Source organism: Pseudofrankia asymbiotica, assembly GCF_001983105.1.
Taxonomy (GTDB): Bacteria; Actinomycetota; Actinomycetes; order Frankiales; family Frankiaceae; genus Pseudofrankia; species Pseudofrankia asymbiotica.
Window position 1 is genome coordinate 1 of the sequence record NZ_MOMC01000075.1, and the last position, 57,150, is coordinate 57,150.

At 72.1% G+C, this 57,150-nt stretch carries 49 protein-coding genes and 1 pseudogene; 19 read left to right on the forward strand and 31 right to left on the reverse strand.

Annotated elements, in window-relative coordinates; genetic code table 11:
- From BL253_RS31605 to BL253_RS31615, 3 genes are all read right to left on the reverse strand, one after another.
- Window positions 1–409 (reverse strand): DUF6444 domain-containing protein (locus BL253_RS31605; protein ID WP_338013761.1); only part of this gene is annotated, 409 nt, incomplete at its 3' end.
- Window positions 410–687: 278 nt separating this feature from the next.
- On the reverse strand, window positions 688–1,521 hold the full coding sequence (locus BL253_RS31610) for a class I SAM-dependent methyltransferase (RefSeq protein ID WP_076821019.1): 834 nt from the start codon (window positions 1,519–1,521) through the stop codon (window positions 688–690).
- Between the two features lie 50 nt (window positions 1,522–1,571).
- On the reverse strand, window positions 1,572–2,243 hold the full coding sequence (locus BL253_RS31615) for a helix-turn-helix domain-containing protein (RefSeq protein ID WP_076820967.1): 672 nt from the start codon (window positions 2,241–2,243) through the stop codon (window positions 1,572–1,574).
- 156 nt (window positions 2,244–2,399) lie between these two features.
- On the opposite strand from BL253_RS31615, the gene BL253_RS31620 reads away from it, so the two are divergent.
- Entirely contained in the window at window positions 2,400–5,069 is a 2,670-nt protein-coding gene (locus tag BL253_RS31620) for a VIT domain-containing protein (RefSeq protein WP_076820968.1), read from the forward strand.
- A gap of 86 nt (window positions 5,070–5,155) precedes the next feature.
- Here the strand turns inward: BL253_RS31620 and BL253_RS31625 are convergent, their stop codons facing one another.
- The 8 genes from BL253_RS31625 to BL253_RS31660 all read right to left on the reverse strand — a co-directional run bounded on the left by BL253_RS31625 (window position 5,156) and on the right by BL253_RS31660 (window position 14,536).
- Window positions 5,156–5,617 carry a nuclear transport factor 2 family protein gene (locus tag BL253_RS31625; RefSeq protein ID WP_081438893.1) on the reverse strand — a complete coding sequence of 154 codons (462 nt, stop codon included), beginning with the start codon at window positions 5,615–5,617 and terminating at the stop codon, window positions 5,156–5,158.
- Window positions 5,614–6,795, reverse strand: a complete 1,182-nt coding sequence (locus BL253_RS31630; protein WP_076820969.1) for an aromatic ring-hydroxylating oxygenase subunit alpha — start codon at window positions 6,793–6,795, stop codon at window positions 5,614–5,616. The genes BL253_RS31625 and BL253_RS31630 overlap by 4 nt, the downstream gene beginning before the upstream one ends.
- A gap of 170 nt (window positions 6,796–6,965) precedes the next feature.
- Window positions 6,966–8,150 carry an ABC transporter substrate-binding protein gene (locus BL253_RS31635; RefSeq protein WP_241835314.1) on the reverse strand — a complete coding sequence of 395 codons (1,185 nt, stop codon included), beginning with the start codon at window positions 8,148–8,150 and terminating at the stop codon, window positions 6,966–6,968.
- Window positions 8,151–8,306: 156 nt separating this feature from the next.
- Window positions 8,307–9,512, reverse strand: a complete 1,206-nt coding sequence (locus BL253_RS31640; RefSeq protein WP_076820971.1) for an amidohydrolase family protein — start codon at window positions 9,510–9,512, stop codon at window positions 8,307–8,309.
- Between the two features lie 282 nt (window positions 9,513–9,794).
- A complete protein-coding gene (locus tag BL253_RS31645; RefSeq protein ID WP_081438894.1) occupies window positions 9,795–11,057 on the reverse strand; it encodes an acyl-CoA dehydrogenase family protein in 1,263 nt (420 codons plus the stop codon).
- 4 nt (window positions 11,058–11,061) lie between these two features.
- Entirely contained in the window at window positions 11,062–12,267 is a 1,206-nt protein-coding gene (locus BL253_RS31650) for an acyl-CoA dehydrogenase family protein (protein ID WP_076820972.1), read from the reverse strand.
- Entirely contained in the window at window positions 12,264–13,292 is a 1,029-nt protein-coding gene (locus BL253_RS31655; protein WP_198946480.1) for an acyl-CoA dehydrogenase family protein, read from the reverse strand. Before BL253_RS31655 ends, BL253_RS31650 begins: the two co-directional genes overlap by 4 nt.
- On the reverse strand, window positions 13,289–14,536 hold the full coding sequence (locus BL253_RS31660) for an acyl-CoA dehydrogenase family protein (RefSeq protein ID WP_076820973.1): 1,248 nt from the start codon (window positions 14,534–14,536) through the stop codon (window positions 13,289–13,291). The genes BL253_RS31655 and BL253_RS31660 overlap by 4 nt, the downstream gene beginning before the upstream one ends.
- Window positions 14,537–14,602: 66 nt before the next feature.
- Between BL253_RS31660 and BL253_RS31665 the strand changes: the two genes are divergently transcribed.
- Window positions 14,603–15,454, forward strand: coding sequence for a FadR/GntR family transcriptional regulator (locus BL253_RS31665; RefSeq protein ID WP_076820975.1), 852 nt, complete (start codon window positions 14,603–14,605; stop codon window positions 15,452–15,454).
- 38 nt (window positions 15,455–15,492) lie between these two features.
- Here BL253_RS31665 and BL253_RS31670 read toward each other — a convergent pair whose 3' ends face one another.
- The gene (locus BL253_RS31670) at window positions 15,493–16,923 is read right to left on the reverse strand and encodes an aldehyde dehydrogenase family protein (RefSeq protein ID WP_076820977.1); all 1,431 of its coding nucleotides are present in this window, start codon (window positions 16,921–16,923) and stop codon (window positions 15,493–15,495) included.
- A gap of 197 nt (window positions 16,924–17,120) precedes the next feature.
- On the reverse strand, window positions 17,121–18,065 hold the full coding sequence (locus tag BL253_RS31675; RefSeq protein ID WP_241835315.1) for an SDR family NAD(P)-dependent oxidoreductase: 945 nt from the start codon (window positions 18,063–18,065) through the stop codon (window positions 17,121–17,123).
- Between the two features lie 224 nt (window positions 18,066–18,289).
- Here BL253_RS31675 and BL253_RS31680 point away from each other — a divergent pair, with 224 nt between their 5' ends.
- Window positions 18,290–19,000 (forward strand): TetR/AcrR family transcriptional regulator, encoded by a 711-nt coding sequence (locus BL253_RS31680; protein WP_198946481.1) that lies wholly within the window; start codon window positions 18,290–18,292, stop codon window positions 18,998–19,000.
- Window positions 19,001–19,068: 68 nt separating this feature from the next.
- Here the strand turns inward: BL253_RS31680 and BL253_RS31685 are convergent, their stop codons facing one another.
- Window positions 19,069–22,116: a branched-chain amino acid ABC transporter permease/ATP-binding protein gene (locus tag BL253_RS31685; RefSeq protein ID WP_076820978.1), complete on the reverse strand. Its 3,048-nt coding sequence runs from the start codon at window positions 22,114–22,116 to the stop codon at window positions 19,069–19,071.
- 333 nt (window positions 22,117–22,449) lie between these two features.
- Between BL253_RS31685 and BL253_RS31690 the strand changes: the two genes are divergently transcribed.
- The 5 genes from BL253_RS31690 (at window position 22,450) to BL253_RS31710 (ending at window position 27,162) form a co-directional block, all read left to right on the forward strand.
- Entirely contained in the window at window positions 22,450–23,928 is a 1,479-nt protein-coding gene (locus BL253_RS31690; protein WP_076820980.1) for an aldehyde dehydrogenase, read from the forward strand.
- A gap of 137 nt (window positions 23,929–24,065) precedes the next feature.
- Window positions 24,066–24,413, forward strand: coding sequence for a DUF4286 family protein (locus BL253_RS31695; protein ID WP_076820981.1), 348 nt, complete (start codon window positions 24,066–24,068; stop codon window positions 24,411–24,413).
- Complete coding sequence (locus tag BL253_RS31700) at window positions 24,410–24,685, forward strand: hypothetical protein (protein ID WP_241835316.1); 276 nt, start codon at window positions 24,410–24,412, stop codon at window positions 24,683–24,685. Before BL253_RS31695 ends, BL253_RS31700 begins: the two co-directional genes overlap by 4 nt.
- A 91-nt stretch (window positions 24,686–24,776) precedes the next feature.
- The gene (locus BL253_RS31705; protein ID WP_081438895.1) at window positions 24,777–26,060 is read left to right on the forward strand and encodes a cytochrome P450; all 1,284 of its coding nucleotides are present in this window, start codon (window positions 24,777–24,779) and stop codon (window positions 26,058–26,060) included.
- Between the two features lie 472 nt (window positions 26,061–26,532).
- A complete protein-coding gene (locus BL253_RS31710; protein WP_076820983.1) occupies window positions 26,533–27,162 on the forward strand; it encodes a GNAT family N-acetyltransferase in 630 nt (209 codons plus the stop codon).
- Between the two features lie 186 nt (window positions 27,163–27,348).
- Here the strand turns inward: BL253_RS31710 and BL253_RS31715 are convergent, their stop codons facing one another.
- Window positions 27,349–27,942, reverse strand: a complete 594-nt coding sequence (locus BL253_RS31715; RefSeq protein ID WP_076820985.1) for a helix-turn-helix domain-containing protein — start codon at window positions 27,940–27,942, stop codon at window positions 27,349–27,351.
- A 308-nt stretch (window positions 27,943–28,250) separates the two neighbouring features.
- Between BL253_RS31715 and BL253_RS31720 the strand changes: the two genes are divergently transcribed.
- Window positions 28,251–30,092: a bifunctional NAD(P)/FAD-dependent oxidoreductase/class I SAM-dependent methyltransferase gene (locus tag BL253_RS31720; RefSeq protein ID WP_076820987.1), complete on the forward strand. Its 1,842-nt coding sequence runs from the start codon at window positions 28,251–28,253 to the stop codon at window positions 30,090–30,092.
- Window positions 30,093–30,271: 179 nt separating this feature from the next.
- On the opposite strand, the gene BL253_RS31725 is transcribed toward BL253_RS31720, so the two are convergent.
- Complete coding sequence (locus BL253_RS31725) at window positions 30,272–31,621, reverse strand: 4Fe-4S binding protein (protein WP_076820989.1); 1,350 nt, start codon at window positions 31,619–31,621, stop codon at window positions 30,272–30,274.
- 54 nt (window positions 31,622–31,675) lie between these two features.
- On the opposite strand from BL253_RS31725, the gene BL253_RS31730 reads away from it, so the two are divergent.
- Window positions 31,676–32,338: a winged helix-turn-helix transcriptional regulator gene (locus BL253_RS31730; RefSeq protein WP_076820991.1), complete on the forward strand. Its 663-nt coding sequence runs from the start codon at window positions 31,676–31,678 to the stop codon at window positions 32,336–32,338.
- Window positions 32,339–32,452: 114 nt separating this feature from the next.
- Window positions 32,453–34,186 carry a serine hydrolase gene (locus tag BL253_RS31735; protein WP_241835317.1) on the forward strand — a complete coding sequence of 578 codons (1,734 nt, stop codon included), beginning with the start codon at window positions 32,453–32,455 and terminating at the stop codon, window positions 34,184–34,186.
- A 147-nt stretch (window positions 34,187–34,333) separates the two neighbouring features.
- Here BL253_RS31735 and BL253_RS31745 read toward each other — a convergent pair whose 3' ends face one another.
- From BL253_RS31745 to BL253_RS31760, 4 genes are all read right to left on the reverse strand, one after another.
- Window positions 34,334–34,753 carry a VOC family protein gene (locus BL253_RS31745; RefSeq protein ID WP_076820992.1) on the reverse strand — a complete coding sequence of 140 codons (420 nt, stop codon included), beginning with the start codon at window positions 34,751–34,753 and terminating at the stop codon, window positions 34,334–34,336.
- A 251-nt stretch (window positions 34,754–35,004) separates the two neighbouring features.
- Entirely contained in the window at window positions 35,005–35,628 is a 624-nt protein-coding gene (locus BL253_RS31750; protein WP_076820994.1) for a hypothetical protein, read from the reverse strand.
- Between the two features lie 708 nt (window positions 35,629–36,336).
- Window positions 36,337–37,557, reverse strand: coding sequence for a glycerophosphodiester phosphodiesterase (locus tag BL253_RS31755; RefSeq protein WP_081438896.1), 1,221 nt, complete (start codon window positions 37,555–37,557; stop codon window positions 36,337–36,339).
- Window positions 37,558–37,906: 349 nt separating this feature from the next.
- A complete protein-coding gene (locus tag BL253_RS31760; protein ID WP_076820996.1) occupies window positions 37,907–38,344 on the reverse strand; it encodes a hypothetical protein in 438 nt (145 codons plus the stop codon).
- Between the two features lie 91 nt (window positions 38,345–38,435).
- On the opposite strand from BL253_RS31760, the gene BL253_RS31765 reads away from it, so the two are divergent.
- Complete coding sequence (locus BL253_RS31765; RefSeq protein ID WP_096336132.1) at window positions 38,436–39,014, forward strand: TetR/AcrR family transcriptional regulator; 579 nt, start codon at window positions 38,436–38,438, stop codon at window positions 39,012–39,014.
- A gap of 44 nt (window positions 39,015–39,058) precedes the next feature.
- Here the strand turns inward: BL253_RS31765 and BL253_RS31770 are convergent, their stop codons facing one another.
- Together BL253_RS31770 and BL253_RS31775 are read right to left on the reverse strand one after the other, a co-directional pair.
- Window positions 39,059–40,093 (reverse strand): ABC transporter substrate-binding protein, encoded by a 1,035-nt coding sequence (locus BL253_RS31770; protein WP_241835318.1) that lies wholly within the window; start codon window positions 40,091–40,093, stop codon window positions 39,059–39,061.
- A 158-nt stretch (window positions 40,094–40,251) separates the two neighbouring features.
- On the reverse strand, window positions 40,252–41,121 hold the full coding sequence (locus BL253_RS31775) for an alpha/beta fold hydrolase (RefSeq protein WP_076820997.1): 870 nt from the start codon (window positions 41,119–41,121) through the stop codon (window positions 40,252–40,254).
- Between the two features lie 24 nt (window positions 41,122–41,145).
- Here BL253_RS31775 and BL253_RS31780 point away from each other — a divergent pair, with 24 nt between their 5' ends.
- Complete coding sequence (locus BL253_RS31780; RefSeq protein WP_076820999.1) at window positions 41,146–42,309, forward strand: amidohydrolase family protein; 1,164 nt, start codon at window positions 41,146–41,148, stop codon at window positions 42,307–42,309.
- A 96-nt stretch (window positions 42,310–42,405) separates the two neighbouring features.
- Here the strand turns inward: BL253_RS31780 and BL253_RS31785 are convergent, their stop codons facing one another.
- Together BL253_RS31785 and BL253_RS31790 are read right to left on the reverse strand one after the other, a co-directional pair.
- Entirely contained in the window at window positions 42,406–43,353 is a 948-nt protein-coding gene (locus tag BL253_RS31785) for a hotdog family protein (protein ID WP_076821001.1), read from the reverse strand.
- A complete protein-coding gene (locus BL253_RS31790; protein WP_076821002.1) occupies window positions 43,350–44,177 on the reverse strand; it encodes an SDR family oxidoreductase in 828 nt (275 codons plus the stop codon). Before BL253_RS31790 ends, BL253_RS31785 begins: the two co-directional genes overlap by 4 nt.
- Before the next feature lie 299 nt (window positions 44,178–44,476).
- Here BL253_RS31790 and BL253_RS31795 point away from each other — a divergent pair, with 299 nt between their 5' ends.
- On the forward strand, window positions 44,477–45,142 hold the full coding sequence (locus tag BL253_RS31795; protein ID WP_081438897.1) for a TetR/AcrR family transcriptional regulator: 666 nt from the start codon (window positions 44,477–44,479) through the stop codon (window positions 45,140–45,142).
- 66 nt (window positions 45,143–45,208) lie between these two features.
- On the opposite strand, the gene BL253_RS31800 is transcribed toward BL253_RS31795, so the two are convergent.
- From BL253_RS31800 to BL253_RS31815, 4 genes are all read right to left on the reverse strand, one after another.
- Complete coding sequence (locus BL253_RS31800) at window positions 45,209–45,457, reverse strand: desulfoferrodoxin (RefSeq protein ID WP_076821004.1); 249 nt, start codon at window positions 45,455–45,457, stop codon at window positions 45,209–45,211.
- 135 nt (window positions 45,458–45,592) lie between these two features.
- Window positions 45,593–46,228, reverse strand: coding sequence for an isochorismatase family protein (locus BL253_RS31805; RefSeq protein ID WP_076821006.1), 636 nt, complete (start codon window positions 46,226–46,228; stop codon window positions 45,593–45,595).
- Between the two features lie 69 nt (window positions 46,229–46,297).
- Complete coding sequence (locus BL253_RS31810) at window positions 46,298–47,221, reverse strand: SDR family NAD(P)-dependent oxidoreductase (protein WP_076821008.1); 924 nt, start codon at window positions 47,219–47,221, stop codon at window positions 46,298–46,300.
- Between the two features lie 132 nt (window positions 47,222–47,353).
- Window positions 47,354–48,700: a CaiB/BaiF CoA transferase family protein gene (locus BL253_RS31815; RefSeq protein WP_241835319.1), complete on the reverse strand. Its 1,347-nt coding sequence runs from the start codon at window positions 48,698–48,700 to the stop codon at window positions 47,354–47,356.
- 247 nt (window positions 48,701–48,947) lie between these two features.
- Here BL253_RS31815 and BL253_RS31820 point away from each other — a divergent pair, with 247 nt between their 5' ends.
- Window positions 48,948–50,666 (forward strand): FadD3 family acyl-CoA ligase, encoded by a 1,719-nt coding sequence (locus BL253_RS31820; RefSeq protein WP_081438898.1) that lies wholly within the window; start codon window positions 48,948–48,950, stop codon window positions 50,664–50,666.
- A gap of 210 nt (window positions 50,667–50,876) precedes the next feature.
- Window positions 50,877–51,950, forward strand: a complete 1,074-nt coding sequence (locus tag BL253_RS31825) for an Hsp70 family protein (RefSeq protein WP_076821010.1) — start codon at window positions 50,877–50,879, stop codon at window positions 51,948–51,950.
- Between the two features lie 162 nt (window positions 51,951–52,112).
- Here the strand turns inward: BL253_RS31825 and BL253_RS31830 are convergent, their stop codons facing one another.
- Together BL253_RS31830 and BL253_RS31835 are read right to left on the reverse strand one after the other, a co-directional pair.
- The gene (locus BL253_RS31830) at window positions 52,113–52,883 is read right to left on the reverse strand and encodes an SDR family NAD(P)-dependent oxidoreductase (RefSeq protein ID WP_076821011.1); all 771 of its coding nucleotides are present in this window, start codon (window positions 52,881–52,883) and stop codon (window positions 52,113–52,115) included.
- Between the two features lie 130 nt (window positions 52,884–53,013).
- Complete coding sequence (locus tag BL253_RS31835; RefSeq protein ID WP_076821013.1) at window positions 53,014–53,874, reverse strand: SDR family NAD(P)-dependent oxidoreductase; 861 nt, start codon at window positions 53,872–53,874, stop codon at window positions 53,014–53,016.
- Window positions 53,875–54,092: 218 nt separating this feature from the next.
- On the opposite strand from BL253_RS31835, the gene BL253_RS31840 reads away from it, so the two are divergent.
- Both BL253_RS31840 and miaA read left to right on the forward strand, forming a co-directional pair.
- Window positions 54,093–54,746 (forward strand): TetR family transcriptional regulator, encoded by a 654-nt coding sequence (locus BL253_RS31840; RefSeq protein ID WP_420801737.1) that lies wholly within the window; start codon window positions 54,093–54,095, stop codon window positions 54,744–54,746.
- A 170-nt stretch (window positions 54,747–54,916) separates the two neighbouring features.
- A complete protein-coding gene (gene miaA, locus BL253_RS31845) occupies window positions 54,917–55,852 on the forward strand; it encodes a tRNA (adenosine(37)-N6)-dimethylallyltransferase MiaA (protein WP_076821040.1) in 936 nt (311 codons plus the stop codon).
- A 34-nt stretch (window positions 55,853–55,886) separates the two neighbouring features.
- On the opposite strand, the gene BL253_RS31850 is transcribed toward miaA, so the two are convergent.
- Window positions 55,887–56,552, reverse strand: a complete 666-nt coding sequence (locus tag BL253_RS31850; protein WP_076821017.1) for a TetR/AcrR family transcriptional regulator — start codon at window positions 56,550–56,552, stop codon at window positions 55,887–55,889.
- 179 nt (window positions 56,553–56,731) lie between these two features.
- Between BL253_RS31850 and BL253_RS31855 the strand changes: the two are divergent.
- Window positions 56,732–57,150, forward strand: a pseudogene (locus BL253_RS31855) (hypothetical protein); the annotation flags it as partial.

Genomic DNA, 57,150 nt, shown 5'->3' on the forward strand with positions numbered 1-57,150 from the left:
ACTGGTGCGAGCGGGCGACCCCGGCCGGCGTCGCCGCGTCCAACCCGGCCCCGCAGACACACGCCCCAGTCGGGAAGTGCCCCTCCACCCGGTCTGGGTCCTCCCGCCAGGCCAGCGTCAACCCGTCCGCGCCCGGCTGCTTGCCGCGTTTCTTCTTCCCCGCCCCGCCACCGCCCGCCGGCGGCTCGGGCGGCTTCCGACCCGGGATCGCGCCGTCGCTGGACGGCGATAACGACGAGTTCCGCGAGTTCCGCGACGCCTTCCGCTCCAGGTCAGCGACCTTCGCCGTCAGCTCCGCGATCTGCCGGGCCTGCTCGGCGACCGTCGCCCGCAACTCCGCGATCAGCTCCGCCTGGGCGCGCACCACCGCGAGGAGGCCCTCAGGGGGCATCTCCTCGACCGGCGCCATGCCCCTACCTCACCACACGCACCAGACCTGGCACGCCACGCGACCACCAACATCAGCGCCTGGCTCCGAAGCCAGCGACCCAAAGCAACATCAACAAAGCACCTGAATGTTTACCCGGGTTCGATCCACGCGCCGTGCCGGACCCTGCTATCCGCTGTTCCACGACCCGGCCAGCACTCTCGCGATTCCGAAGGTTCGCGCAGCGGCGGAGGAGTTCTGCCAAAAAAAGTACGGGGATCGACCCGAGTGTATTTTCGCCTTCCTTGGACGATGCCCGCCTATGCGTGGGCGCCGACCAGCCAGCACGCGGCGGTGTACCGGATCTCCGTACCCCGCTGGTAGGGGTCGAAGGCGGGGCGGACCGTCTCGACGACCTGCGCGCGGGTCCGCTCGTCGACTCCCTGAAGGGCCCGGCCGACGGGGCCGAGCTGCGTGAGATAGCGAACCAGCTCCGTCTCCGGCAGGACGCATTCCACGTCGACCGGCTGAATGTCGACGCCGGTCCAGCCACTCTCCGCGAGGATGCCGCGGACCCGGTCCTCCCGAGCGAGAGCGAACTGGCCGGGCGCGTCCGGGTCGCGAGGCGCCAGGTGCGGCAGGAGCGACGCCGCCGCGCGCTCGGCCGTCGTCTGGAACGGATTCTCGTCGAGGCTTCGCCAGGTGATGAACCGGAGTTCCGCGGCGTCCGTCCCCGCCCGCCGCAGGTTCGCGAATGCCGCGGGGAAGTCGTCGAAGAACATGACGCCGAAGCGGGAGACGAGCAGGTCGAAGCCGCCCGGTTCGAAAGCATGGGTCGCGGCGTCGGCGCGTAGGAAGGTGGCCGACACGCTCTCCCGGTCGATCCTTGCCCGGGCGGCCGCGAGCATCGGCTCCGAGATGTCGATGCCCACGCAGCGTCCCGCCGGGCCCGCGCGCCTCGCGGCGGCGAGGGTCGTCGCGCCCGTACCGCAGCCGACATCGAGCACGCTCGAACCGGGAACCACCGCCTCCTCGAGCAGCGCCTCGAACGGCCGGTACATCTCGTCGACCAGGTCCTGCACCGCGGTCCAGCCGCGCGCGGCGGCGCTCCAGAGCGCCTCCTGCACGTCATTGCCCCCAGGCGCGACTTCCATGGCCGTCTCCATCCTCTGGCCGCATGTCACCGAGACCGTATCGTTCCGGCTCAAGTCGGCTTGAGGTCAACGTGGCCGTGAGATGTCAGGCCGAGGCGGGCGAGCAGGTCGAGCAGGGGGACCGCGGCCGCCGCGATGGCGGCGAGATCGTCGGCGTCCGGCGTCCGGAAGGCGGCGTCAAGGACGAGCGTGACAGAGTCACCCAACCGGATCGCTGGCACGGCGGTCACCGCGCCCGGGTCCTCGCGGTCAGCCCCGGCGCCGGGCGACGCGGGCGGCCGCGCCACCGGGCGCCGACCCGCGTCGCGCTTCCAGAACTCGGCGGGCGCCGCCGCGGGCGGGACGGCTACCGGCATGGGGACGGGACGCGGCGCGCCGACCAGCTCGGCGAGCTGACGGTCCGACGCGCCGAGCAGTCGCTGCTGGATCTCGGCGAGCGATCGCCCCTCGGACTGAAGCTTCTTGATCGCGGCGAGCTGGAGCACGTGGCGGGGGCCGTAGAGGGCGACGCGGCCACGGGTGGCGACCGGCCGGTCGACCAGGCCGATCGTGGCGTACCAGCGGACGGTCCGCTCGCTCGGCAGCTCACCGACGCGGCCGCTGCTCTGCCCCTCGTAGTTGCCCGCGAGCAGTGCCGCCACCCGGCCGGGGAGCTCCGCGAGCGTCCACGGGCCGGCGTCCGCGTACTCCGCCGCGACCTCGGCGTCAGGGTCCGCGGTCATGATCCCGGACCGCGGCGTCCCTGATCGACATCCCAGCGCGACCTCATGGCATCATCTTGACAGTGTCATCGTGACACTGTCAAGATGGTGAGGCGCGCCGGGAACGCCGCTCGTCGGATCGAGCGGGCGGGGACAGGCGGCGGAGGAAGGGGAACGGTGAGCACCGACCTCGAACGGATCAGCACCGTCGGCATGGTCGACCTGGTCGAGCCGGAGCCGCCGGCCCAGGCGGACGCGCCTCGCCGGGACAACGAGGAGGACGGCCTCGGCTGCCTGCGGACCGGACGCGGCAACCTGCCGCTCGACGCGGTCGACGTCCAGGCCGCCGTCACCGGCCTCGCGTCGTCCATCACCCTCAGCCAGGGCTTTCACAACCCGTACGACGAGCCGCTCGAGGCCACCTACATCTTCCCGCTGCCGCCACGCGCCGCCGTCACCGCGCTGCGGATGGAGGCGGACGGCCGGGTGGTCGAGGCCGAGCTCAAGGAACGCGGTGAGGCGCGCGCGGACTACGACACCGCGATCTCTCAGGGCAAGCGCGCGTCGATCGCCGAGGAGGAGCGCCCCGGCGTCTTCACCATGCGGGTCGGCAACATCCTGCCCGGCGAGCGCGTCACCGTCCGCCTGACGCTGGCCGGCGAGCTGCCCTACGAGGACGGCGCGGCGACCTTCCGCTTCCCCCTGGTCGTCGCGCCCCGCTACATCCCCGGCGCCCCGCTCACCGGCGGGCAGGTCGGCGACGGGGTCGCGGCCGACACCGACGCCGTGCCGGACGCGTCCCGCATCAGCCCGCCGGTGCTGCTGCCGGGCTTCCCGAACCCGGTGCGCCTGTCGGTGGCCGTCGACGTCGACCCGGCCGGCCTGCGGCTGGCCGCCGTCGACGCCAGCCTGCACTCGGTCATCACCGAGCGGCGCACGGACGGTCTGCGCGTCCGGCTGGAACCGGGCGACCGGGCCGACCGGGACTTCCTGCTACGCCTCACGTTCGACGCGGACGAGGCGGTCAGCACCGCACTGTCGGTGCGGCCCGACGAGCCGACCGCGGACGGTGTGGCGGCCGACGGCGGCGAGACGGCCGCGGCCGGTCAGACCGCCGGCGGGACGTTCGCGCTCACGATTCTGCCGCCGGCTGGCACCACGCGAGCCCGGGACCGGGATGTGGTGGTCGTCCTCGACCGGTCCGGCTCGATGGGCGGCTGGAAGATGATCGCGGCGCGGCGCGCCGCCGGCCGGATCGTCGACACCCTCCGCGGCGGCGACCGCTTCGCGGTCCTCGCCTTCGACCACCAGGTCGAGACCCCGCCCGCCCTCCCCCGAGGGCTCGCGCCGGCCAGCGACCGCGCCCGGTTCCGGGCCGTCGAGTTCCTCGCCACCCTGGAGGCCCGGGGCGGGACGGACATGCTGGAGCCCCTGCGGCAGGCGGCCGACCTGCTCGGCCCGCGCGCCGAGACGCCCGAGCGGGACCGGGTCATCGTGCTGGTCACCGACGGCCAGGTCGGCAACGAGGACCAGCTGCTGCGCGAGCTCGCCACCGGCCTCGCCGGGGCGCGGGTCCACACCGTCGGCATCGACCGGGCGGTGAACGAGTCGTTCCTGCGCCGGCTGTCCGGCCCGGCCGGCCGCTGCGAGCTGGTCGAGTCCGAGGACCGGCTGGACGACGCGATGCGCAACATCCACCACCGCATCGACGCACCCGTCGTCACCGGCCTGCGGCTGCTCCCGGCGGGGCCGGCGGACCTGGCCGTCGACGCCGACTCGCTGACCCCGACGCCGCTGCCCGACCTGTTCGCCGGCGCCCCCGTCGTCATCACCGGCCGGTTCACCGGCCCGCCCGCGGGAACCGTCACCGTCGTCGGGCAGACCTCCGGCGACGCGGGCTCCCCATGGCGAACGGCGGTCGGCGCGACGGCGAGTGGCAACCCGGCTCTCCCGGCCCTGTGGGCGCGGGCGCGCATCCGCGACCTGGAGGACCAGTACGTGGTCGGCCGGGGCGGGCGGCGCGGAAACGAGGAGCTGGAGAGGCGCGTCGTCGAGACGTCGCTGCGCTTCGGCGTCCTGTCCCGCTTCACCGCCTTCGTCGCCGTCGACCACCGCGTCGTCAACGAGGGCGGAGCACCACGCCGCGTGACGCAGCCGGTCGATCTACCGAGTGGCTGGGACCACGAGGAGGAGAGGGCGAGAGGGGGACCCGCCCTGCCGCTCGCCGGCGGCGCTCGTCTCGCCAGCTTCGCCGCGCCCGCGTCACCGCCGGTCACGATGCCCCCGCCGATGGCACCGCCGCCCGTCGCCCCCGCGCCCTACCAGCCCGCGCCCGTCTGGGCGGGACCCGGCGGCTCGCGGGGCTGGGATGACCTGGATGTGCCCGACTTCCTGAAGACCGGCCCCTGGGCCGGGCCGGCCCCGGCCCAGCAGCCGGCCGCGCCGCCGGCTCCCGGCAGGACCCGCGGCCGGGCGAAAGCCAAAGGCCCGCGCGTCGCCACGCTCGCCGAGCTCGCGGCCACCGAGCTGGCGGCGCTGCGCGCCGGGTCCGGGCACTCCACCGAGACGCGCGCCGCCGCGCTCGCCGCACTCGCCGGTCGCATCCGCGCGGCGCTACCGGCGTGGCGGCGGGACGGCGAGCCCGAGGCGGCGTGCGTGGCGCTGGAGAAGCTCCGCGACCAGCTCGCCACCGCGCCCTCGGGTGAAGCGGAGGTCACCCGGCTCTGGGAGCGCGCACTCGCCGTCCTGGAGGCCATCCGCGACGGGCGCGCCGAACGGCTCCCCGAGGCCGGCCCCGAGGCCGACGCCCCCGCGCGCAGGTCACGCCAACCCTTCTGGAAGCGATGAACGACTCGTCGATCACCGCGGACGTGTTGCCGTCGTCGTGAATTCGGTCGAATCACGACCACGGCGACGCGGTCGCGGTGATCATGCTATTGAGCCTGGTCCTCCGCGAGYAGGGACAGCAGCAGATGGGTGTCCTGCTGGAAGACGCGGATCTCGCGGATGGTGCCGCCGACGACGGTGAAGATCTCGACGACGTCCACCGTCGCGGAGCGGCCGGTCGCCTTTGCGGTCCAGGTCTGGGTGGTGAGCTGGACCGCGCGGGTGGCGTCACCGAAGACCATCGGGTTGACGATCGCCCGGTCCCAGTGACGGCTCGCCTCGGCGTTCATCGCCGCCATCCCGGCCGAGCCCTCGTGCCAACCGCCGTGCGGCAGCGATTCCGGCTGCTGGACCCGGATCTCCGGGTACATCAGCGCGGACGCGCCCTGGACATCGCCGGACTGGAAGCGGCGTGCCATCTCGGTCACCACGGTGGCCGCGTCCGCCTCGGACACATCGAGGCGTTCCGGCTGGACCGACGGAAGCGGCGTCGCCGCGGGGTCGGTCATGCCGACCCCGCGGCGGCGGCGCGGCGGGCGCGGTAGGCCTCGAGTGCCGCCTCGAACCCGCGGTGCAGGTGCTGCGGGGCTGGCTCGTTGCGGCCGAAGACGACCGTGTCGATCAGTCCGAGGCGCACGCCCGGCTCGGTGCGGCCGGCCACCCAGAAGTCCTCGCCGTCGACGACGGTCTCGCAGATCCACGGCGCCATGTCGACGGCCTTCGACCGCTCCTCGTCCGTCAGGCCGGGACGCAGGTAGGAGGTGTGCACGACCTCGGAGCTGCGCTCGTCGACCGGGAGGATCTGCCACAGCTCGACGTGCCGGGCGTCGAAGGTGAGGCTGACGTTGGGGAACAGCGCGTACTGGTAGCTGAAGTGGCCGCCGACGTCGCCCCAGTCGGCCTCGGGGCGCTCGCGCAGCTCGACGAGCGACTTCAGCGCCGAGCTGTTGCGCAGGTGCGGGCCGAACGGGTCGAACGTCAGCACCCCGCCGACGGCGTAGGTGGCGAGCGTCGTCTTGTGCAGGTAGTTGAAGTGGTAGTTCTCCCGGAAGGTGTCCAGGGTGACCTTCCAGTTGCCGGCCACCTTGTGCACGTGCGGCTCGCTGTGGGGCCGCCAGTCGGCGAAGTCGAGCAGGGCCAGCTCACCGGCCAGTTCCGGGCCGAGGTACTCGTCGATGTCGATCGGCGGTCCGGGCCGCAGTCGGCCGACGATGAGTCCGTAACCCTCGGTCACTTCGAGCGGGACGAGGCCCTTGCGGCTCTTGTCCAGCCCGGTGAAGCCGTCGGGCACCGGCATGCGGCCGAGCTTCCCGTCGAGGCCGTACGTCCAGGCGTGGAACGGGCAGGTCAGCCGGATGGCCTCGCCGGCGCCGTCGACGAGCCGCACCCCGCGGTGGCGGCAGGCGTTGAGGAACGCGTGCACCTGGCCGTCGCCGTCCCTGGTCAGCAGCACCGGGGTACCGAGCAGGTCGACCGTCCGGTAGGTCTCCGGTTCCGGTAGCGCGCCCGAAAGACAGAGCACGAGAGGCTGGTCGAGGAACAGTGCCTCGATCTCCTCAGCCTGCCGCTCGGCCGAGTAGATGTCGGTCGGCAGTTCCATGACCGCGTCGGCCATGTCCGTCGTGCGGTTGTCGATGTGGTCGAGCAACCGACGCGCGAGGCTGCGTTCGARCGCTTCCCTGTCCACCGCCAGTCCTTCCTGTTCGGTTCGCCCCGACCGTCCGCCGCCCTGTCCGGGCCCGGGCTGGGCCCGGACGGGCCCGTCATACCGCGGTGCCGGGCCGCGCCGCCGGACGCGATGTCCCGGCGGCCCGGCCCGGCGCGTCGCGTCGCGTCGCGTCGCGTCGGAGCGTGCGGCTACTGCTGCGGCTTACCCACGATGAACGGCTTCTCGACGGTGACGACGAGCTTGCCGTCCTTGATCTCACCCTGTGACGCCGACTGGTTCTTCACCCGCGGGATGCCCGTGACGCCCGGGGAGGTGAAGTCGATCGGCGCGGTCGCGCCCTGCGTGTCGAGCGCGGTCTGCTTGTCCAGGTACTCCCTGATCTTCACCGCGTCGACGACGCCGACCTTGGGGATGATGTCCGCGAGCAGCTTGACGCTGAGCCAGGCGTTGATCGCCGAGTCACCGATGGTGTTGGTGATCCCGCCGACCTGCTTCGCGTACTTGGCGACGTCGTCGTTGAACGCGCCGATGGCACCCTCACCGAAGGCGAGCACCACCAGGTTCGGCTGCTTGAGGTTCGTGACGGTCTCGACGACCTGCGGCGTGAGCACGATGCTCGGCAGCGCCCACATCAGCTTGGTCAGGCCGATCTGGTTGCAGGTCTGGATCAGCGGCGCGAGTTGGCGCGGGTTGATCGCGGCGACCGCGGTGTCCGCGCCGCTCTGCTTGATCTGCAGGCAGGTCGGCTGGAAGTCGGTCGCCGTGAGGCCCAGCTTGACCTGGTCGACCGTGACCGACGGCGGATAGTAGCTGGCGGAGACCTTCGCGGACGACTGCGCGACGGCCGAGTCGGCCGAGACATAGGCGACGTGCTTGCTGCTCGCCGGCAGCATCTGCGGGAGAATCCGGTAACCGACGAGAACCGGCTCCAGGACGTAGACGCGCGGGTTCTGCAGGGACGGCGACGCGGCGCCGAGGCTGGCCCAGGAGATCGTGTTGGCCGTGTCCAGCGTCGGGAGCAGGCTCGGCTCCTGCGTGCCGTCGTCGCCGGACATCATGAGGACCTTGTCCTCGACCAGCAGCTTCTGGGCGCAGACCGAGGCGCCCTGCGGCGTGCTGTGGTCGTCACAGACGTCGATCTCGACCGGCCGGCCGAGGATCCCACCATCCGCGTTGACCGCCGCGGCCGCGATCTTCGCGGCCTGCGCGACCCACGGCTGGGACACCGCGTCGGTCTGGATGCCGGTCATGAGCCCCAGCTTGATCGGGGCGCCGGTGGGCTTGGGCGCTGTGGCGCCGCCCGCGTCGGGCTTGTCCGAGTCCGACGAGCCGCCGCCGCAGGCCGCGACGGCGAGCGTCACGCCTAACAACACCGCCGCTAACTGCTTGCGGGGTAAGCGCGCCGCTGGTCGTCCGGCCGAACGCGGCCTGGTCCTTGGCATTTTCTTCTCCGTATCGTTGAGCGCGACAAAACAGGGCCGGCCGGTCGGGAAGGACCGGCCGGCCAGGGCTAGCGACCGGGGCGAACGTCAGGAGGAGATGGTCGCCGGGTCGGCGGGGGTGAAGTTGTAGACGCGGGCCGCGTTCCCGACCGTGATCTTGTGCTGGACGTCCTCGGACAGGTGGCCGAGCCACTTGTTGGCCATCGAGATGGTGTCCGGCCAGGTGGAGTCCGAGTGCGGGTAGTCGCACTCGAGCATCACGTTGTCCTCGCCGATGATGTCCAGCAGCCGGAGGCCGGCCTGGTCCTCGATGAAGGTGCCGAAGACGTGGTCACGGAACAGCCTGCGGATGTCGGTGTCCAGGTCGAAGGACGCCGCGCCCTTCTCCTCGCCCCGTTCGTGGGAGGTGTTCATGTCGATGTCGAAGCGTGACGCCCAGAAACGCTGCTTGTCGATGACCTGCTCGGCCCGCTCCAGGAAGTACGGAATCCAGCCGATCGAGCCCTCGGAAAGGGCGATCTTCAGGTTCGGGAACTTCGGGAAGATGCCGCTGAAAAGCCAGTCGAGCAACGTGCCGGCCTGGTTCGCCGCGGCCGAGTAGGCCATGAACGCGAGCGTCGGCATGTCCGCCGAGGTACGGATCAGGTTGGACGACGAGCCGACGTGCATCGAGATGACGTAGTTCGTGTCGTTGCAGGCCTGGAACACCGGGTCCCAGTAGTCGGTGTGGATCGACGGCAGGCCGAGCTTCGTCGGGTTCTCCGAGAAGGCGATCGACTTGCCGCCGCGCGCCGCCGTCCGCTCGATCTCGGCCGCGGCCGCCGCCGGGTCCCACAGCGGAATGATCATCATCGGGATGAAGCGGCCGGGGAAGTCACCGGCGAACTCCTCCAGGATGAAGTCGTTCCAGGCCTGGACGCAGAGCAGGCCGAGCTCCTTGTCCTTGGCCTCGTGGAACACCTGGCCGCAGTAACGCGGGAAGCTCGGGAACAGGATCGACGAGAGCACGTGGCCCTGGTCCATGTCCGCGACGCGGGCGGTCGGGTCGTAGCAGCCGAGCCGCATGTCCTCGTAGGTGATCGGCTCGGGCGAGAACTCCTCGCGCGTCTTGCCCGCGACGGCGTTCAGACCCGTGGTGACGATCTGGCGGTCCTCGTAGACCCAGAACTCCGAGGCGCCGTCCCGGACGATGCGCGGCCCGGTGTCCCGCCAGCGCTCGGRCAGCCGCTCCTGCCACAGCCGGGCCGGCTCGATGAGGTGGTCGTCGACCGAGACGAACCAGTTGAACGACACAGGGCCTCCAGCGGGGGACCGCCCGGCCGGGCATCACGGGGACACCGTCGGCTGGGCGAAAGGTCGGACAGGGTTACGGGCTGACAGAGTCACGGACTTGCGGACCCGCGGAACCACGGCMTCGCAGGCCTTGCACAGGTGCGAACGCGCGCGGATCCACTCTCAAGAGAGCGAACGCTCACATTCTAGCTAGCCGAAGGCTGGGACGCCAGATCCAGACCGAATGACCTGGCGATGGCCAGCCAGCCATTTCGGCGCACCATCCCGACCGCACTGTGAGTCTCATCGAGCCCTCCCTGCCGCGTCGGCGTCGAGACGGCGGGCGAGGCGGGCACGGTGGGCGGCGGGTGAGCCGAACAGCGCGCGGGAGAGGGCGGCGCGCTTGAGATACCGGTGCACACCGCTCTCCCAGGTGTAGCCGATGCCGCCGTGCAGCTGCATCGCCTTGCCCGCGACGTCGACGGCCGCCGCGCACATGTACGACTTGGCCCGCGACACCGCGACCTCGACGGCGATCACGGCGGCCTCCTCGATGCCGCCGGCACCGCCGGCGGCATGGGCGGAGCTCGCGGCGGCCAGCGCGCGGGTGGCCTCGGTGACCAGGCCACGACCGACGGAGACCGAGACCAGCATGTCGGCGCAGCCATGCTTGACCGCCTGGAACGAGCCGATCGGCCGGCCGAACTGATGGCGGACGCTCGCGTACCCGACGGTGGCCGCGAGCATCGCCTCGGCGGCGCCGAGGCTGTCGCACGCGACGGCGAGCGCGCCCCGCGCGAGCAGCAGCCGCCCGCCGGCCCGCCCGTCGCCCCGGAACCGCCACACCGACCCCGCCTCGACCGGCGCGCCGACGGCCGCCACCGCGCCCACGCTCCGGCTCACGTCGAGCACCGGCGTGGCCGTCACTTCCAGTCCCGGCTGGCCGGGGACGGCCCGCACGACGACGGGTTCGCCGCCCTCGTCCAGCGCCAGCAGCAGAAGCGTCTCGGCCTCGGCCGCGTCGGGCACGAACTCCGCGCGCCCGGTGAGCCGCGCCGCGGCGCCCGACCCGGCCAGCCGGAACGGGACCGTGCCCGGCACACCGGCCGCGCCCAGCGGCGCGTCGCCGGTGGGAAGCGCGACCGCGAGCCGCGGCGCGCCGGTGGCGAGCGCCCGCAGCAGCTCGTCCCGGCCGTCGGTCGTCTCCAGCGCCAGCAGCGCGCCCGCGCCCAGCACGGTCGTCCCCAGGTACGGTGCCCGCGCCGCGGCCCGGCCCAGCTCCTCGCAGACGACGGCGGTCTCGGCGACGGTGACGCCGGCGCCGTCGAGCCCGTCCGGCACCTCCAGCCCGAGCCAGCCGGCCTCGGCGAGCAGCGCCCAGTCGACCTGGGCGTCGTCCCCGCCGTCCTTGCCGGCGGCGGTCGCCAGCAGGTCGCGGGCGACCGCCCGCAGCTCGGCCCGCAGCTCCTCGTCGGCTCCATCGCCGGCGCCCGGGTGGGTGCCTGGGTGGGCTCCCGGCCCGCCCGCCGGCGTGGCGACGGCCAGCTCAGATGAATGAGCGTTCATATAGTCACGGCTCCCTGGGCAGGCCGAGGCCCCGTTCCCCGATGATCGTGCGCTGGATCTCGTTCGTACCGCCGGGGATCGTCCACTCCCACGAGCCGATGAAGTCGAGCAGCCACCTGCCCGACTCCCAGCCGCTGGACGCGGGCTTCGCGAGCTCCGCCAGGGCCCCGAGCCCCGCGATCTCGGCCCCGAAACCCGTCATCCGCTGCAGCAGCTCGCTGTAGTAGACCTTGACGACCGAGGCGTCGGCCGGTCCGACGGTGCCGGCGTCGTGACGCTCGACCAGATCGCGGCACAGCGCCCGCAGCCCGGCGATCTCGGTGTCGAACCCGGCCAGCCGGTCGGCGACCAGCGTGTCGTCGATCGGCCGCCGCCCGGTCACGTCCGGCCGCCGGCAGGTGTCGACGAGCGAGCGCAGCCCCACGTTGCCGAGCCGCTCGGCGAGCTCCAGCATCGTCATCCCGCGCTCGGCGGAGAGCGTCGCCTGCGCCACCTGCCAGCCGGCGTTCTCCGGCCCGACGAGGTTCTCCGCCGGGATCTCGACGTCGTTCAGGAAGATCTCGCAGAAGTGCGAGTCTCCCAGCGCGTTGCGGATCGGCCGCACGTCCAGGCCCGGCGAGCGCATGTCCATCAGGAGGTAGGAGATGCCGCGCCGCTTCGGGGCGGCGGGGTCGGAGCGCGCGAGCAGCAGGCACCAGTCCGCGTGCGCCGCGCCGCTCGCCCACAGCTTCTGGCCGTTGACGACGAAGACGTCGCCGCCCGCGCGCCTGTCCCGGCGGGCGGTGGTGCGCAGGCTCGCCAGGTCCGAGCCCGCCTCCGGCTCGGAGAAGCCCTGGACCCAGATCTCGCCGTCGAGGATCCCCGGCAGATGCCGGCGGCGCTGCTCGTCGGTCCCCGCGGTCAGCAGCGTCGCCGCCGCGTGGTGGATCGAGACGAACGCGAGCACCAGCCGGGGCGCGTCGGCCGCGGCCAGCTCCTGGTAGAGCACCATCTGCTCGGCCGCCGACATGCCGCCGCCCCACTCGGCCGGCCAGTGCGGCACGGCATAGCCGGCGCGGCGCAGCTCCTGGAACCAGGCCTGCTGGAAGGCGACGAACTCGTCGCCGCCGACGCCGGTCTGCGCCCGGCGCCAGTCGGCCGGCACGTGCGCCCGGCACCAGCCGCGAACCGTGGCCCGCAGCTCGGCCAGGTCGCCCCGCGGCACGCTCATTTCGTGGCCGCCATGGCGTTCGGGCCGAAGATGCCGGCCAGGCCGCGCCGGCCCAGGCGGCTCGCGAGCGCGTCCTGGGTGGCCGAACGACCCAACGGCAGCCGGCGCAGCGGCTGGCTGTAGCGCGACAGCCACGACAGCGTCGTCTCGTCGCAGAACCCCATCGCGCCGTGCAGCTGGTGGGTGATCCGGAAGACCGTCTCGGCCGCCTCGACGGCGGCCAGCCGCAGCGCCAACGCGTCATCGAGCGCCTCGGCCTGCCCGGACTCGATGCTCCACAGCGCGTAGCCGGCGAGTTCGGCGACGCCGGCCCGCTCGACCTCGGCGTCGGTGAGCTGGAACTGCACGCCCTGAAAACGCGCGAGCGGCTGCCCGAACTGCTCCCGCTCCAGGATGTACGTCCGGGTCAGCGTCATCGCCCGGTCCAGCAGCCCGAGCAGCGTCCAGCAGCCGAGGACGAGCCCGAGCGCGGCGTCGGCCTGCCCGCCGGCCGCGTCCGCGTCGGCCGCCGCGCCGGCGAGCGGCGCGAGGTCGAGGCCGACAACGAACGCCGACCTGCGCGCGGGCACGTCGGACTCCCGGGCCGTCGCCGCGTACCGCCGCCCGTCGAGCGTGACGGCGGCGAGCCGCAGGTCGAGCCCGCCGACCGGCGCGGCCGGCGCCGCGGGCGCGACCACGAACAGCGCGTCGGCGTCGCCGCCCGCCGGCCGTGCCAGCCGCTGCGCCACCGGGTACGGCGCCGCCCACCAGCCGGCGGCCCGGCACAGCGCCGCGGCGGCCTCCAGCTCGTCGGCGCTCCCGCGCGGGTCGAGGTCCCAGGCGCCCAGCTCGTCGAGAACCGGGGCGACCAGCTCGGCCCGCCGCGCGGGCTCCCGCTCGGCGGCCTGGGCCAGCTCGTCGCCGCCGGCGGTCTCCAGCGCGCGCTGGGCCGTCCGGCCGAACTCGGCGGCCTCGTCCGACAGGTCCAGCACCACGCCGCCACCGGCGGCGAGCCCGGTCACGGCGTCCACGGCGGCCGCGGTCATGAGGCCGCTCCCGCCCGGGCGGCGGTCCCCGGCTGCGCGGACGACGGCGCGCCGGAGGCGGCCACCAGCGCGCGGGACAGCAGGATCCGCTGCATCTCGATGCTGCCGGAGGCGACCGTCGACGCCACCGCGTAACGCGCGTGGTCCTCGACGGCCCGGCGCCAGCGTCTCGGATCGACAGAGTCGACGTGAGCCCCGGCCTCGCCGTCCGGCTCGGCCGCCATCGCGATCTCCGTCAGCACCTCGGCACCGTCCTGGTCGAGCCTGGTCACCGCGATCCGGTAGGCCGCCGAGTCGACCGGGCTGACCTGGCCGGTGCCCTGCCGGGAGACCACCCGGTAGGCGAGCAGCCGGGCGCGCCGGGCGTGCGTCAGCATCCGGGCCCACCGGCCGCGCAGCTCCGCCGGCAGCTCGTCCCAGGCGTCCCCGAGCGCGGCCGGCGCCTCCTGGAGCAGCCGCTCGACGCGGGCGTAGCGGGCGATGCCGACCCGTTCGAAGGCGAGCACCTCCTGGACGACGGCCCAGCCGCCGTCGACCTCGCCGAGCACGTCGGCCTCGGTGACCCGCACGCCGTCGAGGAACACCTCGTTGAGGTGGTGCGGGCCCATCATGCAGGCGATCGGACGGACCTCGATGCCGGGCGAGTCCATCGGCACCAGGAAGATCGTCAGACCCTGCTGCCTGCGCCCGCTCGACGAGGTGCGGGCGAGCAGGAAGCACCACTGCGCCATCGACGCGTACGAGGTCCAGATCTTCTGGCCGTGGATCCGCCAGGCGCGGCCGCCGGCATCGTCGCCGTCCGGGTCGGGCCGGGCGGCGGTGCGCAGCGAGGCCAGGTCGGAGCCCGAGCCCGGCTCGCTGAAGCCCTGGCACCAGATCACCTCGCCGCGCGCGATCGGCGGCAGGTGCTGGGCGCGCTGCTCGGGCGTGCCGTGGCGCATGATCGTCGGCCCGACCCAGTTGACGCCCATGTACTGGGCGCCGCGCGGCTCGTGGCGCGCCCACATCTCCTCGCGCACGACGGTCTGCTCCCACAGCGACGCGCCGCGGCCGCCGAACTCCTCCGGCCAGGCCATGCACAGCAGGCCCTCGTCGGCGAGCAGCCGGCAGAAGTCCTGCGCGATGGCGAGGTCGGCCGGGTCGGCGGTGAACGCGCCGAGGTAGTCGGCGGGCACGTGCTCGCGAACCAGTGCGCGCAGCCGCCCGCGTAACGCGGCCGCCTCCGGTCCCAGGTCGTACTCCATAGTCGCCAGACCGTAGTGCGGGCCCGCCAGTACGGTCAATACTTATAAGGATAGTAGGATTGACGGGTGCCGACGAGCCGCCGCAGGGCCATCCCCCAGCTTCGCGTCGCGGAGGCCATCGCCGCGACGCTGCGCGACCGCATCCTGGCCGGCGCCGACGGCGACGGCTACCGGCTGCCCACACAGGAGCAGCTCGTGGAGGAGTTCGGGGTGAGCTACCCGTCGGTGCGGGAGGCGATCCGGATCCTGGAGACCGAGGGGCTCGTCACCGTCCGGCGCGGCAACGTCGGCGGCGCGGAGGTCCACCGCCCGGACCCGTCGTCCGCCGCCTACCACCTGGGCCTGGTCCTGCAGGCCGGGCGGGTCACGCTCGGCGACCTCGCCGGCGGCCTGCAGCTGCTGGAGCCGCTGTGCGCCGCCGAGTGCGCCCGCCGCGACGACCGCGCCGCGCAGGTCGTGCCGGCGCTGCGCGCCAACGTGGAGCGCTCCGCCGAGCTGGTCGGGAACGGGCTCGCCGGGAGCGGGCTCGTCGACTCCGGCGTCGCCTTCACCGAGACGGCGCGGGAGTTCCACGAGCTCATCGTCGCGTTCACCCCGAACGCGACCGTCCGCCTCGTCGTCAGCAGCCTGGTCGCCCTGTGGTCGGCGCAGGAGGTCCGCTGGGCCGAGCTGCTGACGAGCCGCGGCGAGTATCCCGCCCAGGAGGACGCCCAGACCGTCGTGCGCACGCACCGGCGCATCCTCGCCGAGATCGAGAGTGGCCGGCCGGCCGAGGCCGAACGCATCTCCCGCGCGCATCTGGCCGCGTCACAGGCGCTGCTCGTCGACCGTTTCGGCAGTGACATACACGCCGCGTCGACGCGGTCCTGGCAGGCCGTCGGCCCGGCCGGCGGCGCACGGGTCTCCAGCCGCGTCTGAGGCTGGAGACCCGCGCCGGCCCGGCGGCCTCCGCTCGGTCAGGAGGCGGCGGGGGTGTAGCCGAGGATGCCCTTGGTCTCCAGGTACTCGTGGAAGCCGAACTCGCCCCACTCGCGGCCGTTGCCGCTCTTCTTGTAGCCGCCGAACGGGCAGGCGAAGTCGAACCCGTCGTTGATGGTCACCATGCCCGCGCGGATGCGCCGGGCGACCGCGCGGCAGGCCGCCAGGTCGACGCCCGCGACGTAGCCGGCGAGGCCGTACTCGGTGTCGTTGGCGATCTCGACCGCGTGGTCGACACCGTCATAGCCGATGATCGTCAGCACGGGCCCGAAGATCTCCTCCCGGGCGATCGTCATGTCGTTCTTGACGTCCGCGAAGACGGTCGGCCGGACGTAGAAGCCTCTGGTCAGCCCGTCGGGACGGCCGGGGCCGCCGGCGACCAGCGTCGCGCCCTCGTCGACGCCCTTCTGGAGGAGCGCCTGGATCTTCTCGAACTGGCTGGCGGAGACGACCGGGCCGATGGTGACCTCGGTGTTCGGGTCGCCGACCGTGACCTGCGCCGCGGCGGCCCGCGCGGCCTCGATGGCCTCGGCCATCCGCTCGCTGGGCACCAGCATGCGCGACGGGGCGCTGCAGGTCTGGCCCGAGTTGCCCATCATGCTCGCGACGCCCTTGGCCACGTTCGCGGCGAACGCCTCGTCGTCGAGGATGATGTTCGGGCCCTTGCCGCCGAGCTCCTGGGCGACCCGCTTGACGGTCGGGGCGGCGTTGCGGGCGATCTCGATGCCCGCGCGCGTCGAGCCGGTGAAGGAGACCATGTCGACGCCCGGGTGGGCGGACAGCGGCACACCCACGCTGGGACCGTCACCCTGAATCAGGTTGAACACCCCGGCGGGAACGCCAGCGGCGTCCAGGATCTCGGCGAAGATCTGCCCCGTGAACGGCGACCGCTCCGAGGGCTTAAGCACCATCGCGCAGCCGGTCGCGAGCGCCGGGAAGACCTTCACCGCGATCTGGTTCAGCGGCCAGTTCCACGGCGTGATCAGGCCGCAGACGCCGATCGGCTCCCGCACCAGCAGCAGGCCGCCGCGCTCCTCCTCGAAGACGAAGGTCTCGAGCAGCTCTATCGCCTTCGCCAGGTGCCCGATGCCGAGGCCCACCTGGAAACCGCCCGCGAGCGCGGCCGGCGCGCCCATCTCCTCGGTGAGTGCCGCGGCCAGGTCGGGCATGCGCGTCTGGTATTCGCCCAGAACGCGCCGGAGTAACTCCAGGCGCTCCTCACGGCTGGTCGTCGACCAGGTGGTGAACGCGTCGCGGGCGGCCGCCACGGCGCGGTCCACATCCGCGGCCGAGCCGAGTGCCACCGTGCCGGCGACCTCCTCGGTGGCCGGGTTCACGACCTCGAAGGTCTCCGTGCCGGYCGGGTCGGCCCACTCGCCGCCAATGTAGAACTTCCGGTACTCGCGCATGCCGTCGTCCGATCCTCGCTGGCCATCAGGACGGCTCGGGGCTGAACCTCCCAGCAGGACGGACCGGCTCTCCGAGCCTTCTCCATCCAAACCCGCCCAGCCACGGAGACGCAATACGTCAGCGTGACCGCGAGAATGCCCAGCGGGGTTTTCCTGGCCTGCCGGGTCCGGAGTTCGGCGGCTCCGGCGCTGTTTTCCTAGCGCGCGGTCCAGCCGCCGTCGACGGCGATCGTCTGGCCGGTGACGTAGCGGGCGGCGTCGCTGACCAGCCACAGCACCGCGCCGACGATGTCCTCGGGGCTCGCGTCGTCCGGCAGCGGCGTGTTGCGCCGCAGCCAGTTCTGGCCGCGCTCGGTGTCATAGAGGTCGTCGGTGATCTCGCTGCGGAAGAAGCCGGGGGCGACGGTGTTCACCCGGATCCGGTGCCGCGCCCACTGCACCGCGAGCTCCACCGTGAGGCCGGAGAGACCCGCCTTGCTGGCCGCGTAGGACGCCTGCGGGATGCTCGGGATGCCGACAAGGCCGCTGACCGACGACACGTGCACGATCGCCCCGCGCCCCGCCGCCTTCATGTGCCCGAAGGCGGCCTGACTGAGCCGGAACGGCGCGACCAGGTTGAGCACGAGCGTGCTCAGGATGTTCTGCGCCGACTCGTCCTCCGCCCGGTCGCGGGAGAAGATGTTGCCCGCCGCGTTGACGAGGATCTCCGGGCCGCCCAGCTGGGCGGCCACCCGCGGGACGACGGCGTCGACCTGGGCCGCGTCGAGCAGGTCGGCGCCGACGGCGAGCCCGTCGATCTCCTTCGCGAGCGCCGCGAGCCGGTCCTCCCGGCGGGCGACGATCGCGACGCGCGCGCCGGCGGCCGCCAGCGACCTCGCGACGGCGGCGCCGAGCCCCGAGGAGGCGCCTGTCACCACCGCCACCCTGCCGTCGAGCCGGAAGCCCTCTCCCGGCAGTGTCTCTCCGAGCGGCGTTGTCTCTGGCACCGTTCCTCCGGGCTGGGTCGGCTCGTCGTCGGGCACCGGCGGATCAGCCCGCTGTGACGAGCTGGCCGGGGCGGGCATCAATGAGCTGGTCGTGGTCGACGAGGATCTCCCCGCCACCAGCGCGTGGTCACCGTCGCGGATCACGGCGTCGCGCATGGCTTCGCTCCCGCCGGACGCCGCGACCTGCGATCACAGAGTAAGTAAGCCCTCATTTCCTAATCAACCTAAGATCGACGCTATCCGTGTGTCAAGTCGCCGACGTCGACGTCGAGATCAGGGACACGACCTTGAGGCACCATTAACACGAGCATCATGATCGGACCGGGTAAGATAGCGTACGTTCATTCACCTGGCGCTGCCGCGCCGTACCGGGAGGACCAATGGCCGACTCGACGGCGGAGCAGACTGTCTCGGAGTCCGGCCACGCTCCGGATGCCGGGACGGAGCCCGAGGTCAGGACGCGGCCGCGGCGGCTGACCGCCGAGGCGCGCAAGAGCTCCATTCTGAAGGCTGCCAGGCAGGCGTTCGTCGAGACCGGCGATATGAACGGCACCACCATCAAGCAGATCGCTGAACGCGGTGGCATCAGCGAAGGCGTGATTTACCGCCATTTCGAGAGCAAGGACCAGCTCTTCTACGAGGCCGTCTTCGAACCGCTGCGCCAAGCGATCGACGAACTGGTGGCCGCCACCGAGGTCGTCGATCTCGACGAGCCGCTGACGCCCGAGCGCCAGGTCGAAACCCTCAACGGCCTGTACCGCCAGCTCATCGCCACGCTCGAGGAGATCCTGCCGCTGCTGGGCCTGGTGCTCTTCGGCGACCCGAAGGTGGCGCGCCGCTTCTACCGCAAGCACTTCACCGTCGCCATGGACCGACTGGCCGAGGCCTGGCGCGAGGTCGAGGACCGCTACGGCTTCGAGTTCGAGTCCCCGGACATCTCCGCCCGCGCCGTCATGGGCATCGCCCTGGTGCTGGCCCTGGAGAGCCGGCACAACGACCTCTTCAACCGCGATCGCGCGATCAGCCTCGTCACCGAGAGCACCGTCAAGGGCTTCTTCCCCACCCTCGAACCCACCCGCCGCCGCCGTTGACCATCCGGTAACCATCCGGCGCGCGGCGGGGCTGACGGGGGCCGGCGGGCCGGCCCCCGTCAGGAGGGTCAGACGCCCTCGGCCGCGACAGGCTCCGGCGCGACAGGAGCGGCTGCCGCGGGCGCGACGGCGACGGACTCGGACGTGACGGACTCGGGCGCGGCGTCCGCGGCCTCGGAGCTCAGCTGGCCCAGGTAGGCGGCGCGCACCCTTGGGTCACGCAGCACCTCGTCGGGCCGGCCAGAGGCGATGACCTTGCCGAAGTCGAGCACGATCACGTGGTCACAGGTCGAGGCGACCACGTCGATGTTGTGCTCGACCAGCAGCACCGCCGCGCCGGACTCGGCCGCGAGCCGGCGGAACAGCGCGCCCGCGGTGCGCCGCTCCGCGCCCCCCAGGCCGGCCGCCGGCTCGTCGAGCAGCACCGCGGCCGGGCGCTGGGCCACCAGCCGGGCGATCGCCACCATCCGGCGCCGGCCCTGCGGCAGGTCGGCGACCACGGTGTCGAGCACGTCGTCCAGGCCGAGCATCGTCACCGCGGCCGCGGCGGTCTCGGACAGGCTGCCGCGGCGCGGGTAGGCGAGATCGCGGACATAGGCGAGCGCGCCGCGGCCGTCGAGCGCGGTCAGGATGTTCTCCCGGACGCTCAGGTCGTCGAACAGCTCCAGGTTCTGGAACGTCCGCCCGAGGCCGAGGCGGGCCCGGGTGGGAGCGCGCAGCGCCGTGACGTCGCGGCCGAGCAGTTCGACGGAGCCAGCCGCGGTCCTCGCGAAGCCGGTGAGGGCGTCGATGAGGCTGGTCTTGCCGGCGCCGTTCGGCCCGATCACGCCCACGACCCGTCCGGCGGTCAGCTCGAACGACACCCCGCCGACGGCGACCGTGTTGCCGTAGCGCACCTCGATGTCGCGCGCGACGAGGACGGTCTCCCCCGCCGGGACCGGGCAGCTCGGCTGGAACGTCAGTGTCCGCGGCGCCGCGCCGCCGTCGGCCGCCGCGCCGCCATTCGCCGCCGTCCCGTCGGCCGCCGCGGAGCCGACCCCACTGGCCACGCCGGCCCCGCTGGCCACGCCGACCCCGCTGGCCACGCCGGCCCCGCTGGCCGCGTCGCTCGTGCCGGTCCCGTTGGCGGTGGTGGCTCCCGCCGCGGCCGGCCCCGTCAGCTCCGCGGACCCGGCCGGGCGGCGGCCGGCGAGGCGCAGGACGAGGCGGACCAGGCCGTCCTTGATCGCGGCCTGCGCCGGGATGATGCCGCTGGGCGAGCGGACCATGGCGTCGAGGACGACCAGGCCCGTCACGATCGGCAGCCATTCATCGATGGAGCCGACGGACAGCCAGTCGGACACGGCGTTGGCCACGACACCGCCCGCGGCCGCGGACGCGGAGAAGACCGCTCCGGCGACGTACCCGACGCCGCCGACGACGGTGAACGCCAGCGCCGAGATCGACCGGAACACCCCGTAGCTGGTGAAGTCCGCGATCCGGAACTGGAACGCCGAGAGCGCCCCGGCGAGACCGGCGATCCCCGACGAGATGGCGAACGCGCCGAGCTTCGCTCCCGGCACCGACACGCCGACGGACGCCGCTCCCCGCTCGTTCGCCCGCACCGCGAGGAAGCGCCGCCCGGCCTCGCCGCGGCGCAGGTTGAGGACCGCGACCGAGGCCAGCACGAAGGCGGCGAGGCACACGAGCGCGAACCGCTCCGGGTGCGCGGACGGGCTGAGGTCCAGGCCGAACAGCGACGGGTTGTGCACCGTCAGGCCGTCGAGGCCGCCGGTCATCGACGGCTGGGTGAGCACCAGGTTCTCGACCGCGAGCGAGAGCCCGAGCGTGACGATCGCCAGGTTGACGCCGCGCACCCGCACCGCCGGGGCGCCGAACACCACACCGAGGACGACGGCGGCCACGGTCCCGAACAGCAGGCACAGCAGGAACGGCAGCTGGATGTCATTGCTCAGCCGGGCGGCGATGAACGCGCCGAAGCCGGCGAGCGCGGCGCAGGCCACGCTGATCTGCCCGGCGTAGCCGGTGACGACGACGATCGACAGGGCCAGCAGGCCGAACAACGTACTGTTGATCATCGCTGTCGACCAGGACGGCGAGGCGAACACCGGGATGGCGACGGCGACGAGCGCCCAGGCGATCCCGGTCACCGGCTTGAACCGGCCGGTGCCGGCGCGCGGCAGCCTGCCGGTCAGCGCCTCGCCTCGGCCTGGCAGAGCCGCGCCACCGAGGATGACCGCGACGATGATCACCGCGAACGGGAGCGAGGACGTGATGCCGAGGTTGACGTCGTAACGGCGCATCACCGACTCGGCGACGCCGAGGGCGAGCCCGACGACGACGGTGATCCACCCGGCGTTGAACCGGCCGACGAGCGCCGCGGCCATGGCCGGGATGACCAGCAGGGTGAGCGCGTCCGGGGTGAGGCCGATGACCGGGATGAGCAGGATGCCCGCGAAGGCGGCGACCGCCCCGCCGACGCCCCAGGTGATCAGGCCCGTCGGGTGCGGCGAGATCCCGATGGCGCTCGCCGCGACGGGGTTCTCCCGCAGCGCGGTGGCGTTCATCCCGAGCTTGGTCTTGCCGAACATCAGCCACAGGCCGAGGGCGATCGCGATCGTGACGATGAGGATGGCGAGCGTGTCGTTCGTGATCACGCCGCCGAAGATGGTGATCTTGCCGTGCCCGAACAGCGGCGGGAGCAGGTGGGACTCGGTGCCGTAGCGCTTCACGACGACGCTCTGCAGCAGCAGCATCAGCCCGAGGGTGGCGACCACCTTGGCCATGTCCGGGCTGTTGCGCAGCAGCCGCACCACGACCAGGTAGAACAGCAGGCCCAGCACGGCGCCGGACGCCACCCCGATGGCCATCGCCGGGGCCACGGGTAGGGACGCGTGCGCGCCGCCCTCGGTGCTGGTTCCCGAGTAGAGCCCGCCGCTGCCCACCCCGCCGGCGTGCAGGTCCCAGAAGATGTAGCTGCCCACCATGCCGATGGCACCCTGGGCGAAGTTCAGGATTCCCGAGCCCCGGTAGACCGCGACCACGCCGAGCGCGACGAGCGCGTACGCGCCGCCGCCGGCTAAGCCGATCAGGGCGAACTGCCAGAGCTGCGACAACGGGCTTTCCTCTCGGCTGCGCCCCCGCCCCGGAGGGAGGGTCAGGGACGTACGGCGGGGAGGGGTGGCTCGCGCCAGCCCCGACGGGCGACGGGCGGCTAGGGCCGGCCACGACGGGCACAGCTCACGCCGAAGATCGCGGAGTGTAGTGTAACCGCGATCACACACGGTGGCAAGTGAGCCCTCACATAGTTAGCCGGACAAAAAGATGCCCAGGTGAGCCGCCACCCAGGTAGCAGCCGGCCACAATCGGCCCGTCACCCCCTGTGACGCAAGCTAGCGAGCGCTCGCTCTGTAGTGTTACGTTCGGCTTGACGACCCCTGGGAGGCGGCGTGAGCGACCCGCTGATGTACCGGCGCACGTTCTACATCGACGGCGCCTGGGTGGAGCCCTCGAGCACCGAGGTGCTCCAGGTGATCTCACCGTCCACGGAGGAGGTGGCGGGCGAGGTCCCCCTGGCCACGACCGCCGACATCGACCGTGCCGTCGGCGCGGCCCGGGCCGCGGTCGACGAGGGCTCCTGGGCCCGCACCAGCCCGGCCGAGCGCGCCGACGTGCTCAGCCGCGCCGCCGCCGAGCTGCGCAGGCGCGAGGACGACATCGCCCGCATCACCACCGACGAGATGGGCTGCGCGGCGAGCCAGTCGAAGGCCGCGCAGACGGGCCTGGTCGCCGTCGTCTTCGACTACTACGCCGAGCTGATCCGGTCCTACGAGTTCGAGCGGGTCGTCACCGCCGGCCCCCGGGCCGGCCTGGTGACCTCCGAGCCGGTCGGTGTCGTCGGCGCGATCGTCCCGTGGAACGCCCCGATCACGCTGGCCGCGTGGAAGACCGCGCCGGCGCTCGCGGCCGGGTGCCCGGTGGTGCTCAAGCCCGCGCCCGAGTCGCCGCTGTCGGCCTATGTCTTCGTCGAGGCGCTCGAGGCGGCCGGCGTCCCCGCCGGCCTGGTCAACCTCGTGCCGGGCGGCCGGGAGGTCGGCGAGCACCTCGTCACCCACCCCGGCACCGACAAGATCGCCTTCACCGGCTCGACCGCCGCCGGCAAGCGGATCATGAGCCTGTGCGGCGACCAGATCAAACGGGTGTCGCTGGAGCTCGGCGGCAAGTCCGCCTCGATCCTGCTCGACGACGCCGACCTCGCCACGGTCATCCCGGCCGTCGTCCACGGCGGCATGCACCTGTCCGGCCAGGTCTGCGGCGCGCACACCCGGGTGCTGGTGCCCCGGTCCCGCTACGAGGAGGCGCTCGCCATCGCGGGCGCGGCGGCCGACGCCGAGCCGGTCGGCGACCCGCACGACCCGGCGGTCATCGTCGGCCCGCTGGTCGCCGAGCGCCAGCGCACCCGCGTCGAGGGCCTGGTCGCCGGCGCCATCGCCGACGGAGCCCGGGCGGTGGCCGGCGGCAGACGGCCCGCGCACCTGCCCAAGGGCTGGTACGTCGCGCCGACGATCCTCGGCGACGTCCACAACGACATGCGGATCGCCCGCGAGGAGATCTTCGGGCCGGTCCTGAGCTTCATCCCCTACGACGACTCGGACGGCGCCGACGACGCGGTCCGGATCGCCAACGACTCGGAGTACGGCCTGTCCGGCGGCGTCTGGAGTGGGGATCCGGCGCGGGCGCTCGGCGTCGCCCGCCGGCTGCGCACCGGCAGCGTCGCGGTCAACGGCAGCTACCCGCCCTTCCCGATGGTGCCGTTCGGCGGCTTCAAGCAGTCGGGCATCGGCCGGGAGCTGGGCCCGGAGGGGTTGGAAAGCTTCCTGGAGAAGCGCAGCATCGGTCTCCCGCCCTCGCTCATCCCCGGCGCATAGCCGAGGGTGCGGCGGCGGCGCTCCGTGCCGCCGCCGCACCGGGCTCGGGCAGTACCGCTCCCGGCGTGACGAGACCGGGCGAGCGGACGGACAGACAAGGTCCGCGGCGGCGCGGAGCAGGCGGAGAGGAGAGCGGGATGGCGAAGGGGATCATGCTCGTCCAGGCGAGCCCGGCGAGCCCGGAGCTCGAGGACGAGTTCAACAGGTGGTACGACGAGGACCATCTTCCCGACCTCCTCACCACCCCGGGGTTCGTCGCCGCGCGCCGTTTCCGGCTGCGGGAGGGGAGCCGCGGCCCGGCCGCCGACGGCGCGCCCCGTTACCTCGCCATCTACGAGATCGAGGCGGACGACCTCGACGCCGCGCTGCAGGCCATGCGCACCCGCCCCGACAGGGGCGCGGTGAGTGCGGCGCTGGGGATGAACCCGCCGCCCGTCACCTACATCTACGACCTCCTCACCGAGGTCACCGAGGTCACCGCGTGACGATCGCCCCGGTGGGCCCGGAGGCGCTGGCGTTTCCGTTCCTGAGCGGTGGCCCGAAGAAGCTGCTGATCGGCGGCGAATGGGTCGAGCCGGCCTCCGGTCGGACGATCACCAGCGTCAACCCGTCGACGGGCGAGGCGATCGCCGAGCTCGCCGAGGGCGACGCGACGGACGTGGACCGTGCCGTCTCYGGCGTCTCCACGGGCGAGATGGGCGAGCACGCGCTCGACTCCTACCTCAACGTGAAATCCGTCTGGATCAAGACCGACTGACACCACCGCACGCCGCGCCCCGTGCTTTCCAGGACGCGGCCGGCCCCGTCCGCTTTCCTGGGATTCCGAACGTTCCTGTCCTGGAGGAACAATGCAGCCAACGTCTTCGGTGACACCGGACGGCCCAGCGGCGGCCGGCACGGTGATGGCCAGCCCGGCGGCGACCAGCGCGCCGATGCCCGACGAATGGTGCCTGCGGGAGTTCGACCACGTCTCCCCCGAGCTGGCCCCGGTTCTGCCGGAAACGCTCACGCGGATGCGCTCGCTCTGCCCCGTCGCGCGCAGCGAGGCGCACGGCGGCTTCTGGGTGTTGACGAAGTACGAGGACGTGCTTCGGGTCGCCCAGGACTGGGAGACCTTCACCTCGACGGAGGGGCTGAACATCCCGCCGTACCGCGGCGAGGTCCGCAACATCCCGGTCGAGGTGGACCCGCCCGAGCAGCGGGCCTACAAGAAGCTCGTCAACGCGCACCTGACGCCGAAGGCGATCGCCCACTGGGAGACGCCGGCCCGCGAGCTGGTCACCCGGCTGATCGACGGCTTCATCGAGCGCGGCGCGTGCGAGTTCATGGACGACTTCGCCCGGCCGTTCCCCAGCACGTCGTTCTTCGACTTCGCGCTGCACGCACCGCGCGACGAGATCGCGAAGGTCGCCGAGATGGCGTCCGTATCCTCGGTGCCCAACCATCCCCGCGCCAAGGAGGGCTGGGCTGGGCTGTCGGCCTGGATCACCAGTCTGCTGGCCACGCGGCGGGAATCCGAGCCACGCGGCGACGTCGTCGACGCCGTGATCGCGGCCGAGTACGAGGGCCGGCCGCTCACGGAGGCGGAGGCCGTCGGCATCGTCCAGCTGCTCGTCCTCGGCGGCCTGGAGACGACGGCCGGAGCGCTCGGGCTGATGATGCTGCGCTTCACCCGCCAGCCGGAGATCCCCGCGCTGCTGCGCGCGCACCCGGAACGTATCCCGACCGCCGTCGAGGAACTGCTGCGCCTCGACTCCCCGTTCATCGCCATCGCCCGCACCGCCACCCGCGACGTCGAGCTCGGCGGCCGGGAGATCAGCGCGGGTGACAAGGTCCTGCTGTACTGGGCGTCGGCGAACTATGACAGCGCCGAGTTCCTCGATGCCGAGGCGTTCGACCCGGCCCGCTCGCCGAACCGGCACGTCGCCTTCGGCGCCGGCCCGCACCGCTGCCTGGGCTCCAACGTCGCCCGCCTGAACCTGCGGATCGCCCTCGAGGAACTGACCCGGCGGCTCGATGACATCCGRCTGGCCGACGGCGCGGACGTTCAGTTCCACAACACCCTCACCCGCTCTCCACACACCGTCCCCATCACGTTCCGCCCCGGCCCGCGCGTGCACACAACCGTCTGATCAGGAAAACTCGTGACCAGTGGGCAGGAAAGCGCCGAAGATCCCACCAGATCACCGCCCGGATCATGATCTGGTGGGACCTTCGAAGTCCTGGCTCCGGACAGGACCGCACCGCTGGCCACGCCCATCCGCCCATGGGTTATGGGGCTCAGGAAACCGGGATCCGGCCCACAGGTCATGGCCGGATCCGATGAGGGGTTGCTGAGCGGTTTCGGTTGCTCGCTCTGACTCCGGAAATGCCACCAGATCCCCGTCGGCCTCCAGCGCTGACAGCCACCAGCGGATTTTCGCTTCGGCATCGCGGTTTCTCTTTCCCTGCATAACGGCCCTGGCGGCAGGTACTGCCAGTGACGGCGGGGCGGCTGTCACACCAGATATTCCCGCGGTCGCTGTCGACAGGGCGACGCGTGGCGGGGCGTCCGGGAGCCGACGACGGGGGGACGCTCCGGACTGTCAGGGCTGGACTGGGGTCATGCAGGTTTCCGCCCACTCACCTGACCTGGTCCGGGCGCAGGCACGCGCCGGCCAGCCGGGTGATATTCCCCGTCAGCGTGGCGAGACCCGCCGGCGAACCGCGTCACCATGCTCGCGCCGCGCCATCCGGCGGGCCGTCCCGCTGGTCCGTGAGCTGACGCCGCGGGACGGCGCGGCCCTGGACGAGGTGTTCGCCGGTCTGTCGCCGCGCAGCCGCTACCTGCGTTTCCACGCCCCGCTGCACCAGCTGTCCCGCCGGTTCCGCGCGACCCTCCTCGACGTCGACGGCCGCGACCGGCTGGCCCTCGTCGCGGTGGTCTGCACGGCGGAGGGCCCACGCGCCGCGGGGATCGTCCGCCTGGCCCGTACCGGACCGCGCGAGGCGGAGGTGGCCATCGAGGTCGCCGACGCGATGCACCGCCAGGGCATCGGCCGCCTCCTGCTGACCACACTCGGCCACCGTGCCACCGAGCTCGGCCTGACCCACCTGACGGCCGAGGTCCTCGCCGAGAACACGCCCGCCCTGGCCCTCTTCCGCTCGGTCTTCCCCGACGGCCCCACCCGCCGCGCCGACGGCATCCTCACTGTCACCTGCCGCCTCGCCGCGGTCCTCGACCCGCCCGTCTGACAGGCGGGACCCGCGACCGCGACCGGACCGAAGACGGGCACCGGCCGCTCGGCGAGGCGCTGAAGGTATCGCTGCGCCCCCCAGGGGTTCCGGCTCGAGGCGGCTCGTGCGCGCCAGGACCGCGCTCAGGTGACGGGCGGGCCTCCCGGCCAGACCGGCCGGACCTCGCGTGACTGCTCAGGTGGCTCAGGTGGTGCGGGTGGCGCCGGTGGATCCCCGCGCACGGATGTGGACGCGTTCGCCCTGGGGGCCGACGAGGCTGAGGAGCTCGACGGGGTGGGGGGTCGGGTTGCTGAAGGCGTGCGGGACGCGGGTGTCGAACTCCGCCACCTCGCCGGCGGCCAGCACGAGGTCGTGCTCGCCGAGCTGCAGGCGCAGCCGCCCGGACAGGACGTAGAGCCAGTCGTAGCCCTCGTGGACCTTCTGCTCCGGCTCGTACCCCGGCCAGTTGGCCGGGATGAGCATCTTGAACGCCTGCAGCCCGCCAGGCCGGCGGGACAACGGGATGACCGTCATCCCGTTCCGCACGAACGGGCGCGGGTGGACGCGCGGGTCGGTCGTCTGCGGGTGGCCGACCAGCTCGTCCAGCGGGACCTGGTAGGCCCGGGCGAGCGGGAGCAGCAGCTCCAGCGTCAGCCGGCGCTGGCCGGACTCCAGCCGCGACAGCGTGCTGACTGAGATCCCGGTGGCCTTCGACAGGCTCGGCAGCGTCAGCTCGCGCTCCTGGCGCAGCGCGCGCAGCCGCGGGCCCACTGCCGCGAGCACACCATCGAGGTCCATCCCGTCGTCACCCGCGCCGTCGCCGCCTGGCGCCCACGGACCAGGTGCTTCCGTCTTCGCCGCTCGCGCGTTCGTCCGCGTGGTGCGCGCCCTCGGCTCAGCGGTCGCTGCGCCCGGCTGTCCGGTCCTACCGTCGGTCATGCCTGAAGTTTGCCATCTCGGCAACGTTATTTGTCAAACCAGCAGCCTTTCCCGCACGGTGCGACAGGCGGGCGCGGCCACGGGCACGTCCACGCCGCTGCCGACAACGACGGAGCTGGCTGGCGATGGCGGCACATCCGCGTTCCCGCCGAGCTGAGGAGGATCACATGACGATCGAGACCAGATACGCCGCGTCGGCCGACGCCAAGGCTGTCGATGTCGGCGAGGCCGATGAGCGGGAGTACGACGTCGTCGTCGTGGGCGGCGGCCCGGCCGGGCTGAGCGCGGCGCTTACCCTGTCGCGGGCGCGGCGCTCGGTGCTGGTCGTCGACTCCGGCGAGCCTCGCAACGTCCGCGCCGACCGCGTGCACAACTACCTGGGCCGCGAGAGCACGCCTCCCGCCGAGCTGCTGGCCATCGGTCGCGCCGAGGTCGCCAGCTACGGCGGCGAGGTCGTCACCGGGACGGTCACCGCGGCCGAGCGCCTCGACGAAGGCGGCAACGGCGGTGGCGGCGAGCACGGCAGCGGTGGCGGGGAGGGTGCCGGACCGCTCTTCCGGGTCTCGCTGGCGGACGGCCGGACGGCGCGGGCCCGGCGGCTGCTCGTGGCCACGGGTCTCGTCGACGAGCTACCCGATGTGCCGGGCCTGGCCGACCGGTGGGGACGCGACGTCGTGCACTGCCCGTACTGCCACGGCTGGGAGGTCCGCGACCAGGCGATCGGCGTGCTCGCGACCAGTCCTCTCGGGGTCCATCAGGCGCTGCTGTGGCGGCAGCTGAGCCAGGACGTGGTCCTGTTCCGCCACACCGCGCCCGACCTCACCGAGGATCAGGCCGAACAGCTCGCCGCCCGCGGCATCCCCGTCGTCGACGGCGAGGTGGCCGCGCTGGAGGTGGCCGACGACCGGCTCGTCGGCGTCCGGCTGCGGTCCGGCGAGGTCGTCCCCCGCCAGGCGGTGACGGTCGCGTCGCGGCTCACCGCCCGCGCCGACCTGCTCGCGCCGCTCGGGCTGCGACCGGCCGAGGCGCGGATGGGCGACCTGGTCGTCGGCGACCGGATCGAGGCGGCCCCGACCGGAGCCACCTCGGTCGCCGGGGTGTGGGTGGTGGGCAACGTCACCGACGTCCAGGCGCAGGTCATCTCGTCGGCCGCCTCGGGCGTCACGACCGCGGCCGCGCTCAACGGCGACCTCATCGCCGAGGACACCCGCCGGGCCGTCGAGGCCTACCGCTACGACCGGGTCTTCGGCGAGCGGGCCTGGAGCGAGCGACACCGCGCCCGCGCGGCCGCGGGGCCCGAGATCGACGACCCGAGCCCGGTCCTGGCCGCCATGACCGCCAGCCTGCCACCCGGCACGGCACTCGACGCCGGCGCCGGCACCGGCGCGGACGCCTGCTGGCTCGCGGCTCGCGGCTGGAAGGTCACCGCCGTCGACCTGTCGAGAGCCGCTCTGGAACGCGCCGAGGCTCGCGCCACCCGGCTCGGCCACGACGTCACCTGGCTGCACGCCGATCTGGCCGTCGAGCCAGCCCCCGGCACCTACGACCTGGTCACCGCCAACTACCTGTGCCTGCCACCGGCACAGCGTCGCCCCCTGTTCGCCCATCTCGCCGCCGCCGTCGCCCCCGGCGGCACCCTCCTGCTCGTCGGCCACGCCCCGGGCGACGGGCACGGTCACGGTCACGGCGACGGAGAAAGCGTGAAGGGACAAAGCCAGGGCCAGGGTCACCCACACGAACACGAACACGAACACGAACACGGACACGGACACGGACACGGCGAATCGTCGCCCAAGGGCCACGGTGGGGTCGGCGACCCACGGACCACAGCCCCCGACCCCCATCTGGCCGAGGTCGCCTGGGTCGCCGGAGACGTCGCCTCCTCCCTGGGCCCAGGCTGGATCATCGAGACGGCCGAGACCCGCCCTTTCGCCGGGTCTCCCGGCGGCCACGCGCCCACCCACGACTCGATCCTGCGCGCCCGCCGCGACGACCGGACCACCCAGTAGCGCAGGTCCGCCCCACCCACTGCGGAGCCCTCTTCCTCTGCGACGATCGACTGGACCGACAACTCACGCGGGCCGTGCGGCCCAACGGGTATGGGCGAGCGCACGAGCGCGAACGACATCCAGGGGACAGGCGGGCTGGCCGCGATCGGGACCATGGATCGCGGCCAGCCCTGCCGAGGTCAGCTCAGGCAGGCCAGGAGGCGCCGGAGCGCGGCCGGGTCACCGTCGACGGTGTGGTTGCCCCGCTCGGTGTAGGCGGGACGACCGGCGACCGGGCGATAAAGGATCCTGATGTAGTCGGGCGCGTCGCAGACCACGGTCGCGTCGACGGGCGCGTCACCCACTGGCCCGGTCGTGAGCTTCCCGCTCTCGACGCTGGCGAGCAGGGTGCCGTCGGGGAAACGGAACGCGACCCGAAGGCCGTCCTGCTGAGATCCGTTCGCCGTGAACATGTGCCGCAGCCCCAGGGCGAAGTTCGCGACTGTGGAGACGTCGGGCCTGAAGTCGAGGTAGCGCACCTGTTTGGCGGGGTTGCGGGCGGCTGTCCTCTCCGCGTGCGTGCCGGACTGCACGTACACCGGCTCCGGGTGGCGACGCAGCGGGAGCAGGACATCCTCGCGGTAGCGCGCCCTGTCTGCGAGGTAGGGGCCGATGACGTCCTCGCCGGCCGGGCACACGGCCATGCAGTAGGCGGACTTGTAGTTCGGCTCGAACGCCAGGGACTGCAGCATTGACTGGGTCTCGTCCTCGCGGAACTTCGCGCGATAGGCGCTGGCGTCCCCGGCGGCCACGGCGTCAACCCAGTCGCCGGCGCTGAACGGGAACTCGCGGTAGTTGTGCCCGAGGCAGGCGAAGAAGTCGAACTCCCCGACGTTGCTGATCGCCCCGACCGGGCAGGCCGCGACACAGAGGTTGCAGCCCAGGCACGGGTTGTAGTCCAGTGGCTGGCCGTAGGCGTCGATCTCGACGTCGATGAGGACGGTGTCGAGCAGCAGGAAGTTCCCGAACTTCGGATGGATGACGTTGCGGTTGATGCCCATGTGGCCCATGCCTGCCTCGACGGCCACGATCTTCTGCGCGATTCCCCAGGGAGGCTGGCCGGGCGGGGCCTGTACGTCCATCGGAAACCCGATGTTGGTCGACACCGCACGGACACCGGCCTCGGCCAGTTGTTCGCAGATGCGGGCGGCGGCGTTGTCCAGCTTCTCTCCGGTGCGGTGCCAGGCGTTGTTCGCGGTCGCGCGCGAGGGCGAACGGATCGCGTCGCGGTTGGAGATCCCGACGAGGCAGATCAGGGCCCTGACGGCGGGGAAGAGCCGGCGGGCGTTGTCGTTCTCCTCGCCCAGGCCGATCCGGCCGATGTCCACGAAACCGACGTCGTCGGCGCCGGCCCGCAGGCACAGCTCACGCAACCAGGTGGCCTCGACGCGCTGAGGTGGGGGCGGGAGGGCCAGCGACGCCTCGTACGCCCGGCGGGCGGCCTCGGCCTCGTCGGTGCCTCGGAAGATCCGTCGCGTCTCGTTCGTCACGCAGAGAAAAGTATCATAGAGATAGTATCTTTACGGCAGGGATAAGCTCGGTCCGTGCCGACCACGCCGCGCTCCGCGTACGCGCACTTCTGCATGCTGGCCAGGACCCTGGAGCGCCTGGGTGATCGCTGGGCTCTCCTGGTCGTGCGCGACCTGCTGACCGGCCCGAAGCGCTTCACCGACCTGATGGACCGGCTCGGTGGCATCACCCCGCGGACCCTGACGCAGCGCCTACGCGATCTCGAGTCGGACGGGCTCGTTCTCGTCGACCGCAAGCCCGGCCGCCGGGAGGTCTGGTACCGCCTCACCCCCGCCGGCGACGACCTCGCGCCCGCTTTGGAGGAGCTCTCGCTGTGGGGCCTGCGCCATCTCGCCGCGCCTCCCGCGCCCGGCGAGGCGACCCACCCCGAGCACGTGCTGGGCGGCCTGCGCCTCGTCCTGGACCGCGCGAGGCTCGATGTCGGCCCGGCCAGCTGGGTGTTCCGGACGCTCGACCACGACGACCACTACACGATCAGCGGGCGCGACGGCCGATGGACGCTGGACGAGGTCGCGGCCCCGCATCCCGACGTGGAGCTGCTCGGCACCAGGCGAGACCTGGCCGACTACTTCGCCACCTCTCCCGCGGCCCGCACGGCTGGCCGACCGGGCGTTCGCCTGCAGGGCAGCGACAAGGAGATCGGCAGATTCCTCGGCGCGATCGCGGCCTTCCCGTAGGACAGCGCGCCTCGCCACCCGTCACCGAGACCAGAGCTCACCGTCGCGTGCCGATGACCGACCCGACCGATGAGTCACGCGGGCCGTACCGGTCCAACGGGTATGGGCGAGCGCATGAGCGCGGATGACCTCCAGACACGCGTGCAGACCGCGATCGACCGGATGGTGCGGGACGGCACGGAGGTGGGACTGCAGGTGGCCGTCGTGCGGCACGGCCACCTGGTCGTCGACGCGGTGGCCGGCCTACGCGACGCCGAGTCGCGGCTCCCGGTCCTGCCGGACACGTTGTTCTACGTGGCCTCCGCCGCCAAGGGGGTGGCCGCGGCGACAGCGCACGTGCTCGTCGAGCGGGGCGTGCTCACCGACGACCTGCGGATCGCCGACGTCTGGCCCGAGTTCGGCGTCCATGGCAAGCAGGACGCGACGCTGCGGCACGTGCTGCTGCACACGGTGGGTGTGCCGGCGCCGCCGTATGACACGACCGTCGAGGAGCTGTGCGACTGGGACCACATGTGCGCCGCGCTCGCCGACGCCCGGCCGTGGTGGGTGCCCGGCACCCGGTTCGGCTACCACGCCCAGACCTTCGGCTTCCTGCTCGGCGAGACTGTCCGGCGCGCCTCGGGCCGGCCGCTGTCGTGGTGGCTGCGCGAGGCGGTCACGACCCCGCTCGGGATCGAGGACGACGTGCGTTTCGGCGTCCGCGCGGACCTGCTGGGCCGGGTCGCGCACCAGCACCGACCGCCCGGACCAACGCCGGAGCCGCCCAAGGCTGGCTCGCCGGCCGACCGGGCGGTCCCGCCGGGCATCCGGCCCGACGCCGGCCTCGCCAACCGCCGCGACGTGCTCACCGCCGACATCATCTCCAGCGGCACCATGACCGCCCGTGGGGCGGCACGCGTCTACGCCGCCCTGCTCGGCGACGTGGCGGGCCGCGCGGCGACCGGCGCGGCAGGCGGCCTGGTATCGCCGGCGCGCCTGGCCGCCATGGCCGCGCTCACCCACGACGGGCAGGACGAGGTCATGGGCATGCCCACCACCTGGGCGTTCGGGTTCAGTCCGTACCGCCCGGGCGGTGTCGCCTCGCGGCCCGGATCGACCTTCGGCATGATCGGCTCGAACGGTTCGGCGGCGTACGCCGACATCGACTCAGGCGTCGCCGTGGCGGTGACGCGGAACCGGTTCAGCCAGGATCTGTCCGCCGCGGCCGAGATCGACCGCATCGTGGCCGACGCGTTCCCCAGCTCCGCAAACTCACGGACCTCCGCCGGCCCACGGACCTCCGCCAGCCCGCACGCACCGACCACCGACCACCGACCACCGACGATGGGAGCGACGATGGATGACCCGGTGACCGAGCTCGACGAACGGTTCAGCGACCCGGGCGCCCAGCCCACCACCTGGGCCGCGACCCTCGAGATCCTCGAGACGGCCCAGCTCAGCTGGATTTCGACCGTGCGGGCCGACGGGCGGCCGCACGTCACGCCGCTGGTCGCGGTATGGCTCGACGGAGCGCTCCATTTCTCCACCGGCCCGTCGGAGCAGAAGGCCGTCAACCTCGCCACCAATCCCAATGTCGTGCTGGCCACGGGCAGCGCTAGCTGGGACCAGGGAACCGACGTCATGGTGGAAGGTGAGGCGGTCCGCGTCACGGACCGGGAACTCCTGACCCGGCTCGCCGACGCCTGGCGGGCCAGGTGGGACGGCGGCTGGCGGTTCGACGTCGCCGACGACGGCTTCCACCACGAGGGCGGCGGCCCGGCGTTCGTCTTCGCGGTCAGGCCGACGAAGATCCTCGCCTTCGGCAAGGGCACCTTCACCCACACCCGCCATCTTCCCCAGGCCCGCTGATGACACGGCCATCGAGCGCCGCCGTCACCTGTCGCCGCGATCATGCATCGAGCCTCGACCGCCGAGGACAGATGATCGCCGATCGCGTAGGCAACGGGCGTCCGGCGGACCAGCGGGAACCACACCCAACAAGATCCACGGAAAAGGCTAGCCGACGCAGAACTCGTTGCCTTCCGGGTCGGCCAGCACGATGTGATGACCGGGATACTCCCGGAGGCTGGTCGCGCCGGCGGCGGTCAGCCGGCTGGCGGCTTGGGTGATCCGGGCCCATCGCTCGTCGGCGCTTCCTGTTCCGGCGACCCGGATGTCGATGTGGAGCCTGTTCTTGGTGGTTTTCGGTTCCGGGACGCGTAGCAGGCTCAGTCGGGGTCCGTTCCCGGCGGGATCGTGCAGCCAGGCGCCGTCGTCGGGCGTCTCGCCGGAGTCGCCATACTCCCTGAGCCAGTCCTCCCTGGTGGTGAACGGGGCGGGCGGGGGTTCGTCCTCATATCCAAGCGCCAGCTTCCAGAACGCCGCCAGCCTGGCCGGGTTCGCGCAGTCGAGAGTCAGGTCAATGCTGGCCGCCATTAGTTACTCCTCGGTGAGATGACGCAACCGTACTCGGCGCGGACGACAACCGGAGTACGCGGCGAGTAGCAGCCGTACCACTTCGCCGACAATCTTGTCTTGTCATGAAGGCGGACCCCGGGCCTCAACGGACGACGGCCCGCCGCGGCCGCGTGATCGAACAGCGAAATCGCGGGCCAGGAACTTCCACCAACTCAGCCCGGCCCGCCGCTCCTGTGGGGAGTGGCGGGCCGGGCCGGCTGACAGGACGATCAGGATCCGTAGCGGTGGTAGGTCTCCTGGGCCAGGTAACGACCGCCGCCGCTGGCGTAGGTCTCGTAGCCGTTGGTCGAGATACCGCTGCCGTTCTTCCCGATCGGATAGATGTGGATCGTCTCGGTGAGGTTCTGGAAATAATAGGTCACGCTCGCCGAGGTGCCTACGTAGCCCCAGGTGATCTTCTTCGTCGTCCCCCAGTCGGAGTAGCCCTTCCCCAGGCCCAGCCAGGGGTTGGAGACGATCCGGACCGATCCGGAGTCGAGGCGCTTGCAGTTCGTGAACGAAAGCGTGACGCTCTGGAGGAAGGCGCTCGAGTCGTTGGCGATCCAGACACCCGCATAGCCGTTGTTGCAGCTCGTCGACCCTCCGCCGGCGAACGCCGCCCCGCCAGCCGCGCCGGGCACCGCCTGCTCGACCGGCTTCGGTGTCGCCGTGGCGGCGGCGGCAGCCGCTGTATCGATCTTGGGTGCGTCGGACGCCGCGACCGCCGGCGTCGCGGCGTCGCTGGTGCTCGCCGCCTCGGACGAGCAGGCGGCCGTCGCCAGGCCCAGGGCGAGAGCACTGGCGGCGAGCGCCGTGCCGGTCCGGCGGGCGAGCGGAGCGAGAAGGCGGTTCATAATTACCTCTCCTGTCTTGTTCGCGACGCTTTCGGCGTCGCGGCGCGGCTGGAGGCCCAGACCCCCGGGTTCTTGGCCGACTACCCAGCCGGCGACGTGTTCGATATTCGCGACTACCGCCGGCCCGGCGAAAGGGAGTGCATTCCCAGTTGTCCCGGGATCAGGTAGGAGCAGGCTCCTACGACCACCGGGTGTTTCACGTAAAGAGCCAGCCCAGAGACCGTCAAGGATTCCCCGGAAGGGGTCGACCGGGGACTGTCGGTCGGCCGACATATTCAGCCCACAGCCGCGGAGACCAGAGAAGAGGGTCTACTTCCAGACAAAGACAGGAAGAAAAAGATCTTAATCCAGGCAGCCATGCCCGCGACCGCACGCGGGGCCAGTGGCGAAGGGAAACCGCCAGAAGAATATCTGTGCCCCTTCTAGATCAACGAAGATCCATTTCGTGACCATGTCGGCCACCCTGTTCTCGATCTTGCCGCGCCGGTCAACCACTGGTGGCGTCGCACTCACGTCAGAAGATCTACCGGAGGTACGGATCATCGCCGAGTCCGCCGGGTTGACCGCAGGCGGACGGCCGCAGGCGGACGGCCGCAGGCAGGAGGAGAGGTTCCGCCTGGCCGCGCGTGCGCTGACGGATGGTGCGCCGGCCGGGAATCCGGTGGATGGTCCCGGCCGGCCGCCATCGCGCTGAAAGACTCGCGGCCGTCAGCCGCCCAGGAACGCGGCGCGGGCGAGGATGCCGACGTCGGTGTTGTCGGTGAACAGGCCGTCGATGCCGGTCCTGAGGAAGGTGACCTGCTCGTCGATGGCCCGGCCGTAGTCGCTGGCCACCGTGCCGACGCGGTAGTCGGCGGGCAGGAAGCTGTTCTCGGCGCGGAACGTGTACGGGTGCAGAACGAGGCCGGCCTTGTGGGCGTCGGCGACGAGCGTGGTCGGGGTTCCGAGGTTCCCGGCCGCGTCCCGCGGGATGATCTGGTTCTTGTCCGGCCCGATGCCGTTCGCGTACGTCGCGATCGTCTTCAGGCCGGCGGGGGTGATCAGGTCGGCGTACGTGCGCTTGTCGCCGGCGTCGATCAGGTCGAACGGGGCACCGGCGGCGCTGAGGAGCTGCACCGCGCGGGTCCTCAGGCCGAGCCTGYGCAGCTCGCCCAGGTTCTTCGTCTCGAAGGACTGCAYGAACACGGGCGCGTTCTTGTCGTTGAGGCCGTAGCGGTTCAGCGTGTCCAGCAGCCGCTTCTCCAGCGCGAGCCCGGCCTTCTGGAAGTAGGTCGGGTGCTTGGTCTCCGGGTAGACGCCGATCTGCCGGCCGAGCTCCGCCGACAGGCGCTTGCGCAGGTCGAGCACCTCGATCAGCGTCGGGATCTCGAAGCGGCCGTTGTAGAGCGTGTTGTGCTGGCGGACGTCCGGGATCCGCTCCTTGGCGCGCAGCGTCTTGAGCTCGGCGAGCGTGAAGTCCTCGGTGAACCAGCCGGTCAGGGAAACACCGTCGAGCGTCTTCGTCACCCTGCGGGCGGCGAACTCGGGATGGTCGGCGACGTTGGTCGTGCCGCCGATCTCGGGCTCGTGCCGGCAGACCAGGTGGCCGTCCTTCGTGACGACGAGGTCCGGCTCGACGAAGTCGGCGCCCAGCCGGGCGGCGAGCTCGTAGGAGGCCAGGGTGTGCTCCGGCCGGTATCCGGACGCGCCGCGGTGCCCGATCACCAGGGTCGTGGGCCGCTGCGGCTTGCCCTGCCCGCCACCCGAGCCCGCCCCGGTGACCGAGGCGGCGGAGGTCGCCGAGGCGGCCGAGGCGGAGGCGGCGACGAGGACGGGCGCGGCGGCCATGCCCGCGATAACGCCGCGGCGGCCGATCGCGCGCCGGCCCCCGGCTGGCCGGTCCTGAGCGGTCAGATCCTCGGCGGGGAGGTCTTCCGTACGACGATCCACAGGTTCTCCAGCGCGGCGACGTCGGCCATCGACGCCGGCGCGCCGCACAAGCCAAGCAATGACGAAGGACGCCAACACTGCGCGCGTCTGGCCCGCGTCCGTCGAGTAATCGTCCACGGCATGAACCGGGCCACCTCCTGGTCCCGGACGCGGGGCGCAAACGTGTCTGGGAGTTCACCTGACCGCGGCAACCCAGAAGCCGCCGCGAGGAACCGGCGCTGGCGCCACCCCACCCCGCCACCCCACCACCCCGCCACCCCGCCTTGATCAGCAGCGACGTGTTGTCGGCGTCGCGATCTCGCCGCGATCGCGACGCCGACAACACGTGCGCGGTGATCTCCTGGGCGGCCTAGGAGGCGCCGGCGAGCCGCGCGGCCTGGCCGACCGCGGCGACGAGGGCCTCACCGGTGTACGCGACGCCGCCGATACCCCAGCCACCGTCGGGCGCGTTGAGGATGTTGACCCAGGTGTCGTCACGGCCGTGGCCGTCCACCGTAAGGGCATCGACGAGGTCGGTCGCCGCGGCGATGAACGCGGCTCGGCTGGCGGGGTCGGGCAGGCCGATGTTCGGCAGCTTGAGCTCCACCATCACGATGCGGCGGTTGACGCCGCCGGCATAGATGTCCGAGGGGTCCAGAACCTGGATGGTGCCGCCGACGATGCCGGTGAAGAACGGGTTGCCGGTCGCGCCGCTGGCCGCGATCAGGGCCTCGGTCAGCAGCGGGAGGATCTCGCGCTCGCCGGTCTCGGTGAGTTCGCCGCGCGGGGCGGTGACGGTGATGGGCACGGAGGGCTCCACTTCGGTCGCTAGTACGTACGTACTAGCGACCACCCTCTACTAGGATGGACGTACTAGTCAAGGCATCCGGAGGTGCGTTGTGGCCGACACCCGTGGCCGGATGATCGACGCGACAGTCCAGGCGCTCCAGCGGCGCGGCGTGGCCGGGATGTCGTTCACCGACGTTCTGCGCGACAGCGGCGCGGCCCGCGGCGCGATCTACCACCACTTTCCCGGCGGCAAGGCGCAGCTCGTCGCCGAGGCCGCCACGCGCAACGGAGAGGATGTACGCACCAGCCTCGCGGCCCTGCCCGCCGACGACCCGCTCGCCGTGGTCGCGGCCTTCCTCGACGCCGTCCGGCCCGTGCTGGCCGCCTCGACGACGGGTGGCGGCTGCGCGATCGCGGCGATCACCGTCACGGCCGGCGAGGACGGCGGCGGCGACACCGACCTCCAGCGCACCGCCGCCACCATCTTCGCGTCATGGACCCAGACGCTGGCCGAGCGCCTGGCGTCGGCCGGGCTCCAGCCCGACGAGGCCACCGGCCTCGCCACCGCCCTCCTCATGCTTCTCGAGGGTGCCCACATCCTGTGCCGCGCCACCGGCACCCTCGAGCCCTTCGAGCGGGCCGCGCGCACCGCGACCGCGCTCGCCCGCGCCCGCTACGAGAACCGCTGACGCGACGCGCCGCCCGCCCGGCCGGCCGGGCGAGCCGCGACCGCTCAGCGCACCTCGACGGACTCGCCGCCCGACCAGCGGCGCAGGACCAGGTAGCGGCCGTGGAGGGCGCCGCGGTCGTGGTGGCCGAAGGAGAGCAGGGTGCCGTCGTGGCCCTCGGCGGCCGGGAGCCACTTGATCTGCTCCAGGCCCTCGCGGATGCCGGCGCGGGTCAGCTCGGGGGCGCGGGCGATGCCCTCGATGACGAGCCGGCCGAGGTCGCGGCCCTTGGCGACGGCCGCCGAGCGCTCGGGCGGGACGGCGAGGCGGCGGCGCAGCGCGGTGAGCGTCGCGTTGTCGTCGGAGTACATGTCGATGTACGTCCAGCCGTCGATCGCCTCGCCGACGCCGGGCTGGCGGCCGAACATGCCGGCCGCGTTCATCACCCGCGGGCCGCCCCAGCCGGCCTCGGCCGCGGCACGGCCCACCGCAGCCGCCGTCCGTCCCAGCCCCAGGTAGACGAGCGCGTCGACGCTGGAGCCCAGGACCTGGCCGACCTGGGCCGTGACGTCCTCGGCGAGCGGCGGGAGCGCCGCGGTCGCCGCGACGGCGAGGCCGAGCAGGTCCGCCTCCGCGGACAGGAACCGCAGGTAGCGCCGCCCGATCGGTGACCGGTCGTACACGACACCGAGGTGACGGACGCCGAGCGCGGCCAGGTGCTGGGCGAGCACCACTCCCTCGTCCTCGTGCGAGCCGACCTGGAGGTGGAACATCCACTCGCCGCGGGCCCGCTCCGTCCCGGCCCAGTTGATCGCCGGAACCCGGTGACGCTCGGCCAGCGGGGCCGCGACCAGCGCGTTGTCGCCGATCGCCGGCCCGACGACCAGCAGGACCCCGTCGTCGGCGAGCCGCGCGAAGGCCCGTTCGACGGCCGCCGCCGTCCCGGTCGGCAGGCCCAGGCCATAGGCGGGCACGAGCTCGACGTCCCGGTCGAGCCGGCCGTCGGCGACCGCCTCGTCGGCGACAAGCCGCAGCCAGTGCGTGACGTCCGTCGGGCTCGGCGGCGCGTCCGCCAGATCGTCCAGCACCCCAACCCGCACCGGCGCCGCCATCACCCACCCCATTCCGAATGCCACAAAAAGTACATACTCACTTACCTGTCAGCCGGCGTGATCGTCAGCGCGCCCCGAGGAGCGACGGGGCGGGCGTCTGTGGGCCGGCGGGCCGGCGGGCCGGCCCACAGACGCCCGGAGGCCTCTTAGGCGGACGCCTCGCCCCACCACTCGAGCAGCGGCGGGGCGAGCAGCGGCCAGCGGGCGAACAGGCCCTCCTTGACCGCCTCGGGGGTGTGGCGCTCGGCCCACTCGGTGTCGCCCCACGGGGGCTCGCGCAGCACGGCGTTCGGCAGCGCCGCGGCGATCTTCTCGGACGTCTCGCGGCGGTGGTGGATGTCGCTCTCGCCGCTGCGGAGCACCAGCGTGGGCAGGTCGAGCCTGGCGGCCTCCGCGTCCGACAGGCCGGGGACCAGCGCCTTGTCGTCAGGGCAGTAGACCGCCATCCAACGCTCCAGGGTGGCCATGAACGTCTGCCGGTCCTGGTCGAGGATGCGCTGGCGGTTGGCCGGGTTGCCCTCGATGACCTCGGCCCACTCGGGCAGCGCGGCGACCGCCTCCATGCCACCGTTCCACGCCGCGACGAACGAACCGGAGCAGTAGTGCACGCCGAGGCTCATCAGCCCGTAGACACCGCCGCTGATCCACCAGATCGCGAGCCCCGCGGCGAGGTCACGGTGACGGGCCGCGGTCAGCATCGAGACCCGGGAACCGCCGGAACCGCCGGCGATGATCGTCGGCCCGAGCCCGAGCTGACGGATCAGCCCACCCAGGACGTCGGCCTGCATCTGCGACTCGGATTCACCGGTAAAACAAACATCCGAGGCGCCGGTGTTGGGACGGTCCCAGATCAGAGCCCGCCCGCCGGTCCCCTCGGCGAGTGCCGCGGCCAGCTCACGGATACCGGGCGTGTCCTTGCTGTAACGACCACCGGGCGTGACCGCCCATGCCTGACCGTCGCCCGAGCCGACGATCTCATAGGAGATCGATAAACCGTCTACGGTTGCATATGCCATAGAGAGAATCTAACATTGATGTCTATGTCAAAGGACGGCTTATTTATCGTTGACGCCGACTCCCACTGGTCCGAACGAGCCGATCTTTTCACCAGCCGCGCGCCCGCCGCCTACAAGGACCGGGTACCCCAACCACGCGACGTGAACGGCGTGCCGACCTGGGTCATGGACGGTCACGCCATGGGTCGGTTCAGCCCAGGCGGCGTCGTCGCCCGCGACGGCTCCAAGGAGGAGGCCGACAAGGCCCTCCACCACTGGACGTTCGACCAGATCCACCTGGGCGCGCACGACCCGAAGGTCCGCATCGGCGTCCTGGACGATCTCGGCATCGACGCACAGATCATCTTCCCCAGCACCATCGGCCTCGGCGGCCAGGACCTGGGGTCGGTCGACGACGCCGCGCTCACCAGGCTGACCATCCAGATCTACAACGACGAGATGGCCGAGATCCAGGAGCAGTCCGGCAACCGGCTGCTCCCGCTCCCCCTGATGCCGGCCTGGGACATCGACTTCTGCGTCAGCGAGGCGCGCCGGGTGGCCGCGCTCGGCGCCCGCGGCGTGAACATGACCTCCGACCCGCAGGACCTCGGCTCCCCCGACCTCGGCGACCCGGCCTGGGACCCCTTCTGGGAGGCCTGCACCGAGCTCCACCTGCCGGTGCACTTCCACATCGGCGCGAGCGTCACCGGCATGACGTTCTACGGCAAGTACCCGTGGCCGTCACACGACGCCAACACCAAGCTCGCCATCGGCGGCACGCTGCTGTTCATCGGCAATGCCCGAGTGGTGACGAACCTGATCCTCTCCGGCATCTTCGACCGCCACCCCGGTTTGCAGACCGTGTCGGTGGAAAGCGGTGTCGGCTGGATTCCGTTCATTCTCGAGACGCTCGACTACGAGATGAGCGAGAATGCGCCCCGCCAGCTGGCGGGGATGAAGAAGCTGCCGTCGGAGTACTTCAGGAGCAACATTTACGCGACGTTCTGGTTCGAGAAGAACCAGGGCAAGCTGGCGGCGCTCGTCGAGGCCGTCGGCGAGGACCGCATCCTGTTCGAGACCGACTTCCCACACCCGACCTGCCTCTACCCCGCTCCGCTCGAGGCCGTCGAGGAGAAGCTGAACACGATCTCGCCCGAGGCGAAGGCCAAGATCCTCGGCGAGAACGCCCGCAAGCTCTACCGGCTCTGACCGGCGCGTCGCGCCGCTGCGCGCCGCGATAGGTGACAGGTCGGGAAGGCCGTCCGGTGCCGGGGTGGATGTATGCCCCGGCACCGGAGTGTGCGTTCACATACCGGCAGAATCGAAACCGGAAAAACTCCGCGTCACCGCGTGGGCCGCGAGCCGGTCCTCGGCCCCGGCGTCGCGCACCTCCACGACCCCCAGACCGCCGGACACCCGTGCCGTCGCCACGGCCGGCCCAAGCCGTACCGGGCGCAGGTAGCGCAGCAGCATCGAGGCGAGCGGCACTCCCGGCGTGAGCGACAGCGCCGCCTCCTCCGCCGCGAGCGCGATCAGCCCGCCGTTGATGGTGTCCGACGCGTTGAGCCCGTTCGCCGTCCGTGCCACCGCGGCGACCCCCGGCGCACGCACCTCGCAGCCCGCGTGCTCGGCGAGCGCCGCGCGCAGCGGCTGGCGCGGGCCCCAGGCCGCGTCGTCCGGGTCCTCGTCCTCCCAGCGCAGCGGCGGCATGACCAGAGACGGGTCCCCGGCGGTCATGAACGCCGCCGTGGCCAGCGCCAGCGGCGTTCCGTCGGGGTGCCGGAAGTCGGCCGCGGTGATGACGACCGAGCGGCCCGTCTTGACCAGCCGGCCGGTCACCTGGACCTCGGAGGTGTCCCAGGAGCGGGTGTAGAGCTCGACGTGGAGGTCGAGCGTGACGGGCACCCGCGGCGCCAGCACACCGACGGACATCCGCCCGCCGAGGAAGTCCGACCAGACCACCAGCGCCGCCATCCGCACGCACGTCGTCCCCGGCACGTGCAGCTCGGGCATGACCGGCACCGAGCCGCGCAGCTCGTCGCCGACGCGGCGCACGGACACCCGGATCGGCGCGAAGACGTGCTCCTGCGGGGCCACGTGCCGCACGTGGCGGGCACCGGGAATGCCCGGTACCTCGACGGCCTCGACCACGCCCCCCGACGCGGGCCGGCCCCCCGACGCGGGCTGGCCGCCCGGCGCCGGCGGGCCGGCGAGCTCCTCCTCAGTCGTGCCGGTGTCGTGCGCGGGGCTCAAAACTTGCCCAGCAGGAACCGGACGGCCCCGGTGTCCGCGGGCCACGTCTCGGTGTTGCCGGCGGCGAAGTGGCCGGCATCGGTGATCAGCGTGATGCCGCTGATCCCGGACGCCGCGGGGGAGCACAGGAAGACCAGCGGGTAGCCCTGCTCCAGCGGGGTGGCCGCCTCGACGCCGGCCTCGGCCCGGTATCCGGCGCCGAACCCGAGCCAGGTCCCGGCGTTCGCCCGCGCCAGCGGCGTGTCGGTCGGCCCGGGGCAGATCGCGTTGATCCGGATGCCACGCTTGAGCAGCGGCAGCGCCTCGAGAGCGACGTAGGCGCAGACGGCCTGCTTGCTCCACATGTAGTCCGCGTGCTTGTGCTCGATCGCCCAGGCCGACGCCTCGCCGAGGTCGGCGATGGCGAGGTACTCCTTGAGTTCGTCGAGATTCCGCTCCCAGCCGAGGCCGGCGGCCGACGAGATGAAGCCGATGGCCGAGCCGCGCGGCAGCGCGTCGGCGGCGAGCAGCTTCTCGAGCAGGTACCGGTGGCCGAGGAAGTTGGTCTTCTCGATGCCCGGCGTTCCGTCGGCGACACCGGCGCAGCACAGCACGACGTGGACCGGGCCGCCGAGCGTGGCCAGCGCCGCGTCGATCGACGCGGTGTCGCGCAGGTCGACGGGGACGGCCTTGACGCCGGGCACGGTGATCTCGGCGATGTCCAGGACAGTGACCTCGGCGCCGGCCGCGAGCGCGAGCTCGGCGGCGGCCGCGCCCATGCCGGTCGCGCCTCCGACCACTAACACGTGCTTGCCGTCGTAGCGGAACGCGTCGAACAGTGACATGCCGACTCTCCCTGGCGTAGTTTGCGCGAGGCCCGAACAGCGTGGGCCCGCTGGCTATGACGAGGCTCAGAAGTACCTGGCGTTGCCAGCACCCGGCATTGCTCACGCGAGGCGGTCCGGCCGGCAGGCGGCCGGCGGTCTCGCTACACCCGTGTGGCATGTGCCCGGCCGGCCGGGCGGTCCGGCCGGTGCCGGCGGGACCGACACGCCGATTTTAATTTTAACGTCGACGTCAATGACAATCCACCGGTAGACTTACGTCACACCGTCGGCAGGGAGGAATTTCGTGGAGGACAGCCGTGACGTCCACGGATGATGTGTCCACGGCAGCGCCGGCCGACCGGGAGAAGACCGGGGGGCCGCGCTCCCGTAAGGGCGCCGCGACGAGGGCGCGGCTGGTCAAGGCCGCGAAGGCCGTATTCGAGGAGGACGGATTCCTCGACGCGCGAATCTCCGACATCGCCGAGCGCGCCAGCCTGTCACACGGTTCCTTCTACCATTACTTCGACTCCAAGGAACAGATCTTCCGCGAGGTCGCCATGAATCTCGCGGACCTGCTCCAGTCGCCGCTCTCCACGGTCGTCTTCGACGCGACCTCGACGGCCACCCCCGCCGACCGGATCCGCCAGGGCAGTCGCCAGTTCCTGCGTAACTACCAGGCGGAGGCCCGCATCATCGGCGTCATCGAGCTGGTCTGCCGCTACGACCGGGAGTTGAACCTCTCCCGCCACGAACACCTGCAGGAGGCCAACCCACGGGTCATGCGGATGATTCGTCAACTCCAGCAGCGCGGCCACATCGACCCGGCGCTGGACCCGGCGCTGGCGCTGCCAGCGCTCGGCGCGATGATGAACCGGTTTGCCGAGATGTGGTTCGTGCAGAAGCTTTTCGACTATGAGTTCGAAGAGGGCGTCGAGCAGCTGGCAAAGCTTTTCCTGAACGCCCTGCAGATCAAAGAGACCTAGCCGGCCGGGCCGCCGCCGGCTATCCGGCGGCGGCCGCCGCGCGCAGGAGGATCAGCGCGCGGGAGTTCAGTCGGAGGACGGCAGCGGCTTGGCCTGCGCGAGGGACATCGCCTCGCCGTGGCATACCGGTTCCGCCGCGCCCGCCTTGGCGACGAGCACCTGTGCGTCACACACGGCGCACGTATAGCGCTTGCCCAGCGCGGCCGGCCCGCCCGCGCGCAGCTCCAGGCTCGATTCCGCCGAGATCCGAACGACGACCGCCTCCGTCCCGGTCGCGTCGTCCCGCAGCCGGGCACCGGCCTTCAGCGCTGTCATCTGGACCTCCAGTCGTTGCTCAGTTGCCACAGGCAGGTCGCCTGACGGCCCGTGGGCCATCTCACGCTAGAAGGTTTCGATTCTGACGTCAACTTTACATTCGGTGGCCGCCAAGCCCGTCGACCGTGACAGCGTTCAGCCGGCGGCGTGCTTCTCCCAGACTGCGAGGACGTCGTCGGTCGTCACTATGGTGGCGCACAGCGACAGTGAGTTGCGAATGAGGATGTCGCCGTACTCCGCCGGGAAGCCCGCGATCGCGTCACGTGGGACGACGACCTGGTAGCCCTCGTTCACCAGGTCGAAGACACCCGCCGGGATGGCGACGTTGGCCGACACCCCAACGATAACAACGGTTCGTGCGCCGAGGTTCGTCAGCAGCGCGTCGGCGTCGGTGCCCCCCAGGGGCGAGACCCCGTGCAGCCGGACCGACACCAGGTCGGACGGTTCCTGCCCGATCTCGTCGAGCACCTGGGCCGCCGGCGTGCCGAGCAGCTGTTTGACCGGCGACCGGTCCGTGCCGAGGAACAGCCGGGCGTTGGTGCTGGCTCCCCGCCCGTCGGGCCGGCGCGCGGCGACGCAGTGCAGCACGCCGGCGCCCGCGGCCCGGGCGCTGGCCGCCAGCCGCGCGACGTTGGCGATCATCCCCGACGCGCGCGCCACCTCGGCGAGCGCCGGCAGGGAGCTGGGCGTGCCGATCACGCCGTTCTGGCACTCCTGGGTGAGCAGGACGGTGTGTGCCGGGCGCAGCAGCTCGGCGAGGTCGACGGCCATCGCGCTAGGTCCTTTCTGTCGATGGCCTCCGGGGACGCGAGGCTTCGCGATTTTCGCGCCCCCTTTGGCCTAGGACTGGGCGAAGCGCAGGCCGGCGCCGCGAGTCTCGAAAAGGTCCTGCGCGAGGACCTCGCCGAGCTTCGCCGCGTCCCAGCGCCTGCCCCCGGAGGAGATGGTCGCCCGCTCGGTCCAGCCGCGCATCCAGATGATCCGGTCGTCGAGGACCCGGATGACCTGGCCGGTCACGTGGTCGGCCTCGTCGCTGGCGAGCCAGGCCACCAGCGGGGAGCTGTTCGACGGGTCCATCGGGTGGAACTCGCCCTCGGGGACCTCGTCCGGCTCGAACGCCTCCCCCATGCCCGGGATGGTGGCGGTGATCCGGGTAAGCCCCGCCGGGCCGACCGCGTTCACCGTGACACCGGTGCGCAGCAGCTCCAGCGCGAGCGTCTGGGTGAGGCCGACGATGGCCGCCTTCGCCGCGGCGTAGCCCGACTGGCCGAAGTTGCCGCCCAGGCCCGCGCCGGAGGTGGTGTTGATGATCCGGCCGCCCACCTTGCCGCCGGCGGCCTTCGCGGCGGCCCGCCAGTACTTCGCGGCGTGGTGGCAGGTGGCCCAGGTACCGCGCAGGTGGACCCGGATGACCGCGTCGAAGTCCTCCGGCGGCATGTTCCAGATCACCGCGTCACGCACGATGCCGGCGTTGTTCACCAGGATGTCCAGCTTGCCGAACGCGCTGACGGCCCGCTGGACGAGCTCACCGCACTGCCCGGCGTCACCGACGTCGGAGTAGTCGGGGACGGCCGTGCCACCACGCTTCTCGATCAGCGCGACCGTCTCGTCGGCCGCCCGGCCCGCCCCCTCGCCGCGCACCGAGCCRCCAAGGTCGTTGACGACGACCTTCGCGCCCTGCCTGGCCAGTTCCAGGGCGTGGCCACGGCCGATGCCATGCCCGGCACCGGTGACKATCGCGACCTTGCCGTCGAGCAACCTCATTGCCCGCCCCTCACGTCCGGTCAGCTCAGTCAGCTGATCAAGATTTTGTATAAAATATCATGTACGGGCGACAGTCGTCACACAACAGCCCCTCAGGCGACGGCCCCTTCCGCGGCCACCGCACGCCCTCGGTCACGCGGCGCCACCCCCACCCCCACCCCCACCGGCCGCGCCGCCGGCGCCACCCGCCACGCCAGCGTTACCCGCTCCGCCAGCTCCGCCCGCGCCGCCGTCAGCGCCCTGCGCCCCGCCGAAGGCGCCGGCCGCGCGCAGGGCCGCCACCCGCGCCTCGTCGTAGCCGAGGACGCCCGCGAGCACCTCGTCCGAGTGCTCGCCGGGCGGCGGCGCCGGCCGCTCCGGCCTGGGGTTGTGGCCGTCGAACCGGACCGGGAAGGGCAGCTGGTCGATGACGAACGTCGACGCGGGCAGCCAGGGCAGCCGATCCTGGAACTGCGGGTCGTCCATGATCGATTTTGGCGTGTTCACCGGGGCGATCGTCGTGTTGTGCTCGCCCGCGAACCGGATCCACTCCGCCGTCGTCCGGGTGGCGAAGATCTTGACGAGCTCGACGCGCGTCTCGGTGTCACCGCGGGCGTGGTCGRCGAACTCGGCGCCGGGGCGGCGCTCGTACAGGTCGAGCCGGCCGACGCCCGCGCAGAAGTTCCGCCAGAACTTGCGCTCGGAGGCCATGAACAGGATGTGGCCGTCCGCCGAGCGATAGATCTGGTAACGGACCCCGTCCTCCATGCCCGCGGTTCCCGGGGTCCGCCGCTCGTAGTTGTCGACCGGGTTGCCGGTCACCTCGTCCTCGGGCCGTTCGTACGCGCGCCAGCTCTCGCTGCGCAGCCAGTCCATCGCGGCGGCGGCGTCGGCCTGGCCGATCTCGACGTGCGAGCCCTGCCCGGTCTCGCGCGCCGCGAGCACCGCCGCGACGAGCCCGAGCGCGCCGAACAGCGGGCCCGCGTGCATGCCGATCGACGCGTGCTCCGGAAGGTAGGTGAAGCCGTCCTTGTCGACGGCGGGGTTCACGACGCCCGCCCAGGTGTCGTAGGCGATGCCGTGGCTCGGCAGGTCGCGGTACGGCCCGGACGCGCCGTAGCCGGAGATCGAGCACATGACGATCTTCGGGTTGAGCTCGCGCAGCGCGGCGAAGCCGAGCCCGCGCCGGTCGAGCGCTCCCGGCCRCATCGCCTCGACCACGGCGTCGGCGTGCCGCACGAGATCCCTGAAGACCTCGACGCCCGCCTCGGTGCGCAGGTCGATCTCGATGGAGCGCTTGCCCCGGGAGATGTGCCAGTGCAGCAGCGACACCCCGTGGATGAACGGCCAGACCATCCTGCGGACGTACTCGCCCCCCGGCGGCTCCACCTTGATGACGTCCGCGCCGAGGTCGGCCAGATGGGTCGTCAGCGCGCCCGGGCCGAGCATCGACACGTCGACCACGCGCACCCCGGCCAGCGGAGYGGTCGCATCTGGCATCAAGCACCTCGCAGGTCATCGGTTCGGTACATCGTCGGCCGGGCCGCCGTCGCGGCGGCGTACCACCGATCAGTACGCCATCGGTTCGCGTCCCAAGCAAGCGATTGGTCAAGCGATGGGACACACGTCCACTCGCCAATCAATATTGGATACCTTATATAATCCATCAGCCTGGCGCAGTGGATGCGCCCATGACGGGTGCCCTCTCGACGCGACCGGCGCCCTCTCGACGGCGAAGGGGCGGCGGATGGACGAGTCGGTCGGCGGCACGGCGGCGAGCCCAGGCGCGGGCACGGGCGCGGGCGGCACGGCCGTCCCCACGGACACGGAGCAGGACACAGCCCAGGACGCGGAGCAGGGCGCGGAGCGGACACCCGCGACGATCCCGGCCGCGCTCGCCAGGGCCACGGCCAGCTGGCCCACGGCCGAGGCCGTCGTCGACGGCGAGGAGCGCCTGACGTTCGCCGGCCTCGACGCCCGCTCGGCCGCCGTGGCGCGGGCGCTCGTCGCCAGCGGGGTGCGGGCCGGCGACCGGGTGTCGGTCTGGGCGCCGAACAGCGCGGCGTGGGTGCTGGTCGCTCTCGGCGTCTACCGCGCCGGCGCGGTCCTGGTGCCGGTCAACTCCCGCTTCAAGGGCCAGGAGGCGGCACGGGTACTGCGCGCCTCGGGCGCGCGGCTGGCGTTCGTCGTCGACGGCTTCCTCGGCGCCGACCATCTCGCGATGCTCGCCGAGCACCGGGAGGGTCTGGACGCGCTCGGCGAGATCGTGCTGCTCGCGGCTCCCGCCCGCCCGGGCGCCACCGGGTGGGACGCGTTCCTCGCCCGTGGCGAGCGCGACCCGGACGGGGCGCTCGCCGCCGTCGTCGCCGCCCGCACGGCCGCGCTCGGCGGCGACGACGTCTCCGACATCGTGTTCACCTCCGGCACCACCGGCGCGCCCAAGGGCGCGATGCTGACCCACGGTGCCTCGACCCGGGTCTACACGGCCTGGTCGGACGTCGTCGGCCTGCGCCACGGCGACCGCTACCTGCTCGTCTACCCGTTCTTCCACACCGCCGGGCTGAAGTCCGGGATGCTCGCCTGCGTCCTGGCGGGCGCGACGCTGCTCCCCCATCCCGCCTTCGACGTGCCGTCCGTGATGCGGAAGGTCACCGAGGAGCGGGTGACGATGCTGCCCGGCCCGCCGGCGATCTACCAGACGATCCTGGGCAGCGACCTGACCGGCTACGACCTGTCGAGCTGGCGGCTCGCCGTCACCGGCGCCGCGGTGGTGCCGGTCGAGCTGGTCCGCCGGCTGCGCTCGGAGCTCGGCCTGCGGACGGTCGTCACGGGCTACGGCCTGACCGAGACCACGGGGACGGCGACGATGTGCCGCCACGACGACGACCCGGAGGTCGTCGCGCGCACCTCCGGCCGGGCGATCCCCGGCGTGGAGGTCCGCGTCGTCGACGACGCCGGCACCCCGCTGCCGCCCGGGACCCCCGGCGAGATCGTCGTCCGCGGCTACAACATCATGAAGGGCTACCTCGACGACCCGGAGGCGACAGCCGAGGCCGTCGACGCCGACGGCTGGCTGCACTCCGGGGACATCGGGATCCAGGACGCGGCCGGCAACGTCACGATCACCGACCGCAAGAAGGACATGTTCATCGTGGGCGGCTTCAACGCGTACCCCGCCGAGATCGAGGCGGCCCTGCTGGAACGCGGCGACCTCGTCCAGGCGGCCGTCGTCGGCATCCCCGACGACCGCCTCGGCGAGGTGGGGGTGGCCTTCGTCGTCCCGCGCGCCGGCGCGGCCGTCGACCCGGCGGAGGTCATCGCCTGGAGCCGTGCCCGGATGGCGAACTACAAGGTCCCCCGCCGCGTCGAGGTCGTCGACGCCCTCCCCCTGAACGCCACCGGCAAGGTCGTCAAGTACGAGCTGCGCGCCCAAGCCGCCCCCTCGTCCCCACCGGTTACTGGCTAGGCTTCCGCCGTCCCTTCTGGGTGGTTCGGTCGCGGCGGGCGCGAACCCGCCGCGGACGCTGTGGTAGTCATGACGACACCGCCCGATCGCCCCGCGCGAGGGCCTACGGCGGTCAGGGACAAGCAAGGTATGCGGGGGGCTACCGACAGGGTTGTCCGGGACTCGATGCCGTTCCTCAATGGGGACGAACCGGCGAGAGGACGGGCCAGAATGGCGCGCGAATGGCTGTTGGCCGTGGATCTGGGCACGACCTGGACCCGGGCCGCCTACACGACTCCTGACGGCACCGCCCCCGTCGTCGTCCGGATACCGGTCACGCAGCTGGCCTGGTTCCCGACGGCCGTCGCCCGTTCCTCCGACGGGCGCTGGCTCGTCGGGGACGCGGCCGCGTCGCGCCGCATCGGCCGCCCCGACTGGTACTGGAGCGACGTCAAGCGCGACCTGGGCCGGGACGAGCCGAGGCTGCTCGGTGGGCACCCGTTCGCCGCCGTCGAGGCCGCGACCCAGCCGGTGCTGCACGCCGCCCGACTGGCCCGCCGCCAGGCCGGCCGCGGGTTCGACCGGCTCGTCCTGTCGGCGCCTGTCTGCTTCTCGGCCGACCAGCGCGCCGCGCTGCGCGAGGTCGGGGAGAACGCCGGCTTCGCCCCGGACGCCGTCACGATCGTCGACGAGGCCGCGGCCTGCGCCCGGGCGGCGCTCGGGCCCCGGCCGGAGGACGGCACCTGGGTCGTGGCCGACATCGGCGGCGGGACGTTCGACGCCGCTCTCGTCTCGGCCGACCGCGGCGTGGCCCATGTGCTCGACCAGGTGGGCGACGACGCGGCGGGCGGGCGGGCCATCGACACGGCGATCGTCGCGCGGCTGCGCGAGCGCTACCAGATCGACGACGCCGACGGCGAGGCCAGCCAGCGCCGCGCCCTCTACCTGCGCGACGCCGCCCGCATGCTCCGGGAGGACCTGTCCGAGGCGCGGACGGCCGACGTCTTCCTGCCCGACCTCCTGCTGGAGCTCACCCTCACGCCCGCGCAGCTCCGGGACCTCGTCGAGCCCGTCCTGGCCCCGGCCATCGAGAGCTGTTCGGCCATGCTGGCTCGCAACGACCTGAGCTGGGAGAAGGTCAGCGCCCTGGTGCTCGCCGGCGGCGCCACCCGCGGCCCGACGGTGCGCGCCCAGTTCGCGCCGCTGGCGCCGCTGCGCGACGCCGCCGCCCCGGAGCTCGCCGTCGTCCTCGGCCTGACCGTCCCCGCCGAGGCGTCGAACCGGACCATCCTGTCGCTGCACTAGCCCGTCGCCACACTAGCTCGTGGCCGCGCCAGCCCGTCGCCGCGCTGGGCAGCCGACCCACGGCACCCGAACCAGGGCACCCGAGCTGGGGCACCCGACGGTCGGCGCCTGCCGCCGGCGTGAGCCCGGTGGGCCATGCCCGCCAGGCTCAGCCGCGTCAGGTCAGAACCGTCCCGGGGTGGCGAACGTCCGTACGGCCTCGGCCCGCCCCGAGACCGTGGACCGGCGTATCGCGGTGTCGACGGACGGTTGTCCGCCCGCGATCCACAGCGGGCCGTTGGCGATGTTGTCCAGGGCTTCCTGGGCGGTCTCGTCGGGCGGTTGGGCGGCGTCGAGGGGATATCCCAGCCGGGCCATCGCCGGAGTGGCGGTGAAGCCGACGCTGAGGTGCAGCACGTCGACGCCGTACTTCTCGCACTCGATCCACAGCGCTTCACTGAAGACGCGGCTGAAAGCCTTCGATCCGCAGTAGGCGGCCAGGGACGGCGCGCCCATGAAGCTGGCACCCGAGCCGGACAGGATGATTCCCCCGCGCTTGCGCGCGCGCATGAGGGCGCCGTAGTGGTGCGCGAACTCGRCCTGGCCGAGCACGTTGACGGCGATGACCGACCGGTAGACGGCGGGGTCCAGCTCGACGAAATCACCGCGCACGTTGTTCGCGCCGGCGTTGTAGATGAGCAGGCCGACCTCGACGTCGTCGGTCACGGCCCGGGTCCGCTCCAGCGCGTCCGGCTCGCTCAGGTCGACGGACAGCGTGCGCACCTCCGCGCCACCCGCGCGCAGGTCATCGGCCAGCGCCTCCAAGGGGCCGGTCTTGCGGGCCGTGAGGACCAGTTTGAATCCGTGCGCGGCCAGTTTTCGGGCATAGCCCTCGCCGATGCCCTCCGAGCCCCCGACGACCAGGGCCCACGGCCCGTACTTCTCCAGATCCATGATTTTCCCTCTGACATCGGCGGCGCGAAGACATCGAGCCCGTCCGGCCCGGGTCCGGGCCGGACCGGACGGGCCGCGGTGGGCCCGGCCCCTGCGGGCGCGGGCGGGCGGCCGACTGGCCGGCGCGGGCTCAGGCGGTGGCCGCGGGCTGGCCGTCCAGGTCGAGCCCGAACTCCTTGAGCTCGCGCTCGGCCCAGAACAGACGGCCCGTGTACTCCCTGGGGTCGGCGCAGGAGGCGAAATAGGCGATCATGCGCGCGGGGACCTCCATCGGCACGGCCACCGAGTCGTCGAGGCCGGCCTCCTTGACGCGGATGGCGACGAGCTCCGTGGCCACCAAGCCCGGGTGCAGGCCGATCACGAAGATGTTCTTTCGCGCCAGCTCGGGCGCGAGGGAGTTGCCGAGCCGGTCGAGCGCTCGCTTGCTGGAGTAGTAGCCAGGCACGGCGAGGCTGAACTTGCCGACGGCCTCGAGCTTGGGGAGCTCCTCCGGCTGGCGGAAGACCTCGCCGCTGCCGGTGCTGAGGTTGATGATGCGCCCGCCGCCGCGGCTCTCCATGATGGGCGTCACCAGCTGCATGAGGGTGAAGGGCGCGTGGAGGTTGACGTCGAACTGGTACAGCCAGTCCTCGCGTGTCAGCTCCAGAAACCGCTTGTTCCAGATGTCGCCGGTGGTGGCCGCCGCGTTGTTGACGAGCACGTCGACGCCACCGAACCGCTCGACGGTGGCATCGACCAGGTTCTTGAGATCGGCCTCGCTGGCCAGGTCGGTCTGCACGGCGAGCGCGCCGGCTCCCAGCTTCTCGAGCTCCGCCAGCGTCTCGTTCAGGGTGCCGGGCAGCGTCCTGTCCGGCTCGACCGTCCGCGCGGCCAGCACCACGTTGGCGCCACGACGGGCGAACGTCTGGGCCGCCTGCCGGCCGACCCCCCGGCTGGCCCCCGTGATGATCACGACCTTGCCGGTCAGGTCCAGCTCCTCCTGTCGCTGCATGGTGATACGACCTCCGCCCTCCATTTGACCAATGTTCAAATGGAGGGTAGCACCCGCCCCACTCCCGGGCATCATGATCGAAACGGGCGGATCGGACGCGACGGTCCAGCTCCGCCCGGCCCCGGGCCCTCGGGCCGCCGGGCCGGCGTGATCTCGGCCGCGGCGCGGTCGACACAAGATCGGAACGGCGACGGTCCGCGCTGCGTATGGTTTCCGTGATGGCACCCGACCGAACGCGTACGCCGCCCCGCCAGCGGGCGACGCTCGTCAACACGAGGTCACGGGAGACCCGGCTGGCGCTCACCCGCGCGGCCCTTCGCCTTTGGAGCGAGGGCGACTTCGACGCGGCGTACGAGGCGAGCACCGTGGCCGATATCGCCCAGGCCGCCGGGGTCACCAGGGGAACCTTCTATTTCCATTTCGCCAACAAAGAGGCGATTCTCATCGAGTTGGGGTCGGCGACGATCCAGGCGATGATCGACCAGGTCGAGGCCGGCGCCGCGCAGGGCGTCCCGCTGCGCTCGTTGAGCGAACAGGTGATGGCCTCGATGGCTCGGCGCGTTGTTCGCACACCCAGGGCGGCCGCGCTGCGGGCGGGTTCCCTCGGCTTCGCGGCGCGGCCGGACGGGTCGACCCCGGCGAGCCCTCGCCTGAGTGTCGCCTTTGAAACCCTCCTCCGTTACGGCAAGGAACGCGACGAGCTGAGCACGCGGATCGACGAGGAAGAGGCCGCCGCGATGCTGACCGCCGTGACAATGGAGGCCATCATCCGGTGGGGGGCGGGAGACCGGTCCGCGTCCTGGTTGGGCCAGACGCTCCGCGACCGAGTGACCGTCATCCTGCGCGGTATCAGCGACTCCGACGACAGCTAGCGGGCATTGACGAAGGCGCCGCCCCGCGAACCGGTGATTGAGCCCGTGCGCGGCAGACTGGTGAACGCGACGATGGCGCCGCGCTTCAGCCCTGTTCCGGGCAATCCGTGGAGTATCGTGTACGGCAGCTCATCATCGTGACTGGGCGCGCGGAAGAGGTAGGAAACCTGGTGACATCCGAACCGAAAAGAAAACTGGTGGTCATCACGGGGACCAACGCGTCCGGGAAGAGCGCGCTGGGCGTGGAGCTGGCCAGGAACTTCGGCGGCGAGGTGATATCCGCGGACTCCCGGCAGGTATACAGACACCTTGACATCGGTACGGGAAAACTCACATCCGACGAGATGAGAGGCGTTCCGCACCATCTGATCGACGTGGCCGACATCGGCGACAGGTTCTCGGTCGCCGATTTCCAGGCGGCCGCGTACGCCCTGACGGACGAGATCTCGGAGCGGGGCAGACTGCCTTTCATCGTCGGCGGCACCGGGCTGTACGTGAGGTCCGTCGTCGAGGGCTACCAGCTGATCTCGGTACCTCCCGACTGGGATCGGCGAAACGCGCTGGAGGCCCTGACCGACGAACAGCTGCGCGAGCGTCTCACCGGTCTCGACGACACCGCGCTGGAGCGCGTGAGCGGGGACAACCGCCGAAGGATGATCCGGGCCATCGAGATCCTGGAGAGTGGTTTCGCCTACCCGCCCGACCGCCCGAACGAGCCTCGCTACAGCGTCCTGCAGCTCGGCCTGACCTGGCCGACCGAGGTCCTCAGGAGAAGAGTCGACCAACGCCTGAGGGACCGGCTGGCCGCCGGCATGGTCGACGAGGTGCGGGCGCTTCTCGACAAGGGGCACTCCGTCAGCGAGCTGGATTCCCTCGGCCTGGAGTACCGCCACGTCATCCGCCTGATCAGCGGGGAGTACCAGTCCGAGGACGAGCTGTACGAGAACCTGCGCAAGGCGATCTACAGGTTCAGCAGACAGCAGATGGTMTGGTTCCGGCGGGACACGGGGATTCACTGGCTCGACTGCGAGCGGAACTACCTCGACGAGGCGCGTGGAATGATCGAGTCGTTCATCGCGTCATCCGAGGAACAGCAAGGGCGGTAAGCGGCAGAGCGGTAGGGGCGGTAGTGGCGGTCGCTCAGCCATGCAGGGCGCGCAGGAAGAGGCGGACGGCGGCCTCGACGCGGCGGTCCACCTCGGCCGGGTCGGGCACGACGCCGAACGAGGCGAGCCGGGCGGGCGCGCTGGAGACCATGCCGACGTAGAGGTCAGCTAGCGTGTCGGCGTCGTCGGTGAGGGTGATCGCACCGGTGGTGGCGTGCCGGCGCAGCAGGTCAGCCACCAGCCGCTGGCGCGGTGAGCCGCCGGCGGCGCCGAGCTGGATCCGGCGGGCGAGCTCGGGGAACCGGTCGGCCTGGGCGATCGCGATCCGGCTGACCTTGACCATCGACGGGTCGAGCGCGCGCCGCAGCGCCGCCTGGCCGATCGCGGTGAGCGCGCCCTCCAGGTCGTCGAGGTCGGGCGGCTCGGGCTCCGGCAGCGGCCAGTCCGGCCGGCCCATGGCCCAGCCGAACACCGAGGTGAACACCGCGTCCTTGCTCGGGAACCGGGCGTAGAGCGAGGCCTTCGTCGTCCCGGCGGCCTGGGCGATGGCGTCCATCGAGGTGCCCTCGTAGCCGTTCTCCAGGAACAGCCGCAGCGCGTGCTCGCGGACGTCCCGGTCTAGCCGGGCGGCCTCCTCGCGGGTCGGCCGGCCGCCACGGCGCGGCGCGGGCGTCGGCCGCGCGCCCGGTGGGGACGTCATGACCGCCAGTCTGGCAGACCTCGGCGCGAATCCCGCCGATAACTAGACTCACGAGTCTGGTTAAAACTAGACTCACCGGTGTAGTAACCCGGCCGGAAGCGGTGGCGATCCAGGCGCCGGCCTGACGCCGGCCTCAGCACCGCTCCCGGCCTCAGCACCGTCCGCAGAAGAGGGGCTTCATGTCCGCGACAGCCAGGACGACCAGCCAGCCGGCCGCGCTCGGCGACGCCACCGTGGCGGCGCTCGACGCTCGTTTCCAGGAGCGCCGCCAGCAGGTGCCGGTGCTCGCGCAGCGCGCGAAGGCCGAGGGCGTCGAGGAGATCCGCTCGGCAGAGGACATGGTCCCGCTGCTGTTCCCGCACACGACGTACAAGAGCTACCCGGAGACGATCGTCACCAGGGGGCGGTGGAAGCAGCTGAACCGCTGGCTCGACTCGGTGTCGACCTACCGGGTCGCCGACGTCGACGTCACGGGCGTCGAGGATCTCGACGGCTGGATCGCGCGTAAACATTCACCTGGTTTAGGGATCTTGCTGTGGGTGGCGGTTCGGGGGCGTGGCTGTGGGCCGTGCCGGTGGGTCGGCGCGGCGGGGTCAGG

Excerpts from the sequence above, each read along its gene's own strand:
- BL253_RS31745 (WP_076820992.1), bottom strand. The coding sequence starts at position 34,753 with ATGGCGGCCAGCATTGACCTGACTCTCGACTGCGCGAACCCGGCCAGG.
- BL253_RS31675 (WP_241835315.1), bottom strand. The coding sequence starts at position 18,065 with ATGCGCGACGCCGTGATCCGCGACGGTGACCACGCGCTGGTGGCGGGG.
- BL253_RS31615 (WP_076820967.1), bottom strand. The coding sequence starts at position 2,243 with ATGACCGCGGACCCTGACGCCGAGGTCGCGGCGGAGTACGCGGACGCC.
- BL253_RS31790 (WP_076821002.1), bottom strand. The coding sequence starts at position 44,177 with ATGTCACTGTTCGACGCGTTCCGCTACGACGGCAAGCACGTGTTAGTG.
- BL253_RS31610 (WP_076821019.1), bottom strand. The coding sequence starts at position 1,521 with ATGGAAGTCGCGCCTGGGGGCAATGACGTGCAGGAGGCGCTCTGGAGC.
- BL253_RS31660 (WP_076820973.1), bottom strand. The coding sequence starts at position 14,536 with ATGGAGTACGACCTGGGACCGGAGGCGGCCGCGTTACGCGGGCGGCTG.
- BL253_RS31775 (WP_076820997.1), bottom strand. The coding sequence starts at position 41,121 with ATGGCATATGCAACCGTAGACGGTTTATCGATCTCCTATGAGATCGTC.
- BL253_RS31695 (WP_076820981.1), top strand. The coding sequence starts at position 24,066 with ATGGCGAAGGGGATCATGCTCGTCCAGGCGAGCCCGGCGAGCCCGGAG.
- BL253_RS31780 (WP_076820999.1), top strand. The coding sequence starts at position 41,146 with ATGTCAAAGGACGGCTTATTTATCGTTGACGCCGACTCCCACTGGTCC.
- BL253_RS31680 (WP_198946481.1), top strand. The coding sequence starts at position 18,290 with ATGGCCGACTCGACGGCGGAGCAGACTGTCTCGGAGTCCGGCCACGCT.
- BL253_RS31735 (WP_241835317.1), top strand. The coding sequence starts at position 32,453 with ATGAGCGCGGATGACCTCCAGACACGCGTGCAGACCGCGATCGACCGG.
- BL253_RS31650 (WP_076820972.1), bottom strand. The coding sequence starts at position 12,267 with ATGAGCGTGCCGCGGGGCGACCTGGCCGAGCTGCGGGCCACGGTTCGC.
- BL253_RS31655 (WP_198946480.1), bottom strand. The coding sequence starts at position 13,292 with ATGACCGCGGCCGCCGTGGACGCCGTGACCGGGCTCGCCGCCGGTGGC.
- BL253_RS31645 (WP_081438894.1), bottom strand. The coding sequence starts at position 11,057 with ATGAACGCTCATTCATCTGAGCTGGCCGTCGCCACGCCGGCGGGCGGG.
- BL253_RS31825 (WP_076821010.1), top strand. The coding sequence starts at position 50,877 with ATGGCGCGCGAATGGCTGTTGGCCGTGGATCTGGGCACGACCTGGACC.
- BL253_RS31835 (WP_076821013.1), bottom strand. The coding sequence starts at position 53,874 with ATGCAGCGACAGGAGGAGCTGGACCTGACCGGCAAGGTCGTGATCATC.
- BL253_RS31750 (WP_076820994.1), bottom strand. The coding sequence starts at position 35,628 with ATGAACCGCCTTCTCGCTCCGCTCGCCCGCCGGACCGGCACGGCGCTC.
- BL253_RS31800 (WP_076821004.1), bottom strand. The coding sequence starts at position 45,457 with ATGACAGCGCTGAAGGCCGGTGCCCGGCTGCGGGACGACGCGACCGGG.
- BL253_RS31820 (WP_081438898.1), top strand. The coding sequence starts at position 48,948 with ATGGACGAGTCGGTCGGCGGCACGGCGGCGAGCCCAGGCGCGGGCACG.
- BL253_RS31720 (WP_076820987.1), top strand. The coding sequence starts at position 28,251 with ATGACGATCGAGACCAGATACGCCGCGTCGGCCGACGCCAAGGCTGTC.
- BL253_RS31805 (WP_076821006.1), bottom strand. The coding sequence starts at position 46,228 with ATGGCCGTCGACCTCGCCGAGCTGCTGCGCCCGGCACACACCGTCCTG.
- BL253_RS31710 (WP_076820983.1), top strand. The coding sequence starts at position 26,533 with ATGCAGGTTTCCGCCCACTCACCTGACCTGGTCCGGGCGCAGGCACGC.
- BL253_RS31840 (WP_420801737.1), top strand. The coding sequence starts at position 54,093 with ATGGCACCCGACCGAACGCGTACGCCGCCCCGCCAGCGGGCGACGCTC.
- BL253_RS31850 (WP_076821017.1), bottom strand. The coding sequence starts at position 56,552 with ATGACGTCCCCACCGGGCGCGCGGCCGACGCCCGCGCCGCGCCGTGGC.
- BL253_RS31715 (WP_076820985.1), bottom strand. The coding sequence starts at position 27,942 with ATGGACCTCGATGGTGTGCTCGCGGCAGTGGGCCCGCGGCTGCGCGCG.